The organism is Hydrogenophaga sp. GW456-12-10-14-TSB4, from assembly GCF_059424305.1.
Window position 1 is genome coordinate 1 of the sequence record NZ_JBWKZH010000040.1, and the last position, 54,851, is coordinate 54,851.

Genomic DNA, 54,851 nt, shown 5'->3' on the forward strand with positions numbered 1-54,851 from the left:
CCGCCCCAACTGGCCGCGCGCCCTGCAACAGGCCCGCCGGCACGACGGCGAACTGCTGCAACTCCCCCTCATGAACCGCCGGCCCCAACCCCTGCCGCTGCTCATCCTGGTCGACATCTCCGGCTCCATGGAACGCTACGCGCGCCTGCTGCTCGCCTTCCTGCACCAGGCCACCCGCGGCACCCCGCGCGCCGCCTTCGCCTTCGGCACCGAACTCACCGACCTGCGCGCCGCCTTCCGCCACCGCGACACCGACCAGATGCTGGAGATGGCCAACGCCGCCATCGACGACTTCGCCGGCGGCACCCGCCTGGGCACCTCCCTCGCCACCCTGCGCACCCAATACCCCCGCTGCCTCGTGGGCCGGCGCACCGTGGTGCTGCTCATCACCGATGGCCTGGACACCGGCGCGCCCGAGCTGCTCGACCAGGAACTCACCTGGCTGGGCCGCCACAGCCGCCGACTGCTCTGGCTCAACCCCCTGCTGCGCTACGACGGCTACGCCCCCCTGGCCACCGGCGCCAGCGTGCTGCACCGCCACGCCCACGGCATGCTGGCCGTGCACAACCTCAGCCGCCTCGAAGACCTCGCGCGGTCCATGGCCGCGCTGATGCAGCGCGGCTGATGTCATCTGTTTCATTCATCATCCCGACCAGACAGGAGAAACCAACGTGGACATGCAAGGAAGCCGGCCGCTCGCCGTGACCCAGCAACAGGCCTGGGAGGCCCTCAACGACCCCGAGATGCTCAAGGCCTGCATCCCGGGCTGCGAAAAATTCGAGCTCACCGAACCCAACATCTACGCCGTCACCACCGCCATCAAGATCGGCCCGGTGGCCGCGCGCTTCAGCGGGCGCGTGACGCTCTCGGACATCGTCCCACCCACCTCCTACAAGATCGGCTTCGACGCCCAGGGCGGCGTGGCCGGTTTCGGCAAGGGCGAGGCCGCCGTGCAGCTCGCGCCCGCCGCCACCGGCTGCGAACTCAGCTACACCGTGCACTCCACCGTGGGTGGCAAAATCGCACAGCTCGGCCAGCGCCTGATCGACGGCGCGGCCAAGTCGCTGGCGGAAGACTTCTTCCGCCGCTTCGATGAGGCCTTGCAGGCCCGCTACCCGAGCGCCGCTGCCGCCCCCGCATCGACGGGCACCGCGCTCCAACCCATGCCCAAGGCCGGCGGCGGCATGCCGACCTGGGCCTGGGCCGCCATCGCCGTCGTCGTGGCGGCGGTGATCTACCTGGCCACGAAGGGATAACTTTGGAAAATCTGGATGTCACCGTCCTGCGCTCGCTGCAGGCCTGGCGCGCCGAAGGCCGGCGCGCCCTGCTGGCCACCGTCGTGCGCACCTGGGGTTCGTCGCCGCGCCCGGTGGGCTCGGTCATGGCGCTGTGCGAAACCGGCGCCGTGGTCGGCTCGGTCTCGGGCGGCTGCATCGAGGACGACCTGATCTACCGCTACAGCCGTGCCCATGGCGCGGTGCAGGGCAGCACGGCACCGCCCGGCATCACGCACGAGATCCCCACCGGGCCGCCCGAGCGCGTGAAGTACGGCGTGAGCGCCGACGAGGCCCACCGCTTCGGCCTGCCCTGCGGCGGCACGCTGGAGCTGGTGCTCGAATTCAACCCCGACGCCGGTTCCCTGGCTGAGCTGGTGGGCACGCTCACCGCCGGCCACCTGGTCGAGCGCCGCACCGAGCTGGCCACCGGCCGCGTGGAACTGCGCGCGGCCGCCACGCCGGCCGCCCTGGCCGACGACGGCCAGTGGCTGAGCAACACCTTCGGCCCCGAGTACCGCATGCTGCTGATCGGCGCCGGCCAGCTCACCGAGTACCTCGCCACCATGGCGCTGTTCAACGGTTTCGCGGTCACCGTGTGCGACCCGCGCGAGGAATACCGCAGCGCCTGGGCCGTGCCCGGTGTGACCATCGTCACCGAGATGCCCGACGACGTGGTGCGCGAGTTCCGCGTGGACCGGCGCAGCTGCGTGATCGCCCTCACGCACGACCCCAAGCTGGACGACCTGGCGCTGCTCGAAGCGCTGGAAACCGATGCCTTCTACGTTGGCGCGATCGGCTCGCGCCGCAACAACGAGGCGCGCCACGCTCGCATGATCGAGCACTTCGACCAGACCGAAGAAAGCCTGGCACGGCTGCGCGGCCCGATCGGCATCTACATCGGCAGCAAGACGCCGGCCGAAATCGCGGTGAGCGTGATGGCCGAAGTGCTGGCGGTGAAGAACGGTGTGCCGCTGCCGCGCGACATGGAAGTCGCGAACGCCAAGAACACGCTCTCGGCCGCCGAAGCCTCCGCCCCCACCTGCTTCGTCTCACCGTGAAGACCGGCTTCGTCATCCTCGCCGCTGGCGCGGGCCGGCGCATGGGCGGCGTGGCCAAGTGCCTGCTGGAGCTGGAAGGCCGCACCCTGCTGGAGCGCCTGCTCACCCAGCTGCAGCCGCTGCGCGGCCCGGCGCGGCACGACCTGGTGCTGGTGCTCGGCCACCACGCCAAAGACGTGCAGGCCCACGTGGCCCGGCTGCCCGACGAGCTGGCACCGCTGTGCGTGATCAACCCCCGGCCGGAGGAAGACACGGCCTCGTCGCTGCGCACCGGGCTGCGGGCGCTGGCGCACGACGTGAAGCAGGTCGTGGTGCTGCTGGCCGACCAGCCCCTGATCGACCGCACCGACGTGCAGACCGCGCTGGACGCCTTCACCGCGCGCGGCCCGGGCATCCGCGTGCAGGTGCCCATGGTGCACGGCCAGCCGGGCCACCCGGTGATCTTCGACGCGCGCGTGCGCAGCGCCCTGATCGAGCCCCTGCAGCCCAGCCTGCGCCAGTGGCGCGCGGCCCACCCCGAGGCGGTGCGCCTGTGGGCGGTGGACAACCCGCACTACACGAGCGACCTGGACACGCCGGCCGACCTGGAAGCCCTGGTGCGCGAGAACCGCTGGAGCTGGCGCTGGCCGGGTTAACCCCGTCCCGGGCAGGGATGCACGGGCGGCCAAACGCTGCTTTAATGGCGAAGACCTGTCCGCAGCCCGGCCCCGGCCCAGCCAACCCCCTGCCGATCGTGACCCCACAGCCTCAGCCGTCGATCCCTCAGCAGCAGCGCCTGGCCCTGATCGAGCAGGCGCGCAAGGCGGTGCTCGAATCGCGCGCACCGCTCAGCCCGCCCCTGCTGGCGCCCTGGGTCGAACGCTCCTGGCGGCGCTGCCTGGACATCGGGCTCGAACCCCGCCAGCACATCACCTTCGACGCCGTCACCAGCGGTGCGGCCCAGCGCGCCATCGAGGCCAACCAGCCGCTGCTGCGCGCCGCCGCCCCGGTGATCCAGTCGCTCTCGCGCGCCATGGCGCACACCCGCTACTTCGCCATCCTCACCGACGCGCGCGGCCTGGTGATCGACGTCAACGGCCCGGTGGACCGGCACGATCCGCAGGCCGCCAGCATCGCGCGCATCGGCGTGGACCTGTCCGAGCGCGCCGTGGGCACCACCGCCATCGGCACCACCCTGGCCGACCTGCAGCCCGTGTGGCTGCACCGGGGCGAACACTTCTTCGACGACACCAGCGTCTACAGCTGCGCCGGCGCGCCGATCTGGGGGCCCGACGGCCAATGCGTGGGCATGCTCGACCTCACCGGCGTGAACGTGATCGAACAGCCCGCGCTCAAGCACCTGGTCACGCAATCGGCGCGCAGCATCGAAAACGCCCTCACCCTGAGCCGGCCGCACCGCCTGCTGCTGTGCCTGAGCTGGCCCGGCCGCATGCCGGGCGACGCCAGTGACGGCCTGGTGGGCGTGGACGCGGACGGCCAGATCACCGCGCTCAACCGCCCGGCCGCCGACATGCTGGGCATCGCCGCCGGCATGGCCCCCGGGCACTGCAGCGAACTCTTCGCCGTGCCGGTGGAAACCCTGTTCGACGCCGCCCGCCACCAGCGCGGTCCGCTGGAAGTGCCGCTGTGGTCGGGCCTGCGCCTGAGCGTGCTCGCCCAGCTCAGCCAAGGCGGCGAACGCGGCCCGCTGCACGGCGCCAACCACGGCCTGCCGCTCAAGGACGTGGAAACCGCCATGATCCGCAAGGCCGTGGACGATGCGCGTGGCAACGTGAAGGAAGCGGCCCGAGCGCTGGGCATCAGCCGCGCCACCGTGTACCGCAAGCTCGGCCGCAAGGGCTGAGGCCCCTACTCCACCGCGATCGACTCCGTGTAGATGAAGCTGCTGCAGGCGGCCACGAAAGCCCGTGGCGTCTGCCGCGCGCCGAAGCCATACACCCGCACCCCCTCGCGCCGCATGCCGAACGCCAATGGTGTGAGATCGCTGTCCGACGACACGAGACACACCGCGTCGAATTGCCCCGTGTTCACCAGCGACATCGCTTCCACGCTGAGCATGATGTCGGCCGCGTTCTTGCCCTTGGCATATGGGAAAAGCTGCACCGCCTCGATCGCGTTGTAGAGCAGCACGTTCCTGAAGCGGCTCATGTGGGGCCGCGTCCAGTCGGCATACGCGCGCTTGACGATGAGCGCGCCGTAGCAGGCGGCGCGCAGCAGGATGGAACGGATCAGCGTGTGAGAGACCTTTTCCGCGTCGATCAACACGGCGAGCTTCTGTTGCTTGTGCTGCAGCTTGGGCATGGGCACCTGCCTTCCCTGTTCGTTGGGGAACAGCCGCCGCCACCCAACACAGAGTGGCGGCGGCCCGAACGGGCTGAGAACCGGGCATCGCAGTGGAAACCGGCAGGACCTTTCGGGCCTCCCATTCGGGCCGCCAAAACATGGGACCAGAATGCTGACAAATATTCGCAGCGGACGGCGCCGCGCGAGCCTACAAGTGGAAATCGCCCGCCGCTTCCGGCTGGTAAAGCACTTTCCCGATCCGGATATGGCAGGTGCGGTCCGGAATCCGCCAGTCGAAGGTATCGCCCTCCTTGTAGCCCAGGATGGCCGTGCCGATGCTGGAACACACCGACAGCTTTCCGTCACTGCCGTCCGCGTCCTGCGGATAGACCAGGGCCACTTCCACTTCCTCATCGTCCAACTGCAGCAAGGCCCTGGAGTTCATCGTGACAACATCCCGCGCCACCCGCCGCGGATCGACCACGATGGCCCGCTCGATCTCGTGCTCCAGTTCAAAAACAGCCGGTGGCGGCTCGCACTCGACCAGACTCCTGAGCCGGGCTTTGTCGATCTCGGTGATGTAGATATCGGCGCGGTGACCTGCAGGGTTTTCGCGCAAGCGCCGGAGATAGCTCTCCGAAGTCATGGAAAAGGACTTCAGGGAAGGCGTCTGGCTTTCGAGCAGGAAGCCGCAGTTCTGGAAGGCCTTCAACGAACGCTCGTTGTCGGCGTGAATCTTGGCAATGAGCTTCTCCGCCCGCATGTCGAAGAAGGCCAGCTTCATGGCTTCGCTGATCGCGCTGGCGCCGAGCTTGCGGCCCCAGTTGTCGCGGTTGCCGATGACCAGGACCATCTCACAGTCCCGTCCGGTCTTGACAAGGCGGACGAACCCCACCGGAACGTCATGCCGGTCGTAGGCCATGAAGAACCTGCCGCCCTGGTTGAACAGATGGGTCAGGATCGGCAACTGGACCCGGCCAATGACCTGCTCGATGAACCGGGAGACATGTCGCGAATCACTCAGGTGGCGGGTGACGCACTCGTCCTCCAACCAGTCCATCAGAGTCAGCGCGTTGGCCCGAGTGATCTCAGGGCACAGGGAAATGAAAGGCTTGTTCATCTTCACCACATTTGGTTGCAAGGATGAAAGCCCTTCATGGCCTCAGCCATGACGGTTCTTTCAAGGGATCGCCCAATTGTAGTAGGGCGGTTGCTTGTTGCTAAAGTCCCCTCGAAAACCTGAACCAGTTGGAAGTGGAGAATTCCCCCGTGTCAAACTGTTCCCCAACCTCTACTTCTGACCGGCTCAGGAAATCGAGGGGACTTCAACGGCCTCTACGACTTCCAGAGGTTGTGGCAATAACTGCACCACAAATCACTCACTGCCCAACGGCATCCTCCAGCACAAGATCTGCACCCCTCTCGGCCACCATCATCACCGCCGCCTGAATGTTCCCCGAGACCATCTTTGGCATCACAGATGCGTCAACGACACGCAACCCTTGCAGTCCGCGCACTTTCAGACGCGGGTCTACGACAGCCAGATCGTCGTCGCCCATTCGGCACGTACCGATCGGGTGATAAATCGTTTGCCCGTTTGCGCGGGCAAAAGCCAGCCAATCGGCATCCGACTTCACGTTCTCCCCCGGGCTCATCTCCTCGACCACATATTTCTTCATTGCAGGACGAGTGACGATCCTTCGGGCAATCTCCATGCTGCGAACCATGCACTCCTGGTCCACCGTGCTGGAGAGAAAGTTCGGACGAATCGACGGGCCAGCCGACACATCCCGGGACTTGATGTGGATGGACCCTATCGACTGCGGACGCAGTTGGGTCACGCCAATCGTCATCCCCGGTTGCCTGTCCAGCACGCGCTCCGCCGCGTTTTTGTAGCTCGCATGCACGAAGAAGAATTGCGCATCGGGTGTCGCCATCTCAGGCCGCGTCCTGACGAAGGCATTGACCAGCCCGGTCCCCAAGGTCAGGATGCCGGTGCGCTTGGCGAAGTACTGCGACACCGCGAGTCCCAGGCGCCAGTTGCGCGACATTTCGTTCAGCGTCACCGTGCCCTTCACACGCCAGTTCATCCGCGTGGCGAAGTGGTCGATGTAGTTCTCGCCAACACCTTCCAGCGCATGTTCAACTGGGATGCCCAGGCGCTTGAGAAGTTCAGGCTGGCCGATGCCCGACAGCTCCAGGATTTGAGGCGACTGGATCGCGCCCGCAGCCAGGATCACCTCAATGCCGGCCTTGACGGTGACGTCCTGACCGCCCTTGCGGTAGGTCACTCCGGTGCAGCGCTTGCCTGCCAGATCGACCCTCAGGACCTGCGCGTCCGTCACCACCTTGAGGTTCTTGCGCTGCAGTGCAGGTTCCAAGTATCCCTTGTAGGCGCTCCAACGGCGGCCTCCACTTTGGGTGACCTCGTAGTAGCCCACACCGTCCTGGCGCTCCGCGTTGTAGTCATCGTTGAACGGCAGTCCGTCTTCGTTTGCGGCCTGGATGAAGGCGTCCGAAATGGGAAAGCGCTCGCGAACCTTCTCCAGCCGCATCGGCCCCGCATGCCCACGGGTGGGGCCGCCTTCTTTGCAGCGCTCCAGCTTGCGAAAATAAGGCTCCACGTCCTCGAAGCTCCATCCTCTTGCGCCAGTATCACGCCATGCGTCGTAGTCGCCAGGCTGACCTCTCACGTAGATCATGCCGTTGATCAAGGTCGACCCGCCCAGTCCCTTGCCGCGGGGCACCGAGATCACGCGACCGTTGGTGTTGTCTTCCGCCTCGGTCTGAAAGCGCCAGTTGTACTGTCTGTTGGTCAGCAGTTTGCTGAACCCCGCCGGGATGTTGATCCACATGCTCTTGGGTTCACCGCCGGCTTCCAGCATGAGAACCCGGTGCCGTCCCGAGGCCGTCAGGCGGTTGGCAAGAACGCAGCCGGCCGTGCCACCGCCGACGATGATGTAATCGTAAGAATCCATTTTTACTCTGCTGTGCGTGAAGACGCCAGGACCTTTCCCGGGTTCATGATTCCGTTCGGATCCAGTGCGCGCTTGACGCGCATGGCCAGATCCCGTTCGGCTTGGGAGCGACAACGCACGAGTTCGTTGACGCGGTACTGCCCGATGCCATGCTCGGCCGAGATGCTGCCGCCATGCCTCATCACGATGTCGTGAACCAACACATTCAAGGCATGTCCGTCGGTGGACGGGGGCACCACGATGTTGTAGTGAATGTTGCCATCACCGGCATGGCCGAAAGCGTTGATGCGTGTGTCCGGGAACGCTGCCTTTACCGCCGCATCGGCGTCCTTCAGAAATGCCGGGATGGCCGAAATTGGCACCGACACATCGTGTTTGACCGAGCGGCCTTCGCGCGCTTCGGCCTCTGTGATCGATTCGCGCAGGGCCCAGAGTTCGCCCTCCTGCCGCTCCGATTCGGCAATGACGCCATCCGTGGCTTCTTCTCTTTCAAGCACGTCGGCGAACAGCGCTTCGACAACGTCTCTCAAGCCCGGCAGGCAGGAGCTGGCCTCGATCAGCACAAACCAGGCAGATGGCGCCAGCGGTGTCTTGAGCCCCTGGTGACGCGCCACCAGCTCCAGCGCCTCGCCCGACATCAACTCGAACGCGTTCAAGGTTTCCCCGATGCGCTGGCGCGCAGCCCGCAGCACCATCAGAGCGCTCTCGGGGGTCGGTACAGCCAGCAAAGCGGTCACGCGGTGGCGCGACTGCGGCGCCAGTTGCAGCACGGCGGCCGTCACAATGCCCAGCGTGCCCTCCGCGCCGATGAACCACTGCTTCCAGTCGTAGCCGGCGTTGTCCTTGCGTAAGCGCCGCAGGCCGCTAACGATCACACCCTCGGCCGTGACCACCTCCAGGCCCAACACCCGGCTGCGTGACATGCCGTAGCGCAACACGTTGGTGCCACCGGCGTTGGTCGACAGGATCCCGCCGATGCGGGCCGACCCCTCAGCGGCCAGGCTGATGGGCAGCATCAGGCCCGCTTCCATCGCAGCCTCTTGCGCCGTTTGCAGGATGCAACCGGCCTCGACTTCCATGGTCTCTCCCACGGCATCGACGTCGCGGATGGCGCTCATGCGAGACAATGAGAGCACCACCTGTTGGCCGCTGTTGTCCGGTGTTGCCCCGCCCGAGAGTCCGGTATTGCCGCCGTACGGCACCAGTGCCGCACCCTCGCTGGCACAGAGGCGAACAACGGCGGACACTTCCTCGGTTGACCGCGGCAGCACGGCGCACCGCCCGTTGCCGTGAAACAGATGGCGCCAGTCTTCGTTGTAGACGGCAAGACCGTCTGCATCGGTGATCACCCCACGCTCGCCGACGATGGCGCGAAGCGATTCCAGGAACGAAGCTTGGTTCATGCAATCACCTCTTCCAGCACCTCTTGGGGGTGATGGTCTGCGGCGGGCACGCCCATGAAAGCGGCCATCAACTCGATCTGACACGCCAGCATCGGTGCACCTAAATGGATTCGGCATCCCTTTTGTTGAGCTGCGCGCAGCAAGGGGGTTTCGGCGGGTTGCATGATGATCTCGGCAACGATTTGTTCGGGTGACAAGCGCTCGGCGTTCAAGGGCAAGGCATCCCCGTCCCTCAAACCCAGCGAGGTGCCGTTCACCACAAGATGGTGGCCCGAAGGATCGTCCGATCCCACGGCCATGTGCACCGACGGAAATTCGCTCGTCAAACGAACGATGAGTTCAGCCGCCTTGGCCGATGTCCGGTTGGCGATGGTGAGCCGCGCGACACCCGCTTGCGCCAATGCAAAGGCAATGGCACAGGCCGCACCACCAGCACCCGCCAGATAGACGCTCAGGCCCGTCGGCTCAATGCCCGCGCGCCGAAGGCCCGCGACAAAGCCATCGCCATCCAGCATGCCGCCGATGAACCGCCCCTCGGGCGTGCGCCGCACCACATTGACGGCGCCGATGCGCGCGGCGGCTGGCGTGAGTTCGTCGCACAAGGCCAGCATGGCCGTCTTGTGCGGTACCGTCACCACAAAGCCACCCAGGTTGTTCATCTGGCGCAGGCCTTGTGCCATGGCAGCGAGACCTTGAGCGTGAACATGAACGGGCACCATGGCGCCATCGAACTGCTGCGCGCTCAGCAGACGGTTGATACCTTGTGGTGTCTTCACGTGATGGATCGGGTCGGCCAGGATGCCAAAGATCCTCGTATGTCCAGTGATGTCGGTCATGGCTTCACGCTTGTGTGTAGGTCGTCTTGACTGCCGTGTAGAACTCGCGGGCATAGGTGCCCTGCTCGCGGGACCCATAGCTGGATCCTTTGCGCCCTCCAAACGGCGCGTGGTAGTCCACCCCTGCCGTTGGCACGTTCACCATGACCATGCCTGCGGTTGAGCGGCGCTTGAAGTCGGTCGCGTGCCTGAGCGACGTCGTGCAGATGCCGGAAGACAGGCCGAACGCCGTGTCGTTCGCCACGGCCAGCGCCTCGTCGTAGTTCTTGACGCGGATCACGCTGGCCACGGGTCCGAACACTTCGTCCCTGTTGACGCGCATGCGGTTGTGGGTTTCCGTGATGAGCGCTGGTGACAGATAAAAACCCGGGCGCTCGCGCTTGAGCAGTTCGCCGCCTGCAACGAGGCGACCGCCCTCCTCCTGTGCGCTGGCGATGTAGGACATGTCCTGATCGAGCTGGTCCTGCGATGCCACGGGACCGATATCGGTCCCGTCCTTGAGGGCGTGGTCCGTTTTGAGCGCGGCCATGCGCGCGACCATCGCCGTGACGAAGCGGTCGTGAATGCCCTCCTGAACAATCAGGCGACTGGAGCCGGTGCAACGCTGACCGGTGGAAAAGAAGGAGCCATTGATCGCAACGGATACGGCTTGTTCAAGGTCGGCATCGTCCAGGATCACGAGGGGGTTCTTCCCACCCATCTCCAGCTGAACCTTGGCGCCACGCTCCATGCACTTCATGCCGATCTGGCGACCCGTGCCGGTCGATCCCGTGAAGGTCATGGCACGGACTTTGGGCGACATCACCATCGCGTTGCCCACCTTGGAGCCGGCGCCCATGACCAGGTTGAAGACGCCTGCGGGCAAGGCGCCTGCGCGCACGATGATTTCAGACAACGCCCAGGCGCTGCCCGGCACCAGGTCCGCAGGCTTGAAGACAACCGTATTGCCGTATGCCAGCGCGGGCGCAATCTTCCAAGCTGGAATGGCGATCGGAAAATTCCAGGGCGTGATGATGCCGATGACGCCCTCGGCCTCGCGCACGACGTCGACGTCCACCCCGGCACGGATTGAGGGCAACTTCTCGCCACCCAGGCGCAGTGCTTCGCCGGCAAAGAACTTGAACACACGCCCTGCCCTCGTGACTTCACCGATGCCCTCAGGTAAGGTCTTCCCCTCCTCGCGCGACAACAAGCGGCCGAGCTCTTCGCGGCGCCCCAGAATTTCAGTGCCGATGCGGTCCATGGCATCGGACCGCTCCTCGGCGGTGCGAAGCGCCCACGCCGTGCGTGCGTCGAAGGCTGCGTCGATGGCTTGGAGCGCTTGTTGTTCACTTGCCCGCGTGTACTCGCCGACGACATCGTCGGTATCGGACGGGTTGAGGTTGCGATTGACCTCGTCGCCGGCCATCCATTCGCCAGCGATAAAGTTCTTCTTCAATTCAGTGTTCATCGATGTATTCACAATGCGTGGAGCGTCAGGTCATCAACCAGCCGCCAGCGACGTCAATCACTTGCCCGGTCAGGAAATCGGCCTTGCTGGAGGTCAGGAACAGGCAAGCGTCGGCCACCTCCGTCGGTTTGCCCAAGCGACGCAGCGGCGTGGTCTCGATCACCGCGTCGTTGGCCGCGCGCGGTGCCCCGGCCACCAGCGGCGTGTCGATCCGCCCCGGCGCCAGCGCATTGACCGTGATGCCATGCGGACCGAGTTCCCCGGCCAGATGGCGGGTCATGCCAATGAGCGCGGCCTTCGTCGTGCTGTAGTGCGCTGCCACGATGTCCAGGTAGGCTTTTCCCGCAACCGATGACATTGACACGATGCGGCCGAACTGGCGATCGACCATGCCAGGCGTGAGTCGCCGCACGAAATGGAACGCGCTATGGAGGTTCACGTCCACGACGCGTCGCCATTCGTCGGGCGCCATTTGCCAGATCGGCACCGGCTTGCCGGCGTGCTTTGGAGAAATGCCAGCGTTGTTCACCAGCGTGTCGATGGCACCCAGCGCCGCTTCGATGGCGGTGCACGCATCGGCACATTCTTTGTAGCGACCCACATCGGCCCGTGCGAAGTGCACGCGATGGCCTGCCGTGGTCAATTGCGCTGCAAGGGCTTCGCCGGCCAGCGCGTCCGAGTCCACCAGGCCGACCATGGCGCCATCGGCGGCATAGCGTTCCACAACAGCCCGGCCGATACCGCCGGCCGCGCCGGTCACCAGGACGACGCGGTTTCTGTGCTGCGTCATTCGAGTTTGATCCCCGCGTCTTTCACCAGCGCCGGCCAACGCAGACGCTCCAGCTCGATGAGTTTCTTCAGGCCATTGCCATCCGTCAGCTCCGGCGTTGCCGCCATGGACTTCAGCGAAGCGAGGAACGCCTCGTTCGACTTCAAGGCCATCACGGCGGTTTCGAGTTTTTCCACCACCGCCTTGTCCATCTTCGCCGGGCCCATCAATGCAAACCACGCGCTGACGTCGAAGTCCTTCATGCCTTGCTCCTGCAGGGTCGGCACATCCGGCAATGCAGGCGCGCGCTTGGTGCTGCTGACGGCAATCGCTCTGAGCTTGCCGGACTGCACAAAGGGCAGCATGGAGGTGAGGTTGTCGAAGCTCAAATCGACTTCGCCGCCGAGCAGTGCCGTGATGGCGGGCGCAGCGCCCTGATAAGGCACATGTGTCAGATTGGCGCCGATCTTGGCCTTGAAGAGTTCACCGGTCAAATGAGGCCCATTGCCCGTGCCGGTCGAGCCAAAGAAGCCACCGCCCTCCTTCGCTTTCAAGTACTTGATCAGCTCGGGCAGATTCTTGGCGGGAATATTGTTGTTGATCGCCAGCACATTGGGCACAGCGACCAACAAGCTCAAGTGCGTGAAGTCCTTGAGGGAGTCGTACGGCATGTTCTTGTAGGAGACATAGTTGAGCGCCAGATTGCCCGCCGTCCCCAGGCCCAGCGTGTACCCATCTGGCGCTGCCCTGGCCACGGCCGCAGCACCCACGTTGCCGCCCGCGCCTTGTCTGTTTTCCACAATCACAGGCTGCTTGAGGCTGATCGACAGTTCCTTGGCGAGCGCGCGCGCCAGCAAGTCGGTTGTCCCACCAGGCGGATACCCCACGACGATCCGGATCGGTTTGTCCGGGTACGTGTCTGGGGCAGCGTGCGCTGCGCCGAGTGCTGCGGAAGAGAGCACGAGCGCGGAAAGCGCCTTGCTCAGTACTTTGGGGATCAACATGATGGGTCTTGCCTCTCGTTTATTTGCCGGCAAAGTCTTGCCGGCCATACCTGCACAAATTTCTCGCCGACTCATTGCTGCTTGAAGACCGTCCAGAGCTTCGCCACGCCATGGTCGCCACCGTCTTCGCCCAACTCGACCACCATGCGCTCGATGGTTGCCTGGAAGTGGAACGGTGGTCGGTATGCCTCGCTGAGCGGAACGCCAGCCAAGCCGCACGTCAAGCCGGCCGTGGTGCTGTAGGTCCACCAGGTTTTTGGCAGCTCCAGTGCGGCGACCTCGTTTCCATTCACGACCAATGCCACCCGTCCCGCGTTCGTGCCGGTGCGGTCGAAGCGGATCACGACCGTGGCATCGCCTTGCGGGATCGGCGCCTGCATCTGGTACGAGACCGACTCGGTGTACACGTACTCGTACACCAGCTGACCGCCCTTGGCATACAACGCAAAACCCGCGAAGCGACTGCCCCACGAGAAAACCACACCTTCGGTGCTGCTTTGAAGGCCCTTGAGCTGGGTGGTGATGCTGTAGCTGCGGTCGCTGATTTCCGGCACCATAAAGCGGTCAATGCGCGCCATGTTGGGCTGGAACTCATAGCGGGTTCGCGTGGTCGTGGCAAGGAAGTCGCGCGCACGCTCCGCCTCACGATCGTCCAGCGGCAGCACGCCATAGGTGTCTGCTTCCCTCCACCAGAGATCCTGCATTTCCTTCAGCTTGTCCGGCTCGGATGCCGAGAGGTCCTTGATCTCGGTGAAATCGTCGTCCAGCTTGTACAGCTCCCAACGGTCGTCCACGCCGTAGTCGTCGCCCTTCTTGTGCCGAACGACGGCTTTCCAGCCTTTGTGCCAGACGGCGCGGTCCCCCAGCAATTCGAAGTACTGCGTCGTCCGGTTCGTGGGCGCGGTGGCGTTGTCAAAGCTGTACCGCATGCTTTGTCCATGGATGGACAACTGCTCCACCCCCTTGTAGACGGAGGGTGCTTCCACACCCAGGCAGTCCAGCACGGTGGGGACCACGTCCACGACGTGGTGGAACTGGGTCCGGATCTCGCCGCGGGCCTTGATGCCGACGGGCCAATGCATGATGAAAGGCGCCCGCACGCCGCCACCATGGGTGTCTTTCTTGTACCACTTGAGCGGCGTGTTGGACACCTGCGCCCAACCCATGGGGTAGTGGCTAAACGAGTGCTCGCTGCCGATGAGGTCGAGCTTTGGCAGTGCGTCCGCCACGGTTTCCTGCTCATGCGTCATGTGCTTGCGCATGTTGATGGCGCCAGTCGGACCGCCTTCGGAACTAGCGCCGTTGTCGGACACCAGAACGATCAGCGTGTTGTCGAGCTGCCCGATCGACTCCAGATAGTCGACCAGCCTGCCGATCTCGGCATCGGTGTGCTCGAGGAACGCCGCGTAGGTTTCTTGCAGGCGACAGCCGAGCTTGCGCATGTCCTCGGGCATGTTCTCCCACGCGTCGACACCGGGGTTGCGGCCCGCCATCTGAGCCGTCTCAGGCACCACACCAAGTTCTTTCTGGCGCGCAAAGCGGGCGTCTCGCACGGCGTCCCAGCCTTTGTCGTACTGGCCACGGTACTTCTGGATGTAGTCGTCGGGGACCTGGTGCGGCCAGTGGCAAGCGCCAAACGCGAGGTACGTGAAGAAGGGCTTCGCGTTCGAGGAGGTCACGTGATCGCGGATGTGCGAGATCGTGTTATTCACCAGATCCGTCGACAGGTGATAGCCCTCTTCCGGCTCCTTGTGGATGGGGTGGTTGTCTTCGTACAGCTCAGGATTCCACTGGTCGATGAGGGCGCCGTGAAAGCCGTACCACCTCGAGAAGCCGCGCCCCAAAGGCCAATCACCGTGGGGGCCGGAGGCACCATAGTCGGCTAGGTTGGTCAGGTGCCACTTGCCCGTGGCGTAGCAGCCGTAGGCGTGATCACCGAGGATCTCGGGCAAGGTGGCGGCCTGCCGGGTAATGCGCCCCTGGTAAGCAGGAAAGCCGTTCGCCCATTCCGAAATGATGCCGACGCCCACAGAGTGCGCATTGCGCCCCGTCATCAAACAGGCGCGCGTGGGCGAACACATCGCGGTCACATGGAAGTTGTTGTAGCGCACGCCACCACCGGCCAGCGCGTCCATCCGAGGGGTTTTGATCTCGGAGCCGTAGCAACCCAGGTCGGAGAAGCCGACGTCGTCCAGCACGATGAAGACGACGTTGGGCGCTCCAGAAGGGGCGGCCGGCTTTTGAGGCCACTCGGGCTTGGAATCCTTGTAGGTCTTGCCGATCGTTCCTTTGAACGACTCATTCAAACTGTTGCGCATGGGCGGTCTCGATATCTCAAGGTTCTCGAAAGAAGGGGTGAAACCGGACTGTATTCCGCTGTACCCAGCATTACCCGGTACAGTTGGCGGCAACAGTTTTCGAGAGCTCACCCATTTCATGTCGCGCAAATCACTGACCGAACAGACCGCCGATCAGATCCGGCTCCAGATCGCGGGAGGTCACTTGTTGGCGGGGACGAAACTCCCCTCGCTGCGGGGCTACGCCCAGTTGCGGGGCGTTGCCAAGAACACGGTCGTGGAGGCCTACGAGCAACTGGTTGCAGAGGGTTTGATCGAGCCGCGCCAAGGTTCGGGTTACTACGTAACCGGAACCCCGAGTGCGCCCATTTCTGCGGAGGGCTGGGCACCTGCACTGGACCACGCGCTGGCCGGCGTCGGCATCGATCGGTCAGCGTTTCTCGCCGGCGGCGGACGACCTTCCGTCGGAGAAGGACTCCCGCCGTCCGACTGGTTGGCCAGTTGCCGGCTGGACCGCTACATGCAAAAGATCGGCCGCGCCGGTCTGGGCAGCGTTTTCCGCTATGGAGATCCCTACGGTTACCTGCCGCTGCGGCAAAACGTGGCGCGCAAGTTGCAGGCCTACGGCATCAACGTTCAAGCGCATCAGATCATCTTGACGCAAGGCGCCTACCAAGCGGTGGACATCGTTATCCGGCACTTCGTGCGTCCGGGTGATGACGTGTTGGTGGATTCCCCTGGCTTCTACCCCACGTTCAACAAGCTCAAGCTTCAAGGCGCACGGATCGTCGGTATCCCCAGAACTCCGATGGGCCCCGATCTCGACTATCTGCGCAAGGTGCTGAAAACCCGGTCACCCAAGCTGTTTCTGACGCAATCGACTTGCCAGAACCCCACGGGGAGCGACATCGCGCCGCACATCGCCCAGGAACTCGTGCGCATGGCATCCGCCGCGGGCGTCATCGTGGTTGATGACGACGCCCTGGCAGACTTCAAACCCGCCCAGTGCCTGCGCTTGTCCGCCCTTGATCAACTGGTCGGCACGATCTATGTGGGCAGTTTTTCAAAGTCACTGTCCAGTGTGGTGCGGGTCGGATTTCTGGCCTGCGCTCCAGAGCTCGCGCGCAACCTGGTCGACGTCAAAACGATACTGTCGCTCAACAGCTCCCCATATGCCGAGCGAACGGTCGACGCGGTGATCACCGAGGGGCGGTTTCAACGCCACGTGATCGACCTTCAAAACAGGACGAAGCTCGCGGCGAGGCATGCGGCCGACACACTGAAGGAACATGAGGCGACCATCTTCTGCGCGCCCGAGCACACGTTGTACTTGTGGGCGCAACTCCCAGGCATTCGGGACTCCACCGCATTTGCCAAGCGCATGCTTGCCTCGGGTATCACGCTCGCGCCTGGATCCATCTTCTTGCCAGAAAGCAGCACCTCGTCGCCTTGGTTTCGCTTCAACGTCGGCTTCATGAGCAACAAGCTCAACATCGCGCCTCTCTGGCGTGAGCTTCGGGGCTAGACACGAAGGCTGTCGCCATCAATGGGCCGATGCCCGATATGGCTTGCAGTGCCCACGTGTGTTGGATGTGCTTGACCATCGAGGCCATCGGCGTACTCTTGTCCTGGGCCTTGCGTTCGCCTGGGCGCAGTGCCACTTGCCAGTTCGCATCAATTGCGTATTCCAGACGTTCGTGATCGGCCAGTCCAGTACAACTTGACCAGCAGTCTGGTTCGAGCTGAACAGGCTGACCGATCGATTTGATCGAGCCCTGTCCTCCACTGCCGGCTTGTTTTCCAGTATGTTGGCCGCAGCGTGCGCGGAGGCTAGACTTCCGGTATCGGGCGGCGATAGGCGAAGTCTAGTCCGAGCGCACGCCAATGCTCAGGACGCAGGATTTTCTGCTCAGCGGCTCTTCTCGCGCTGCCCGGAGGAGGGAGAGCTCTGGCGGTCGCGGTCTGGGTCGGAGCCATTCAATCTTTGTTTTCCCTTGTTGAATCTATGTTAGAAAATTTGAATCTTTGTTAGCAACAAACAGCGGCCGTAAAAGAGGCTTGAAACGGTCCGCACACAACCGCTCAATGCGACTTCTCAGCGCTACGTGAGATTCAACCCACCATCAGAAAGCAGAATTTCGCCCGTCAAATAGTGGGATTCAACGAGCATGGACACCGCTTGTGCAATGTCTTCAGGGCTCGCCGCCCGCCGCATCGGCGCGCGCTCGCGCCACAACTGCTGAGCCTGCGTCCAGTCAGCGGTCAAGGGCGTATCCACGAGCCCAGGAGCGACGGCATTCACACGAATGTCGGGCGCCAGTGAGACGGCCAGCAAGCGCGTGACATGGTTCAGCGCCGCTTTCGTCGCGGCATAAGGGATCGAAGCCCCTTTCGGACGCACACCAGCATGCGAACTCACATTGATCACGCAAGCCGGCACGCCAGCGGCCGCAGCAGACGCCCGCAGGGCGGCCTCCGCTTCTGCAACGATGCGAAACGGTGCGATGACATTGACCTCATGCAACTCGCGCCATACATCCGGCGTGGCAGCCGCCAGGTCGGCATGCGGCACGACGCGGCTGATGCCTGCGTTGTTCACCACGACGTCCAGGCGATCCCATTGCGCGACCGCTTCCTGCACCAGCCGGATCCGGTCTGCATCGTCAGCCAGGTTTGCTTGCACATAAGCCGCCAGACCCAGCTCACGCGCCATGGCGATGCCGGCATCCACAGAGCTGCGTGAATGCAAAACGACCGCATAGCCGTCCCTGGACAGCCGGCGCGCGATCGCGGCTCCAATACCTGAAGTAGACCCTGTCACAAGAGCAACACGCGGTGGCTGGCGCATAGAGATGTCAAGCGGAATGGAAAGACAGGTACTGTACCGGCCGCGCTTCCCCGTTGCGCTCAGCGGCCGGGCACCCACACCATGGCGATGCTCAGCCAGACCCCGACGCTGAAATAAGGCGTGAGCCAGAGCGCATCCGCTTTCCAGGCCGTCCAGTGGCCATTGCACACACGGCGCTGCCAGGCATCGCGCGCGCCCTGCTCCACGCACAGGTAGGTCTGCCCGTTCGCGCGCCCGAAGCGGTAACGGCGCCAGTACATCGGCGCGTCCACGCTCAACACGTACGCAACGAAAGCCAGGCAACAGAGCATGCCGAAGATCGCCAGCGAGTTGACCCAGCCCGTGCTATAGAAGGCCGTGATGCCCAGCAGGATCGCCATCCAGGAAAACCCCGCCGCCCAGAGCAGGGACTCGACGGCCTGGGTGATGTGGTTGAGCGTGAGCACGCTGTGCCAGCAGAAGCCCTGTGCCACCACCATGAAGACCGGCACCGCCCACGCGGCGCTCTGCACCCATGGCAAGCCGGCCTGCACACCCAGCTGGTGGACCAGCAGCCCGAGTTGCAGCGCGAAGCAGATCTCGGCCACGGTGGCGGCGGCACGACCCAGGAAGATGTTGGACAGGCGCGTGTCCACCACCACGAGCCGTTCGAGGTCCACCCGGGGGAACACCGAGCGGTAGGCGCACACCAGCACGTAGACGCCGGACAGCGTGAGCTGCAGCCCACCGGGGAAACCGGTCACCGGCGCCCAGTGCCACACGGCCAGCCACAGACAGACGTTCAGCGCCGCCAGCGCGCACATCGCGCGCCACCACCGGAGCACCTGGGCATCCGCCCCGGCAATGCCCGGCACCCGGCTGCTGAGGATCAACGACATGCGGTGGTCACCTCCATCTTTCACAGGCCCCCATCGTAGGCGACGGAACGCGCCGGATGTGTAGGACGGGCGCTCAGCCATCTCCTTCGCCGACACGAGGCGTTCTCCTACCCGCTCCAGCGCAGCCGCCCTGCATGCTGGGGCATGGACATTCCCTCTCCCAAATTCCATGCGTGGAAAAAGGCCGAGACCGAGCTGGCCGACATCGAGCGAGCGTTCCGGGCCCTGGCCGCCGACCTCGCCCCATCCGACCGCGAAAGGGTCACCCGGCAACTCGCCGACCTGAAATCGGCGCGGTTGCGGGTTCGATTGTTGTTCGAGGAAGTGATGAAGGAAAACGCCTTCGTGCTGGAACAACTCGCGGCCATGGAGGCGCCGCCACCACCACCGCCACCGGGCGGCGATCCGCGTCGGCCTGACGCGGAAGACTGGCTGTCCTAGCCTTCGCCGTGGCTCAGGGCGAGGCCTGCGCCTCCAGCTCCGCCATCTCCTTCATCGTGAACACCCGCGAGCGCGTGTGGAAGGCCTTGCCCTCCGGGCCTTCGAGCGAGAAAGTGCCGCCGTGGCCTTCGATCACGTCGATGATGAGCTGCGTGTGCCGCCAGTATTCGTACTGCGCCTTGCCGATGTAGAACGGGCAGCCGCCGATGTCGCCCAGGTACACGTCGCCCGCGCCGGTGGTGATCTCGCCCAGCAGGTAGCAGTTGGCCGCGCTGTTGTCGCAACAGCCGCCGCTCTGGTGGAACATGAGCCCGGGGCCGTGCTGGCGCTTGAGGTGCTCGATGAGCTCGACGGCGGCCGGCGTGGCAATCACTCTTTCAACCATGGTGTCTCCTCAACAAGAAAAATGGGGAAGCGGTTGCCCGCCTCCCCCAGTCATGGCATCTTGCGCCGGGTCGCTCAGAAGAAGCCCAGCTTGTTTTCGGAATAGCTCACCAGCAGGTTTTTCGTCTGCTGGTAGTGGTCGAGCATCATCTTGTGCGTCTCACGCCCGATGCCCGATTCCTTGTAGCCGCCGAAGGCCGCGTGCGCGGGGTAGGCGTGGTAGCAGTTGGTCCACACGCGGCCGGCCTTGATGGCGCGGCCCATGCGGTAGGCCACATTGCCGTTGCGGCTCCACACGCCGGCGCCCAGGCCGTAGAGCGTGTCGTTGGCGATCGCCAGGGCTTCGGCCTCGTCCTTGAAGGTGGTCACGGCCAGCACGGGGCCGAAGATTTCTTCCTGGAAGATGCGCATCTTGTTGTGGCCCTTGAACAGCGTGGGCTGCACGTAGTAGCCGCCCGCCAGGTCGCCGCCCAGGTTCGCCTGCCCGCCGCCGGCCAGCACCTCGGCGCCCTCCTGCTTGCCCAGGTCGAGGTACGAGAGGATCTTGGTCAGCTGCTCCTTGCTGGCCTGCGCGCCCATCATGCTGTCGGTGTCCAGCGGGTTGGCGTGCTTGATCGCGGCCACGCGCTTGAGCACGCGCTCCATGAACTTGTCGTAGATGCTTTCCTGGATCAGCGCGCGGCTGGGGCAGGTGCAGACCTCGCCCTGGTTGAAGGCGAACAGCACCAGGCCTTCGATCGCCTTGTCCAGGAAGGCGTCGTCCTTGTCCATCACGTCGGCGAAGAAGATGTTGGGCGACTTGCCGCCAAGCTCCAGCGTGGCAGGAATCAGGTTGTTCGCTGCGGCCTGCGCGATCACGCGCCCGGTGGTGGTGGAGCCGGTGAAGGCGATCTTGGCGATGCGCTTGCTGGTGGCCAGCGGCATGCCGGCTTCGCGGCCGTAGCCGTTGACGATGTTGAGCACACCGGGCGGCAGCAGGTCGGCGATGAGTTCGGCCAGGATCAGGATGGAGATGGGCGTGGACTCGGCCGGCTTGAGCACCACGGCGTTGCCGGCGCCCAGCGCGGGCGCGAGCTTCCAGGCCGCCATCAGGATGGGGAAGTTCCAGGGAATGATCTGGCCGATCACCCCCAGCGGCTCCTGGATGTGGTACGCCACCGTGTTCTCGTCGATGTTGCTCAGCGCGCCTTCCTGCGCGCGCAGGCAACCCGCGAAGTAGCGGAAGTGGTCCACCGTGAGCGGGATGTCGGCGTTGAGCGTCTCGCGGATCGCCTTGCCGTTGTCCACCGTTTCGGCGTAGGCCAGCAGCTCCAGGTTCTGTTCGATGCGGTCGGCGATCTTCAGCAGCACGTTGGCGCGCTCGGCGGCCGCGGTCTTGCCCCAGGCATCGGCGGCGGCGTGCGCGGCGTCCAGCGCGAGCTCGATGTCTTCGGCGGTCGAGCGCGCGGCGCGCGTGTACACCTGGCCCGAGACGGGTGTGATCACATCGAAGTACTGGCCCTTGACCGGCGCGATCCAGCGACCGCCGATGAAGTTGTCGTACTGGGCCTTGTAGGTGATCTTGGCACCGGCGGCGCCGGGAGCTGCGTAAAGCATGTTGTCTTCCTCAGGGTGAATGTTGATGGCAAGGCCTGTTGTGTCTTCAGGCCCTGCACTCACTTCAAGTTCCATGCCATGGGGTTTGGCAGGGGAAAACGCTGCACGACTGCACACCTGCGCGCCCGCACTGTCCCGGAACCGCGCACCCGCGCGGCGGCTGTCTCAAAGCGGCACAACGGCCGCACGCCAACAAAAAAGCCACTGGTTGCGCGCGCAACCAGTGGCTTTCATGAAGCAGGAAGCGATCAGGGCGCGGTGAGTGTCAGCCCATGCTTCTGGAAGATGGCCAGCAGCTCGCCGCTGTCGCGCATCGATTTCATGGCCCCTTCCAGCGCCAGGCCGAGGTCCTTGTTTTCGGCCTTGATGGCCATGCCCACGGGCCAGCCGTTCCCGGGCACACCACCGAGCGCGAGCGTGCTCAGGCGGATGTGGGTCGGCTTCGGATCGGTGTGCGAGAGCACCGACTCGGCCTGCGCGCGCGTCACGTAAGCGGCAGCGGCCTTGCCCTCCACCACCGCCTGCACCGCCTGTTCGCCGCTGTGATGAATGCCCACCTGCGCGCGCAGCAGCCCGCCGCCGTGGCCCATGAGCGCGCTGGCCGCACCGGCGCCCTGCTCCGCCGCCAGCGGCAGGCCCTTGAGGTCTTCGGGGCTGTTCACATCGGCGATGCGGCGCGTGTCGTGCGCCAGCACCAGCTGCTGGCGCATGTAGGGCGCGAGGATCATCACCTGCCGGTTCTTCTGCATCAGGTAGCGGTCCACCGGCACCTGCAGCATCACGTCGGCCGGGCCGTAGCCCAGGTAGTGGCCGCGCCAGACCATGTTGCGCAGATCGTCGTTCATGTTCTCGCCCGCGTCGAACGGCAGCAGCGCGAGCCTCAGCTGGAGCTGGCGCGCCAGCGCGGCGGCGATCGACACGTCCAGTCCGTGGAGGTCGTTGGCCGGGCCGTCGGAGAACGGCGCGTTGTCCTTGTAGACCGCGACCTTGAGCGCACCGTTGGCGCGGATGCGTTCGAGGTCGCTCAGGTCGGCCTGCGCGTGCGCGAGCGGCACGACAGCGGCCAGCAGCGCAGCCAGCACCTGGCGGCGATCGGGATGGCGGAGGGTGTTCATGCGCGTCTCCCGCTTCAGGGCTCGCGGCGGGTTTCGAGGTAGGTCTTGATCGACCAGATCGCCTCCTGCGAGAGCGTGCCCTCGAACGGCGGCATGTACACGCGCCCGTCGCGCACGCGGCCCCGGCGCACCGTGGCCATGTAGTAGTCGTCCATTTCCTTGAAGCAGGCGGCCTTCTTCCCCGCGTCGGCGTAGCCCGAGCACTCGCCGTCGAACTTGCGCAGGTCGGGCGAGATGCCGCCGGAGATCGCTTCCAGGCCGTGGCAGCGCGCGCAGTTCTGGTTGTAGGCCGAGGTACCGATGCGCAGCGCCTCCTTGTTCGCGGGGCCGCTGCTGTAGGGGTTGGCATCGAGCCACTTGGTGCCGAGCTGCGGCAGGGTGCTGGTGTCCACCGCCTGCGGTGTCACATCGCCATGCGCCATCACGGCGGCCACCCCGCAGGTGACGGCCAGCGCGAGCAGGCCACGCAGTGGAAGAGAAAAACGCGAAATCTTCATGGGTTGTCTCCGGTTCAGAAAGGGTCTTTTCCGGCTGGGACAGCAAGTTGCAGGCCATGGCCCGCGGCGCGGGTCAGGCCCATGCAAGGTGTGCCAATTTGAATCACCGGTGCGCCTGCGATCGCACCGGATGTCACAGTCCGCCGCGCCGCAGGCGCCTTGTGTGTCAACTTTGCGCGCCATGGCCTGGCACAGGCGGTGGCCGGCTCTTTGCTAACACCAGAGCGGAACACCCGGGACAAGCTGTTGCATCTCGGGATTAACCAGTGTTGCTCACAGGGACAGTTATGAAGAGAATTGCATGAACCCGCGCGACCAAGACGACAGCCCGTCTGACGACCCGGAGCATCCGCCACGATGGATGCCCGACTGCTGGGGGGGATTTCCCCCGGATCCAGGAGACAACATGAGTGCTGCCCTCTTCACGCCTCCCGGCGGAAGACACGATGCGCCCGCGCCCCCCGGCCCGGACGGCAACGCACCACCCGATCCCATCGGCCAGGCCCACCGCCGCTCGCAGGCCTATGGCATCGACTCCACGGACGCGCCCGATTTCTCCAGCCCCGGCGTGGGCCTGCTCAACGACGCACGGGAAGAGAACCGCTTTCTGTTTCAGCACGCCGCGCCGGTCATGGAGACGCTGTACGACCAGATCGTGAACACCCACAGCATGGTGCTGCTCACCTCCGCCAAGGGCCTGGTGCTGCACTCGCTGGGTGACACCGATTTCCTGGAAAAGGCCTCGCAGGTCGCGCTCACGCCCGGCATGGACTGGTCGGAGAAGAACAAGGGCACGAACGCGATCGGCACCGCGCTCAGCGAGGAAGAAGCGCTCACCGTGCACGGCAGCCAGCACTACATGGACGCCAACAAGTTCCTCACCTGCTCCTGCTCGCCGATCTTCGACCCCTACGGACAGGTCATCGGCGCGCTGGATGTGACGGGCGACCACCGCAGCTACCACCAGCACACGCTGGCGCTGGTGCGCATGTCGGCGCAGATGATCGAGAACCACATGTTCGCGGACATCTTCCCCAAGGCCATCCGCATCCATTTCCACACCCGCTCCGAGTTCCTGGGCACCCTGGTCGAAGGCATCGCGGTGTTCTCGCCCGAGGGACGCTTCCTCTCGGCCAACCGCAGCGCGCAGTTCCAGATCGGGCTGCCGTTCAGCGCGCTGAAGGCGCACACCTTCTCATCGCTCTTCGGTCTGCCGATCTCGGCCCTGTTCGAGCTGTTCAGCGGCTCCATGCCCACACCCAAGCAGCTGTGCATGCACAACGGCGTGTCGGTGTGGTGCCGCGTGAAGATCAAGGCCGCCAACCCCTGGTCGGGCGGCAAACCGACCGGCACCGCGCCCGAGGCCGGTGGCACGCCAGCGGCGGCCACAGCCGAAGCGGTCAAGCCTGCCGGCCGCAAGATGCAGTTTTCCTCGCTGCAGTACCTCGACACGGGCGACCCGCAGGTGTCGGCGGTCATCCACAAGCTGCGCCGGGTCTCGGGGCGGGACATCCCGGTGATGATCCTCGGCGAAACCGGCACCGGCAAGGACCTGCTGGCCCAGGCGATCCACGGCGACTCCACGCGCTCGGCGCACCCCTTCGTGTCGGTGAACTGCGCCTCGATCCCCGACACGCTGATCGAGTCCGAGCTGTTCGGCTACGAAGAAGGCGCCTTCACCGGCGCGCGCAAGAAGGGCTCCATCGGCAAGATCCTCCAGGCGCACGGCGGCACGCTGTTCCTCGACGAGATCGGTGACATGCCCAAGCACCTGCAGGCCCGCCTGCTGCGCGTGCTGCAGGACCGCAAGGTCAGCCCGCTGGGCGCGGGCAAGGAGGTGGAGGTGGACGTGACGGTGATCAGCGCCACGCACAAGAACCTCAAGGACATGATCGCGCGCGGCGATTTCCGCGAAGACCTCTACTACCGCCTCAACGGTTTGGTGGTGCGCCTGCCGGCGCTGCGCGAGCGCACGGACTTCGAGCTGGTGGTGCACAAGATCCTCAAGGCGCTGTGCGAGCAGGACCAGCAGATCGGCATCGCACCCAACGTCATGGCGCTGTTCAAGCGCTACCAGTGGCCGGGCAACTTCCGCCAGCTGCACAACCTGCTGCGCACCGCCGTCGTGATGGTGGGCAGCGACGGGGTGATCGACGTGGCGCACCTGCCCGACGACTTCCTCGACGAGCTGGAACACGCCCAGGCCGGTGATGCGACCGAAGCCGCCCTGCCCGAAGCCTTCGGCACGGGCACCGCCGGCAGCGCGCCGCTGCTGCCGCCCTCGCCGCTGACCGAGGTGACGCCGGGCGACGGCCAGCGCCTGCAGGACGTCACGCTCAGCGCCATGGCGCAGATGCTGCGCCTGCACAAGGGCAATGTGTCGGCGGCGGCCAAGGCGCTGGGCGTGTCGCGCAACACGATCTACCGCAAGAAGGACCAGCTACCGCCCGACCTGCTGGGCTAGGGCCTTACCAGAGCAGCTTCACCCCCACGCTGCCGCTCACACCGCTGCCGGTGCGCGCGTCGCCGCCCAGGTCCCACAGCTTGCCGAGCTCGCCGTACACGCTGGTGCGGGCGCTCACCCGCCAGCTGGCGCCGGCCGTGAGTTCGCCGCTGGTGCCACCGCTGCGGCTGATGATGTCGGTGCCGCCGCCCGTGCCGACAAAGCGCGTGATGTCGGTGCCGCTGCTGCGCTTGTAGACGTTCAGGCCCCCATAGAGTTGCAAGGGGCCGGGCCCGACGTCCCACTGGCCCTTGACGCGCGCCCCCAAGCGGGCGATCCAGCCCACGTCGATGTCCTGCTCGATGCTCGCATTGCTGATGGTGTTGTCGTCCAGGCTCACGCGTTGGTAGGCGATCTGGAGCTGCGGCTCCAGCACCCAGCGCGGCGCCAGCGCCAGCGCCCGCCCCACTTCGACCGAGGCCACCAGGCTGTCGCCCTTGCCCGTGCTGGCCAGCCCCGTGGACGCGTGCGCGGTGTAACGGTGGTCGCCCACCTGCAGCACGCTGTCGACGTACAGCCCGTCCGCGGGCAGCCAGGTGGCATAGCCGCCCAGGTACTGGCTGCTCAGGTCGTTGCGGCCTGCGGCGTAGTTCGCCTCGCCGCTGACAAAGCCATTGACCGCCATCTCGCTCTGGAGCTTGCCCAGGTAGACGCCGGTGCGCCACCGGGCATCTCCCCACAGGTCCGTGCCAGTCTGGAAGCCGCGGATGCGCCCGTGGCTGGTGGGGCTGACGGTGCCCTGCTGTGCGATGTCGCGGTCCGTGTTGAAGAGCCGGCCCCAGGCCTGGCGTTCGCCGCCGCTGGCGGTGCCTCTGGCAGCACGCGGCTCGCCCAGGCGTTGCTGCCGGTCGCCCAGCATGGCGATGTCCAGGGAACGGAACTGCTCGGGCACCACGGCATACAGCGAGGCCTCGCTGCGGTAGCCGGTGGAGCGCAGGTACCAGTTCTCGCCCGCACCGCTGGCATCGCCCGCGTGCAGGCGGTAGGCGTAGGCGCCGCCACCCGTCTGGCCACCGACCAGGCTGAACGCGTCCCGGGTGGTCTGGGCCGTGGTGGTCGCGCCGCCGGTGGCGCTGATCACCGCGATGCCGTCGCCCGTGGTGGGCGAACCCAGGCCTCCGAGGTTGGTGATCTGCAGCAGCGTGGTGCCCGTGGCGCTGGCCAGGGGACCGGCGAACACCAGGGGCGCGCCGCTCGGGCCAACGCCCAGGATCATGGTGCCGCCATTGCCCACATAGGCGCCGGTCAGGGTGAGCCTGGCGCCCGACAGCGACACGGTGCCGGCGCTGCTCAGGGTGGTCAACGTCTGGTCGAAGCGGTCCAGGTCCAGCGTGCCAGCCGCGGCGACCGTGTGGGCCGAGTTGGCGCTGAACACGTTGGCCGCGCCCGCGCGAAGCGTGCCGCCGGCCACGGTGGTGGCACCGGCATAGGTGCTCGCGCCGCGCAGCGTGGTCGTGCCGCCGCCCAGGTGGTTCAGGGTGATGCTGCCGGTGATGGGGGCGGTGAAGTCGTAGGCGCTGGCGTTGTGGTTGAAGTTCAGCACCGCCGTTCCGGCGCCGCCGTTGACGGCCGCGGCGAGCACCGTGCCCGGGGCGATGGCCGCGTCGCCCGCGGCCGCGCCGATGTTCAGCGTGGCGACGCCACCCACGTTCGTGGCCAGGTTGAGCGCGGCAGCGCCGCCGTTGGCCGAGAGCAGCCCGCCGTCGGACACGCGCAAGCTGGCCGTGCCCGATGCACCCAGTGTGATGGCGGCCAGCGTGGTGCCGAGCTGGGAGCCCGCGCCGGTCACGACCCCGGTGAAGCCCCCGGGCATCGAGCCCAGCTGGATCCCCGCTGCGGCTTCCAGCCGGCCGCCGTTGGACACTTCGAGTGTGCCGCGCTGATGAAGGTACGAGACCGCCGAGGTCAGGGCCGAGCCCGAGCCGCTGACGAGCACGTGGGCCACACCGCCGTTGGACACCGTGGCCGAGGTGCCACCCAGGCGCACCCCGGACGGCCCGGTGGAGTTGAGCACGCCACCGTCGAGCACGCGGATGTGGGCCTCTCCAGCGAGGCTTTGAAGCAAAGTCACCCGGGCCCTGGCGCCTGCGCCTTGCACGGTGAGCGTGCCCATGGTGCCTGCCGTGCTGCCGACCAGCAGATTGCCGGCCGTGCCGTAAGTCGCACCGGGCTGCAAGACCAGCGACCCGCCGGCCACTGACTCGATGCTCACCGGCCAGCCATTGGAGTTGATCGTCACGCCCCCGCGCACCGGCGGCAGTGCCGTGGTGACGGCAAAGCTCGAGGTCACGGTGATCGTGGAAGCCGGATCCCCGCTGGCGTTCGCCGCGTTGATCGCTGCCACCAATTCGGCTTCGTTAGCCGCTGTGAAAATGGCGGCCTGCGAGAGGCCGCAAACGGCCCATGCGGCCAAGGCCACGGCTGTGTAACGTGGATTCACCCGTTGACTCCCTGTCAAGAAAAAAGTCCGCTCTCGAAAACGCAGCAGTCTAACGACGCTGACTTTTATCTTGACGACCGATGTTGGAAAAACCTTAATCGCCGTCGGTCTGCTGCATCCACAGCGGCTCCAGCTCGCGCCAGGCGCGCTGCACGTTGAAGTCCTGGCGCTGCGCGTGGCCAGCCCAGCCGCGCCATTCGGGCATCGCCACGGCGGCGCTCTCTCCGGCGTGGCGGCCCTCGTCCATGGCGCGCCACACCTGCTCGCGCAAGGCCTGCAGGTAGCCGCGCGTGCCAATGAGGGCGGCGGGCGCGGCCTCGCCCTGCGCGCTGGACACCATCGCGCCGATCACATGGCGCGGCCGCAGCGCCTGCAAGCGGTCCAGCGCGTCGAGCCAGGCGTCCACCCGACCCTGCGCGAGTTCGGGCAGGCGCTCGCCGTACACCAGGCCGCCCGCCCACAACACGCCCTGCTGCGCATGCCAGAGCACCAGGTCGCTTTCGGTGTGGCCCTGCTCCACGCGCATCACGCGCAGGCGCTGCTCGCCCACCGCCACCACCTCGCCCTCGGCCAGGGTGCGCGTGGGCCACACGATGGCGGTGCCGGCCATGGCCTGCGCGCCCACGCGTTCGATGAGACTTTGCAGGCAGGCCGGGCAGCGCTGTTCCATCGCCCGGCGCGTGCCTTCGGTGGCGAGCACCGTGGTCTGGCCGGTTTCGATGCGGTCGGCCCAGGCGCCATTGGCCAGCACGTTCTCGGCGTGTGCGTGGGTGTTGACGATCCAGCGCACCGGCACCCCGAAGCGGCAGGCCAGCGAGGCGCGCACGCGCTCGCCATGCCGATGGCTTGGGCCGGGGTCCACCACCAGGGCCTCGCCGCCGTCGATCAGCACCGAGGTGGGCACCACATGGCCCGCGTTGTCGGGCGACAGCTCCTGCGGCGCCGGTGGCGACCAGGCCCACACACCGGGCGCCACCGGCTGCCAGGGCACGTCGTCCCTGCAGTCGCGGTCCTGTGCGCTCACCGAGCAACACACCGCAAACAGCAAGGCGCCAAGGACTCTCATGACAACGAGCGCCTGACGCACGCGCGCAGGCACGCCAGCATCGCCGGCTCTGCGCCCAGGTGACCGGCCGGCGGTGTGTGCAGCACCTGCCGGCCTTGCGCAGCCCAGCGAGCGCTGTTGGCCGGCGGACAGATCGCGTCGAACCGCCCATGCACCCAGTCCACCGGCGTGTGCTCGCGCGCCAGCAAGGCCACCGCGCGGTCCAGCCCGCCCGGGCGCACGAAACCCCGGTGCGCCAGGTAGTGCGCCTGCACCCGGTACCGGCCCCAGGCGGCCCGGTCGCTGCGCTGCACGGTGGGTTGCCGCAGGCGCGCCATCGCACGCCGCTGCTGGCGCCGCAAGCCACCCCATTCGCGGCGGATCGGATTCGACCACGGCGAGCCGGTGTGTGCCGCGTGGCGCAGGCTGCGCCGCAGGCCGCGCAGTGCGTCGTCGGTTTCGCGCAGACCCCAGCCGCGCAACACGCGCAGCGATGCAACACCGGGTGTGCCGTTTTGAATCAGTTGTTGCAGCCGCCGCAGCGCCATGGGCACCCCATCGCCCTGCCGGACCGGCCACCCCGCGGCCGGTGCGCTCAGGGTTTGCCCTCGCTTTACCGACGGCAACAGCAGGCCGCCGATCTCGCGGCGCGTGAGGGCGAAGGCGCCGCGCAGCACCAGGCGCTGCACGCGCGCCGGGTGCCGCTGCGCATACGCCAGCGCCACCACCGTGCCCCACGAACCCGCCAGCACCGACCAGCGTTCGATGCCCAGCTGCTCGCGCAGCCGCTCCAGATCGGCCACCAGCGCAAGGGTGTGGTTGCCCTGCGTGCGGCCACGCGGCCGCGAGACACCGGCACCGCGCTGATCGGGCGCGATCACGCGCTGGCGGCGCAGGTCGAAGGGCCGCAGCATGCCGGGCTGGCACGCACCGCCCGGCCCGCCGTGCAACAGCAGCCAGGGCTCGCCCCGCGGCTCGCCGACATCGCGCCAGGCGATGCGGTGCAGGCCGCCGACGGCGAGCCGCCGGGGCGCGGGCCAGAAGGTGTCAATCAACGGCTTGGGCATGGCATCGATATTGCTGTTCAGGGTCGCGGCCGGTGTGGCGATGGTGCCATCTGGCTTGCAGACATGTTTCATGCCAACCCACTGGAGACACACCATGCAATGGACCGCCCCCGCCTTCACCGACCTGCGTTTCGGCTTTGAGATCACGATGTACATCGCCAACCGCTGAGCCTGCGGCCGGCCGGCGCACGTGCCAACAGCGCGTGCGCCTTTTTTGTCCCCTCATCCTCCTCCATCAACCATGCGCATCCGGGTTCTTGGCTCTTCGGCCGGCGGCGGTTTCCCGCAGTGGAACTGCAACTGCCCCAACTGCGATGGCCTGCGCCGCGGCAAGGTCCTGGCTCAGGCGCGAACGCAATCGTCGATCGCGGTCAGCGCCAATGAGGTGGACTGGCTGCTGGTCAACGCCTCGCCCGACATCCTCACCCAGATCCGCGACACGCCGGCACTGCAGCCCGCGCGCCGGGCGCGCGACAGCGGCATCGCCGCCGTGCTGCTGATGGACGCGCAGATCGACCACGTCACCGGCCTGCTGATGCTGCGCGAGCGCGCCGGCGCGCTGCCGCTGCTGGCCACGCCCGAGGTGCTCACCGAACTGGGCCAGGGCTTTCCCATCACCGGCATCCTCTCGCATTACTGCGGCGTGACACCGCACGCCATCCCCATCGACGGCCCCACCTTCACCGCACCGGGGCTGGAGGGCATCGAGCTGCAAGCCGTGCCGCTCGCGTCCAAGCCGCCGCCGTACTCACCGTTCCGCGGCAACCCGCGCCCGGGCGACAACATCGGCCTGGTGCTGCGCAACCCGAAGAGTGGCGCGCGCGCGTTCTACGCGCCCGGCCTGGGCGAAGTCACGCCCGAGCTTCTGTCGCTCATGGCCACGTGCGCCGTGGTGCTGGTGGACGGCACCTTCTGGACCGGCGACGAGATGCAGCGGCTGGGCCTTTCGTCCAAGGCCGCGGCCGACATGGGCCACCTGCCGCAGAGCGGACCCGGCGGCATGCTCGAACAGCTCGATCGCCTGCCGGCGGCCACGCGCAAGCTGCTGATCCACATCAACAACACCAACCCCATCCTGATCGAGGACTCCCCCGAAAGCGCGGAACTCAGCCGCCGTGGCATCGAGGTGGCGCGCGACGGCATGGAGATCCGCTTCTGACCGCAGGCGCCCCATGGACATCGCCACCACACCCCGCCCCGCCATCGGCCTGCCGGCCTGGACACGCACCGAGTTCGAGGCCCAGCTGCGCGAGAAGGGCCGCTCGTACCACATCCACCACCCGTTCAATGTGCGCATGAACAGCGGCGGCTGCACGCCCGACGAGCTGCGCTGCTGGGTGGCCAACCGCTTCTACTACCAGATCTGCATCCCGCGCAAGGACGCGGCCATCCTCGCCAACATGCCCGACCGCGCGCACCGCCGGCTGTGGATCGAGCGCATCCTCGACCACGACGGCCACGGCGATCACGAAGGCGCCGCCGCCGGCGGCATCGAGGCCTGGACGCGGCTGGGCGAGGCCGTGGGCCTCACGCGCGAAGACCTGTGGTCGCTGCAGGGCGTGGTGCCCGCTGTGCGCTTTGCCTGCGATGCCTACGTGAACTTCGCGGCCCGGGCGCCCTGGCAGGAAGCGGTGTGCTCTTCGCTCACCGAGATGTTCGCGCCCCAGATCCACAAGGACCGCCTGGCCAGCTGGCCCACGCACTACCCCTGGATCGAGGCCGAGGGACTGGCCTACTTCCGCAACCGCATCCCGCTGGCCGGGCGCGACGTGGAACACGGCCTGCGCGTGACGCTGGACCACTTCGACACCCGCGAGGCCCAGCATCGCGCGCTGGACATCCTGCAGTTCAAGCTGGACATCCTGTGGAACATGCTCGATGCCATCGAGAAGGCCTGCCAATGAACACGTTGTCGAACCATCCCAGGCTCTCGCGGCGTTTCCGCCTGCAGTACGAGCCCGCGCAGGAGCGCTGGGTGCTGCTCTACCCCGAGGGCATGGTGCAGCTCAACGAGAGCGCGGCCGAGATCCTGAAGCGCTGCGATGGTGAACGCACGGTGGCCGCCATCGTGGAGGAGCTGGAGACCACGTTTTTCATCCAGGGCATTGGCCGCCAGGTGAAGGATCTGATCGAAGAAGGAGGCCGCCGTGGCTGGATCGATTGAACCGCCCGGCCCGCCCCTGTGGCTGCTGGCCGAGCTCACCTACCGCTGCCCGCTGCACTGCGTGTTCTGCTACAACCCCACGCAGCACGCGCGCATCCCGCAGGAGCTGAGCACCGCGCAGTGGGTGGACGTGATGCGCCAGGCGCGAGCGCTGGGCGCGGCGCAGCTCGGTTTCTCGGGCGGTGAGCCGCTGCTGCGCGACGACCTGGAAGAGCTGGTGCAGGAGGCGCACGCGCTCGGCTACTACACCAACCTCATCACCTCGGGCGTGGGCCTGACCGACGCGCGCGCCACGCGCCTGAAGGCCGCCGGCCTCGACCACGTGCAGCTCTCGTTCCAGGACAGCACGCGCGAGCTCAACGACTTCCTGAGCCACACGCGCACCTTCGAGCTCAAGCAGAAGGTCGCGCGCATCATCAAGTCGCACGACTGGCCGATGGTGATGAACTGCGTGCTGCACCGGCACAACCTGCCGCACGTGGGCCAGATCATCGAGATGGCGCTGGACCTGGGCGCGGAATACCTCGAACTCGCCAACACGCAGTACTACGGCTGGGCCTGGGTCAACCGCGACCACCTCATGCCCACGCACGAGCAACTGGTGGAGGCCGAAGCGGTGGTGAACCGCTACCGCGCGCAGATCGGCTCGCGCTGCCGGCTGCTGTTCGTGGTGCCCGACTACTTCGAGCAGCGCCCCAAGGCCTGCATGAACGGCTGGGGCTCGGTGTTCCTCTCGGTCGCACCCGACGGTCTGGCCATGCCCTGCCACAACGCGCGCAACCTGCCCGGTCTGGCCCTGCCCAACGTGGCGCACACGCCGCTGGCCGACATCTGGCGAACCAGCCAGGCTTTCAACGCCTACCGGGGCGACGGCTGGATGAAGCCGCCCTGCCGCGACTGCGACGAACGCCACAAGGACTTCGGCGGCTGCCGCTGCCAGGCCTTCCAGATCACGGGCGACGCGGCGCAGGCCGACCCGGTGTGCAGCAAGTCCCCCCAGCACGACAAGGTGGTGCAGCTCGTGAAGCAGGCGCCCACGCAGCGCCACATTCCCATCGTGTTCCGCAGCGACACCGAGTCGCGCGGCCTGCACCCCGAGGTGCCGGCATGAACACCGCCACGCCCCACCCGCACATGCTGGGCGCGGCCGTGGTCCGCCACCTGCCCGGCCTGCGCCACAGCCCCTTCGCGCTGGAGCGCGCCGAGCACGGCCTCTTCCTGCTGTGGCTGGCCTTCATGGGCCTGCTGGGTTTCGGCGCGCTGCTGCTGTGGCAGGCCGGCGCATGGCACCGGTTGGTGCACGCCGACCCCACGGGCCTCACCGTGGTCATCGTGCTGCTGTTCACCGGCGGCTCGCTGTGGGCCGGCCGCCGCGCCTGGGTGCTGGGCGAGCAGCGTCTGCGGCTGGACACCGCGCGCGAAGACCCGCTGGACACCTGGAGCGCCGAATACCGCGCCGGCTGTGCCCGACCCGGCGCCGACCCCTCGGTCTGGCTGCAGGTGCTGGGCGAGCGCGCGCACGGCCCGCACGAGATGGCCTGGTGGCTCAACGGCATCCAGCTCAAGCTCGGTCTGCTCGGCAAGGTGATCGGGTTTTCCATCCTCGCGCTGCAGCTCGGCGAGGTGCAGAGCTTCGACGCCAGCCAGTCCACCCAGCTGCTCAGGAACCTCACCGGCGGCCTGGGCATCGCGCTGCTGACCACCGTGACCGGCCTCACCGGCAACATCCTGCTGGGCCTGCAGCTCATGCGGCTGGACCGGTTTTCCGATGCGCTCATCGCCGACACGCTGGCCGCCAGCCCACGCCCGGAGGCGCACGATGGCGATCGGCCGATCGGTCCGTGACACCGAGACCGACCCGTTCTACGACATGTTGTTCAACATGCTGATCGCGTTCGTCTTCTGTTTCGTCATCGCGCTGCTGGCCTTCAACCCCAAGGCCCGCAAGAGCGGCGACATCCCCGCCAAGGCCGAGTTCATCGTCACCGTGTCCTGGCCCGACAACAACCCCAACGACGTGGACGCCTGGGTCAACGAACCGGGCGGCAAGACGCTGTGGTTCCGCCAGCGCGACGCCGGCATGCTGCATCTGGACCGCGACGACCGGGGCGCGAAGAACAACAGCGTGATCGTCAACGGCCGCGAGATCCGCAGCCCGGTGCGGCAGGAGATCGTCACACTGCGCGGCCTGGTGCCGGGCGAGTACGTGGTGAACGCGCACTACTACGACTCGCGCGACCAGCAGCCGGTGGACGTGTCGGTGGCGGTGGTGAAGGTGAACCCGCAGGCGGAGATCGTCTACACCGGCACGCAGCAGATCCCGCGCAAGGGCGACGAGCGCACGCTGGTGCGCTTCACGCTCGACGAGACCGGCACCGTGACCGACCTCAACACCCGGCCGCTCGCGATCGTGCAGCGCACCGGCCTTTGAACCACCACCTCCGATGATCCCCACCGTCTCGTCCCAACTGCTGTGGCTGGTGCTGGTGTACGCGCTGCTGGCCTTCCTGTTGCTGTGCCTGCTGCTGGCCACGCGCTGGCACTGGGGGGTGAAGCTGGGCGCGGTGCTGCTGGTCAGCGGCTTCTACGCGCTGAGCCACGCCACGCTGCAGGGCATCGCGGGCTGGCCGAGCGACGACGCCCTGCCTCCGCGCTTCGTGCTGCTTTCGGCGGTGTTCGACGAACCCAGCCCGGGCCGGGGCCACGCCGGCGCGATCTACATCTGGGTCAACCCCATGAAGGACAACCAGCCGCTGGCGATGCCGCGCGTGCACCGCCTGCCCTACGAGAAGGACCTGCACCGCATCCTGGGCGACGGCCTGCGCAAGGCGCGCGACGGCAACACGCAGATGGGCAGCACCGAGCCGGTGCCGGGCTCGGGCGGTTTCGCCTGGCTGCGCCCGGCCGGCAACGACCGGCTGCAGATCAAGCTGAGCGACCTGCCGCGCGCGCAGCTGCCGGAAAAATGAAGCCCCTCCTGCCCGCGCTGCCGCTGGCCGCCCTGGTGCTGGCCGGTTGCCGGCCCGCGCCCGCCGACACCTGGTTTCCGCTGGTCGAAGGCGAGCGCATGGTCTACGCCGTGACGGTGGAGAGCGACGAAGCGCCGCCGCCCGAGGCATGGACGCTGACGGTCACCGCGCCGCAGACCGTGGCCGGTCAGCGCACGCAGGTGCGCCACCATTCGGCCGGCGTGAGCTACCACCTGCTCAGCGACGAACAAGGCATTCGCCGCGTGGCCACGCGCACCGACATCGACCGCGAACCCACACCCGACCCGGAGCCGCTGTGGGTGCTCAAGGCGCCCTATGAAGTGGGCACCGAATGGAGCACGCCGACCGTGCCCTACCTGATCCTGCGGCGCAACGAGCACCCGCGCGAGCTGCGCTACAGCCACCGCGCGCTGATGGCCTGGCGCATCGAGGCGGTGGACGACGAGGTGACGACGCCCACCGGCACACACAAGCCCTGCCTGCGCGTCGTCGGCCGCGCCAAGCTCAACCTCTTCACCGACCCGGTGAACGGCTTCACCGACGTGCCGCTCACCAGCCGCGAGTGGTACTGCCGGGGCCTGGGCCTGGTGAAATTCGAGCGCGAGGAACCGGTGCCACCCGGGTTTCTGGTGGGTGGGCGATTGACGGCGGTGTGGGCGCGCTAGGGCGACAGGTCAGCGCTTGCCTCCGCCGTTGCCACCCCCGTGGCCACCGCCATTCCCGCCACCTTTGCCGCCGCCGTGACCGCCCCCATGGCCGTTGCCCTTGCCTGGGCCGCTGCCGTTCGCACCGCGCGCGTGGCCCACGGACGGGCCCGGTGCATCGATCGACACCGCCGCAGCCAGCTTGGTGTGTTTCGCGTCTTCGGCGTGTCGCGCACGGTTGGCCGAGCTCACCACCTCGCCCAGGCGCAGGCCGAGGTCGTTGGCAATCGCGCCCCAGCCCATGCCGCTGTCGCGCATGGCCTGCACCTCGTGGGTGGCTCTGGCCAGCTGTCGTCGGGTGGGGTGGTGGATGCCGTCCTGCGCCAGGTCGGCCTTGGCGATCTCGGTCGCGAAATTGCGAGAGGTCGAGGGCGAGGTCGGGGACGGTGCCTCAGGCAATGGCTGCGCGAGCGCGGCGCCCACCGCCAGCAGCGCGAGCATGAGGGAGGACCGGAGCAGAACGCGAGGGATCTTGGTCATGGCAGGTCTCCACATCGGGAACAGACCTTCATGCTAGCCGCACCGACGGCACGTGGTGCGCGAGTTGGTTACCAGTTGTTGGGCCGTGGTCCGCCTGCGCGGCGCGGGTGAAGAACGCTTCGGCCCGGGCCGGGTTGCGCGGCTCACCCAGGCCCTCTTCGGCCAGCACGCCCAGCATGAACAAGGCCTCGGCATTGCCCGTCTCTTCGGCCAGCGCCGCCCAGAGCTCGCGCGCCTGGGCGTAGCGGGCCAGCCGGAACTCGGCATGGGCCCGGTACCGCGCGTCGCCCACGCGAGACAACACGGCGAGGGCCGCACCCAGCAGGGTGCGGGGGTGGCACAAATCGGTCTGCGCGCTCATGGCAGGGGCTGGTGGGTGGGCCGGCTCAGGGCTTGACCGTGAGCACCCAGGTCGAGAGCGTCTTGAGGTCGGCCGCGCTCAGGCTCGGGTGGCCCGGCATGGGCACGCGGCCCCACTTGCCTTTGGAGCCGTTCTGGATCGACTGCGCGAGCGAGGCCGCGGCGTCTTTTTCGCTCGCGTATTTTTCGGCGATGGCGCTGAAGGCCGGGCCGACCACCTTGTCGGCGTTGGCGTGGCAGCTGTAGCAGCCGCTGGCCTTGGCGAGTTCCACGGCGGCCACGTCGGCGGCGGTGGCGTGCTGGGCCAGGCCGGCCAGCACGGTGGGAAGGATCAGGAGGTAACGCATGGCAGGCACCGGAGAAAAAGGAACTGGGAAAAAAGGGGTGGCATGGCCAGGGCCACGCCACCCCCAACACCACATCACTTCATGAGTTTGAACGTCCAGACGGAGCCGCCCTGTTCGAGGAAGTTGACCTTCTTGGCCACTTCACCGCCCCACAGCGGCACGGCACCTCCCCAGCCCGAGACCACGCTGACGTACTGCTCGCCGCCCTCGGTCCAGGTGATGGGCGGCGCGACCACGCCGGAACCGGTCTGGAACTGCCACACCACCTTGCCGGTCTTGGCGTCGGCGGCCTTCAGGTAGCCCTCGGGCGTGCCCCAGAACACGAGGTCACCGGCGGTCAGCACACCGCCCCACAGCGGCGCGCTGTTCTTGACTTCCCAGGCCACCTTGCCGGTCTTGGGATCGATCGCGCGCAGCGAACCGATGTGGTCGTCGAACAGCGGCTTGATGGTGAAGCCCGCGCCCAGGAAGGCCGCGCCCTTCTTGTAGGTGATGGGCTCGTTCCAGATCTCCATGCCCCATTCGTTGGTGGGCACGTAGAACAGGCCGGTCTTGGGGCTGTAGGCCATGGGCATCTGGTTCTTGCCGCCCAGGAAGCCCGGTGCGGAAAACACCGCCTTGCCCTTGGCACCGTCCCCGCCGGCGGCGGTCGGGTCGCCCGGGCGGTTGGTGTCGTCGAAGTTGGGGCGGCCGGTCTTGAGGTCGATGCCGGTGGCCCAGGTCACTTTCTTCACGAACGGGAAGGCGTTGACCAGCTTGCCGGTGGCGGCGTCGTTCACGTAGAAGAAGCCGTTGCGGTCGGCCTTGGCGCCCATGCGCTTGCCGTCCATGTCGAAGGTGACGAATTCGTTGACGCCGTCGTAGTCCCAGCCGTCGTTGGGCGTGCTCTGGTAGTGCCAGACGATCTTGCCGGTCTTCACGTCGATCGCCACGGTGGAGGCCGAGTACAGGTTGTCGCCCTTGCGCACGTGGCTGTTCCAGGGGCCGGGGTTGCCGGTGCCGAAGTAGGCCAGGCCGGTCTTGGCGTCGTAGGTGCCGCCCAGCCAGGTGGCCGCGCCACCGGTCTTCCAGGTCTCGCCCGGCCAGGTGGCGTTGGTGGTGCCGGTGATGCCGTTTTCCTTGCCGTCCTTGTAGCCCATGTGGCCTTCGACGACCGGGCGCGTCCACACCATCTTGCCGGTGCGCGGGTCGCGCGCTTCCACGCGGCCGACCACGCCGAACTCACCGCCCGAGACGCCGGTCATCAGCAGGCCTTCGGCGATCAGGGGCGCGGCGGTGTAGCTGTAGCCGGCGGCGTAGTCGTCGATCTTCTCGCGCCACACCACCTTGCCGGTGTTCTGGTCGAGCGCGACCAGCTGCGCATCGAGCGTGCCGAAGATCACCAGGTTGTCGTACAGCGCGGCGCCGCGGTTGATCACGTCGCAGCAGGGCATGATGCCTTCGGGCAGGCGGTGCTCGTACTTCCAGAGCTTTTCGCCGGTCTTGGTGTTGACCGCGTAGATGCGCGAGTAGGACGCGGTGACGAACATCTTGCCGTTGTGCACCAGCGGCTGCGACTGCTGGCCGCGCTGCTTCTCGCCGCCGAACGACATGGACCACACCGGCACCAGCTTGTTGATGTTGCGCTCGGTGATGCCGCTCAGCGTGGAATGGCGCTGCCCCTGGGTGCCCAGGCCCCAGCTCAACACGTTGTCGGGGGTCTTGGCGTCGTCGGCGATCATCGCGTCGGTCACGCCCTGGGCGCTCACGTGGGCGGTGGCGGCCAGAATCATCAGGCTCAGTAGGGTGCGTTTCACAGTGTGTCTCCTGCTCGTTCGTGGATGTGTGATGCCTGCGACCGAGCACCATGCCCGGCCGCCCGTGAACACCCCGGCCCTGGGGCCTTCGGGGTTGCACAACCTGCAAATGGCAACATCCATGCCAGCGTTTTTGAGCGGTTTTCCGGCCTGAAATGCGCCATGTCCGGCCCGCGCAGCGGGTCGCGGCTGTGACACTGTTCAGAAACGAATCACCGCTGCAACAGCGCCCGCTGCTCGTACTGCGGGTACCACTGCGCGAGGCTGCGGTGCAGCTCGGCGGGCTGTGCGGCCCAGCCGGCGAAGCGCGCGGGCACCGGGGTGCGCAGCAGCTCGCTCAGGTCCAGGCCCTGCTCGGCGCTGTCCTGCATGAGCGCGGTGAGCCAGCGCAGCCAGTCGCGCGTCTGCTGCACGCCGGCGGGACCGCTGTGCACCGGACCGTGGCTCGGCACGACCTGCCGGACCTCGCCCGCGGCCAGCCATTGCGCCAGCGTGTCCAGGCTGGCGAGCCAGGCGGCGGGATCGGCGTGAGGCGTGGTGGGCACGCGCTCGGCGAACACCAGGCCGCCAGCGAACAGCACCCCGGTGCGGCGGTCGATCAGCACCAGGTCGTCGCGGGTGTGGCCGCTCAGGCGACGCAGCTCCAGCGTGTGTGCGCCCAGGCTCAGCGTGCGCGGCTCGATCGCCTCGCGCGCCGGCGTGGGCTCGGTGCCCTTCATCCAGTCGCCGCACAGGCGGTAGAGGTTGTCGGCGTAGGCCGCGCCCTCGGCTTTCATGCCGGCGATGCTGCCGGCCAGGGCCTGCGTGGGGCGGTCGGCCCAGGCCTGGTTGCCGAAGAAGTAGTCGGGGTGCAGGTTGAGGTTGAAGACGTGGCGCACCGGCTCGCGCGTGAGACCTTCGATGGCGCGGCGCTGCTGCTCGCCGTAGCCGCGCGAAGGGCCGGTGTTGACCACCACCACGCCCTCGCCCGTGGCGATGAAGGCGGTGTTGATGATGTTGCAGCCGTTGGCGCGCGAGAAGTCGGCCACCGCGCCTTCGATCACCCAGGTGTGCTCGGCAATCTGGCGCGGCCGCAGGTCGTGGTCGAGTTGCGCGTGCGCCGGGGCAGCCCACAGCGCCAGCATCCACGGCACCACGCGCCAGGCCATCATGCGACCACCTCGGCGTCGATGCGGTTGCCGTTGTTGTCGCGCCCGGTCAGCCGGAAACCGCCGGCGTGCTGCGGCGGCAGCTCGAAGGTGAGCAGCGGGTTCTCCGACACCGGCTCGTGCAGGGCCAGGCGCCACCAGACCTGGCCGGCGCTGTCCACCAGCTGCAGCTGCTCGATGTAGAACGCGGGGATGCCCGCGACCAGGCCGGTGTCCATCGGGTGCATCACGCGCACGCGCAGGCGGCGGCTGCCTTCGATCACGTTGGGAAAGAAGCGCGCCTGCACCTGGTTGAGCGTGCGGCTCCACGAGCCGTCGGCGCGCGTGGCGCCGGGCACCGTGCAGCCGCCACCGGCGGCCTGTACCCAGGTGCCGCCCACGTGCCAGCGGCCGTCCGCCGTCTGCACCATCGCGCGCACAGGCGAGGCCTGCTCCATGCGGATGCGGAACGCCAGCATGGGCAGCGCGCGCAAGGGCTCGAAGGCCAGCACCTCGCGCACCGGGTTGCGGTCCACCACCACCAGGATGCGCGCCACACCGCCGCCCGTGCCGGCCAGGCCGCGCGCGTCCACCAGCAGCGGCACGTTCATCGCGTCGTCGGCGAAGGCCGGGCCGCGCACCGTCACCGCCTCGGAAAACACCATGGGCGCATCGCGCAGGTACTGCCGGCGCAGCGTGGGCCACTGCATCGAGCCCAGTGGGTCGCCCCCGGTGGGGTCGTCCGCGGCCCACAGCGGCGGCGCGCCCAGCAGGCCGCCCCACAACAACGTTCGACGCCGCAGCATGCTCAGCCCCCGCCTTTCTGCCGGATGAAACCGCGCTGCGGGTCGTAGCCCCAGAGCGCGAGCACGAAGAACACGGCGGTGCACGCCAGCAACACGGCCCAGGCCACCGCGTTGAACTTCCCCATCATCGCAAAGCGCATGGCCTCCACCGCGTGAGAGAAGGGGTTGAACTCCGCGATCTTCAGCAGCCAGTAGGCACCCGACTCCTCCAGCTTCCACAGCGGGTACAGCGCGGGGCTGATGAAGAACATCGGGAAGATCACGAAGTTCATGGTGCCGGCGAAGTTCTCCAGTTGCTTCACGTACACCGAGAGCACGAGCCCCAGCGAGGCCAGCATCGCGGCGGCGCAGGCCATGGCCAGCAGCAGGCCCGGCAGGTGCGCCCAGGCCGGCTCGACACCGAAGGCCAGCGCGATCAGCAGGAACACCGCCATCTGCAGCACCGAGAGCACGGTGCTGCCCAGCAGCTTGAAGGCCAGCAGCCAGCCGCGCGCCAGCGGCGCGGTGAGCAGCAGGCGCATCACCCCCATCTCGCGGTCGTACACCATGGAGAGCGAGCTCTGCATGCCGTTGAACAGCGCCACCATGCCCAGCAGGCCCGGCACCATGTAGACCTGGTATTCGATGTAGGTCTCGTAGGGCGGGATGATGGCCACGCCGAACACGTTGTGGAAACCGGCCGAGAACACCACGAACCACAGCAGCGGCCGCACCAGCGCCGAGCCCAGGCGCGTGGGCTGGCGCAGGAAGCGGCCCAGCTCGCGGCCGACCACGGCGCGCAGCGCGCGCGCCAGGTGCAGCGGCAGCGAGGGCGCGCCCAGGGGACTCAGGGGCGTTGCCGGCATGTGCTCTCCGCTTCGTCCACGCCCAGCGTGTCCAGCACGTCCTTGGGGTGCAGCACGCCGTCCAGCGGCGCCACGCCCACCACGCCGTCGATGTGGCTCAGGAACACCGGCTGGCGCAACTGCCCGTCCCAGGCACGGAAGGACAGGCGCGGGCCCTTGAAGCCGTCGATGAAAACGCTGCCGCCGCGCAGCTTCTTCAACTGCTGGGCCACCGAAGCCTTGGGATCGTCCACCAGCACCGTCGCCACCGCTCGGCCCGCCACCCAGGCCGACCAGTCGTGCGACTGCATGGGGCGCTGCGCAAGCTTCTGAAACCGGCGCGAGAGTTGCGGCCCGCCGTTGCGCTCCCACTGGGCGTGCCAGGCGGCGGCCACCAGGCCATTGGCACCGACCACCGGGCGCGGCCACTGCGTGGCGTAGGGCAGCGTGCGCGCGAACTCGCCGTCGGCGTCCATCACGGCGACCACCTCGTGCTCGCGCTCGCCGGTGAGCAGCCGGGTGTTGGCCAGATCGCGCTCGCGCGGGTCGCCGCTGAGCTTGAAGGGTTTGCTCTGCACGATCTTCAGGCCGTAGCGCTTGGCCGCGCGGGTGAAGGACTCGCCCACGAGCCGGTCGCCCGGTGCCGGCCCCTGCAGCAGCAAGACCTTGCGCCAGTTGCGCGCGGCCAGGTACTGCGCCAGCGCGTCGCTGGCCATGTGGCGGCTGGGCAGGGTGTGCAGCAGGTGCGCGGCGCAGCCCTGCGCGCGCAGGCTGTCATCGTCCAGGCCGGTGTTGAACACCATGGCACCGCCGAGCGCGGCCGGCGCGCTCTGCACCAGCTGGCTCAATTCGGGCAGCGGCAGGTCGGCCACGAGGTGCTGCACCTTCGCCGCCTTGAGATCGGCCAGGGCCTTGGGCAGCGCCGCCGCATCGGGCAGCACCACCTCGCGCAGCACGAGCTCGATGCCGGCGGCGTCCAGCTCGAACGCTGCGTCTTCCAGCGCGAGCCGCACGCCCTGCACCGCCCGGCCCTGCGGGTGGCCGGGGTAGGCGCGCTCCAAGCGGCGCGGCGCGTAGCGCGCGTCATCGGCCAGCGAGACCACGGCCACCGTCAGCTTGACCGCGGCGGCCTGCACCGACGGCGCACCGAGCAAGGCGGCCAGCGCGAGCAGCGGGGCTTTCCACATCAGGGCGCCACGATCACGCTGTGCGGCACGCGGCCCACGGCCACCGTCTTCACCGCCTTGGCGCCGGCCGTGTCCACCAGGGTCATGTCGTCCGACAGGCCGTTGGTCACGTACAGCGTCTTGCCGTCGGGGTGCACCGTCAGGCCCCAGGCGCGCTTGCCCACCAGCACCTGGCGGCCCACGGTGCGCGTGGCCACGTCCACCTCTGCCACGTGGTTGGCGCGGCCCAGCCCGACCCACAGGGTCTTGCCGTCCGGGCTCAGTGCCATGCCCACGGGGGTGATGTCGGCCTCGCGCAGGCCCTTCACCGCGAACTTCACCGTGTCCTTGACGCTGTGGTCTTTCGTGTCGACCACGCTCACGGTGGCGTCGAGTTCGTTGCTGACCCACAGCTCGGCGCCGCCGGCGGCGAGCACGAAGCGGCGCGGGCGCTTGCCCACCTTGATGTTCTTGATCACCTTCTTCTGGCCCAGGTCGATGACATGCACGACGTTGGCCACCTCGGAGGTGACGTAGGCGAACTTGCCGTCGGGCGTGACCAGCACGCCCTCGGGCTCGCCGCCGGTCTTCACCTCGAACACGGGCTTCTTGCTCGCCAGGTCGTAGGCGGCCATCACGTTCTCGTCCTCGATCGACACGTACACCGTCTTGCCGTCGGGGCTGAGGTCGAAGATCTCGGGACTGTCCCCCAATGGAACAGTGCCGGTCATCTTGCCGCTGGCGGTGTCCACCACGCCGAGCTGGTTGCTGTCACCGCAGCACACATAGAGCTGGCTGCGGTTGGCGTTGAACATCATGTGGCGCGGGCGCTTGCACACGTCGATGGCCGCGAGACGTTCGCCCTGGGCGTCAAACACATAGAGCTTGTTGTCCTTCTCGCTGGACACATACACCTTGCCCTGGGCCATGGCCAGGGATGCACAGCCCAGCAGGGCCGCCAGCGTGAACAGACGAAACGGGCGGGTCATGTCGATGTCTCCTGATCAGGTGTTTTGGGTGGCACAGCGGTCGCCGGGGCGGCGCCGCGCCACGTGTTCCGCAAATTCGATGCCAGCGCCAACGCGGAATGGAAATTGCGATGACATGCCCCAAACACCCCGCTGGCGGCCCGATCGCTACGGACAAACCCTGAGACCACACGGCTTCACAGGCCCACACCGCATGACCCGACTGCCCCACGGCCCTCCCGACTGTTCCAGCAAGGAACACTGCCCTGTGACACGCCGCCGCGCGTTGGCCTGGGGCCTGGCACTGGCGGCGTCAGCGGGCCCGGCGCTGGCCAGCACGGCGGCCTGGCCCACCCGCCCCCTGCAGCTCATCGTGCCCTGGCCCGCTGGCGGCGCGACCGACCTCACGCTGCGCATCCTGTGCGAGGAAGCCGAGCCCCTGCTGGGCCAGCCCATCGTGGTGATCAACCGGCCCGGCGCGGCCGGCACGCAGGTGGCGCCGCTGCTCAAGGTGGCCGAGCCCGACGGCCACACCATCGGCCAGGTGCCCATCACCGTGTACCGGCACGCGCTCATGAACCACGTGCCCTGGGACCCGGTGGCCGACCTCAGCCCCATCGTGCAGGTCTCGGGCACCACCTTCGGCGTGCTGGTGCCCGGCGCCAGCCCCTGGAAGCAGTTGCCCGAGATGCTCGACTGGGCGCGCGAGCACCCGGGTGAACTCATCCTCGGCTCCACCGGCATCGGCACCACCGCCCACCTGGCGATGGAAGAGATCCTGTTGCAGCGCGGCATCCGTTATGTGCACGTGCCCTACCGCGGCACGGCCGACCAGATGCTCGCGATCGCCGGCGGCCAGCTGATGGCGGGGGTGAACTCCACCGGCTTCGCGCCCTGGGTGGACCAGGGCAAGGTCCGCCTGCTCGCTGTCTTCAGCGCGCAGCGCAGCCCGCGCTGGCCCGACGCGCCCACGCTGCGCGAACTCGGTTACCCCCGCTCGGTCTATACCTCGCCCTGGGGCCTGGCCGCGCCGCGCGGCACACCGGAGGCCGTGGTCCAGAAACTGCACGACGTGTTCGCCCGCGCCATGCAGAGCGAGCGCCACCTGCGCGAACTCGCGCGCTACGACCAGACGCTGGACTACCTCAACACCCGCGACTACCGGCAGGCCGTGCGCGACGCGGTGGAACGCGAGAAGCGCCTGCTGCAGCGCATGAACCTGCTGGCCAAACCGACGGGGGTGAGCGGATGAACACGCCTTTGCTCCAGGCCGAAGGCCTGCACAAGGCCTACGCCGGCAAACCCGCGCTCAAGGGCGTGGGCGTGAGCCTGCAGGCCGGCGAGATGCTCGCGCTGCTCGGCCCCAACGGCGCGGGCAAGTCCACCTTGCTGCAATTGCTCACCGGCCTGTTCACCCCCGACCAGGGCCGCATCGAGGTGCTGGGCCACGACATGCGCCGCCACCCCAGCCGCGCGCTGGCCGGGCTGGGCGTGGTGTTCCAGCAAAGCGCGCTCGATCTGGACCTGTCGGTGATGGCCAACCTGCTGTTCCACACCGATCTGCACGGCCTGCCGCGCGCGCTGGCGCGCGAACGCATCGCCACACACCTCGACAGCATGGGCCTGGGCGAACAGGCCCGCGCCGTGGTGCGCAGCCTCTCGGGCGGCACGCGGCGCAAGGTCGAACTGGTGCGCGCGCTGCTGCACGAACCGCGCGTGCTGCTGATGGACGAGGCCACCGTGGGCCTGGACCCGGCCTCGCGCCAGCAGTTGCTGGACACCGTGCGCGGCCTGTGCCGCGCGCGCGGCATGGGCGTGCTGTGGGCCACGCACCTGATCGAGGAAGTGCATGGCGCCGATCGGCTGATGCTGCTGCACCAGGGCACGGTGCGCTTCGAGGGATCGATACCGGCCTTCATGGCCAAGGCGCAGGGCACGGACTTCCAGGCCGAGGTGCTGCGCCAGCTCGGGTCGCCATAATCGGGGCATGCCCGACAAGGACCCCGACGCCCGGTTCAAGACCGCCCTGCAGGTGGTGGGCATCGTCGGCCTGACGGGCATGCTCGCAATGATCTTCCACAAGGGTTTTGCCGACATTTCGTTGCTGTGGCAACAGCATGCCGGGGGCGACTTCTGGGTGGAGCTGGCGCGCTATTTTTTCCGCAACCTGGCGGGGTGAGCCGCATTGCGTTCTGGCCAGAACCGTCAACGCAACTGGATCTCCACCACCGTGCGCCCGGGCGCACTCTGCAGCGAGAGCACCGCGCCGATCGCGCGGGCGCGTTCCCGCATCGCCAGCAGGCCCTTGCGCCACGCCACGGTGGCGTCGAATCCGCGGCCGTTGTCCACGATGCGCAAGCGCACGCCCTGCCCGGCCGCGACGGCTTCGATGCTCAGCTCCGTCGCCTGCGCATGCTGCAGCACGTTGGACAAGGCCTCGAAGACCATGAACTGCAGCTGGCGCATCGCGCCGGCGTCCAGCCGTTGCAGCGGCTCGATCAGTTCCACCGCCCAGCGCAGCGCGATGTCGCTGGCCTGCAGGCGAGGCTCCAGGCGGTAGCGCAGGTTGGCCAGCAGCGCCGTCACGTCGCCCGGCGGCAGGTTCATGGCGTCGATCGACAGCTTGAGCTGGTCCAGCGAATCGCGCAGCGTCTGCAGCAGCTCCTGCTGGCTGGACCGGCCCGACTCGAGCTGCCGGATCGCCGAGCTGATGTGGGCTCCCACGCCGTCGTGCATGTCGCGCAGGATGCGGGTCCGCTCGGCGGTGCGCTCCTGCTCGCGGGCCAGTTGCTCCACCCGCTGGTAGGTCGTGGCAAGCTCCCGCTCCTTCTCGCTCACCCGCGCGGCCAGGTTGTTCAGCAGGTCGCGCGCCTGGGCCGAGACCCGGCGGAACCGCTCGATGACGATGTAGACCAGCCCCAGGCCGAACACCACCGACGAGTACCGCATCAGGGTGCTGTCGGCGTAGGTCGGGTTGATGCGGAACACGTAGAGATCGCGAGCACCCACCGCCACGTTGAGCAGCACCGCCAGCGCCACCACCCGATGCGGCACGCTGGCGCCGCGCAGCGCCAGACCCAGGAAGACCGCACCGAACACCAGAAAGGTCAGGCCCAGCGCCGCGTACCAGGTCGTGAGCGCCAGCGGGTGGCCGAAGCCCAGCGCCCAGATCGCCATGGGCCCGCTGACCAGCATCAGGGCCATCAGCCAGTTGGCCATCAGGCGGCCGGCCGGCCGGTTCTCCCAGCGCGCCACGTTCATGCAGAACAGCCCCATGCTCCAGCTCCAGACCGCGAGCGCCACCACCGGCACAACGCCCCACCAGGGCCAGGGCAGCACCGGGTTCTCGATGAGCGCGTCGCCGACCCGGACCGCCCAGAACAGTTCGGCCAGACCGGCGTACAGGTACAGCGGGTCGCGCTGCTGGCGGGCCGTGTTGGACAGATCGGGCTGTGTCACCCAGAGCGAGAGTGAGATCAGCCCGACGATGAGGCTGAAGCCAACCACGATCATGGAGCCCGTCACCCGCCAGCGATAGGACTCGGCGTACTTCGCCGCGACCGACTCTCGCGGCCCGATCCACACGGTGGAGAGCCCGCCACGGCGCCCCACATCGGCGCGGACCCGAACCTTCAGGGTGTTGTTCCGCTCCAGCAGGCCCGCGGGCAGCGGCACCAGCCGAGGCACCTGCGCGTAGTCCGCCCCGTTCCCCTGCTGCATGTCGCCCTCGTGCTGCACCAGCATGTCGTTGAGCCAGACCTCATAGGCGTTGCCCAGCCGGGGCAGGTAGATGCCCCAGGGGCCCAGCGGCTCCTCGGGCAATGTGAAGCTGAGATCGAAGGTCGCCCGGCCGGCACGCCCGGGGTTGTGGCGGTCCCAGTGGTAAGGCAGGGTGAGCTGGCGCTGCTCGGTCTGGCCGTCCACCACCACGGTGGCCTGGGCTTCGCGCAGCTCCAATGCCGGCCGATGCGGCGCTTCTTCATCGTCGGCGTGCAGCGATCCCGTCAGGCCCAGAGCCAGACACAGGCACACCAGCCAGCGCCACCCGATGCGCTCAGTCATGCCGCGGCAACATGCCCATGCGGGTGGCTTCAAACACCGCCTCCATCTTGGAGTGCACCGCCAGCTTGCTGTAAAGGCTCTTGATGTGCGCCTGCACGGTGTGCACGCTCACGCCCTGCAGGTTCGCGATCTCCTGGTACGAGAAGCCCCGGGCGATCAGGCCGAGCACCTCCTGCTCGCGGCGCGACAAGGGCGGGCGTTCGACCGGGCGCGGCGCGGCGGCGGGGGGTGGCACGGCGGCCTGGCGTGCGGCGTACTTGGCCAGCACGCGGCGGGCGATCATGGGCGAGATCGGTGAGCCTCCGGCTTTCATCTCCAGGATGGTCTGGGCGATGTCTTCCGGTGCCGCGTCCTTGTGGATGTAGCCCAGCGCACCGGCCTCGATGCTGGCCAGCACGTTGTCCTCGTCGCCGAACATGGAGATGACCAGGGTCTCGCAGTCGGGGTGGGTCAGGCGGGCCTGCCGAATGACCTCCAGACCGGAACCGTCGGGCAGGCCCAGATCGGTCAACAGCACGTCCACGCCCTCGCCCGGGCGGGCCAGGCAGTCCTTGGCGTGCGCCACCGTGCCAACGCAGCCGGCCAGCGCCAGGGCCGGCGAGCGGGCCACGCAGGACTCGAAAAAACTGCGCATCTCGGGGTCGTCTTCGACGATCAGCACACGCCACATCGGGATCGGTCTCCAGCATCCCGCGGGTTGGACTGATGGGTTGTGCGCGGGGTGCATCGAGCATACCCAGAAAGCGGGAGCCGAACGTGCAAAGCGGCACACAGCGGGGGGAAGGATCGCCTCGAACCCCATGTTCATGGGATGCAATTTGTCGTCGCCAGACCTCCAATGCCGATGCCTGGGGCCAGGGGTCCCCGGCCACGTCCCACGAACACATGGAGATTGCATGCGAAACAACTACAGAGGGTATGCCCTGGCGGGCGCATTGATGCTGGCACTGGCCGGCTGCGGCGGAAGCAGCGTCGGCTCGGGTGCCGGCGGCGGAGGCACCGTCACGCCCCCGACGGGCCTCACCGCCCGCGGCGTGGCCGCCATGGGAGCGGCCTTCACAGGCGCCGTCATCACCGTGGTCGACAGCCGCGGTGTCACGGTGGGGCAGAGCCAGCCCGTCGGCACCGACGGCACCTACAGCATCACGCTGGACGCGGCGGCCGTGGCGCCGTTCGTGCTGGTGGCCAACCGCACCGACGCCAACGGTGCGGTCCAGACGCTGGTCAGCGTGATCCCGTCGGCCAGCGCGACCACCGCCAACATTACACCGATCACCACGCTCATCGCCTCGCGCCTCTCGCCCTCCGGTGACCCGAGCAAGCTGGCCGGCGAACTGGCCGCGGGCAATGCGGTGATCTCGGCGCAGGCCGTGGCCGACACCGTGACCGAGGTGCAGGCCATCCTGGCCCCGCTGCTCACGGCCACCAGCACGACCGCCTTCAATCCACTGACGGGCACGTTCAGCACCGATGGCACCGGCTACGACCGCCTGCTGGATTCGGTCAACATCACCTTCCTGCCAGCCAGCTCGACCACCACCAACATCGAGATCTCGGTCCGGCAGGAAGTGGCCGACGGCCAGCAACCCACCAGCCTGAGCTTCAGCAGCGCCACGGCGAACGTCACGCCCTTGCCCGTGATCGATCCGGCCACGCTCATCGCCGACGGCACCTCCGCGAAGATCACGCAGTTCCTCCAGGCGTTGACCGCCTGCTATGCCCTGCCGGCCAACCAGCGCGCGTCGGCGCCCAACACGGTGCTGGCGCCCGCCTGCCTCGACGTGTTCCACAACGGTGACCCCACGCTCTTCAAGAGCAACGGCGGCACGGTGAGCAGCACCGGCGCCTTCGCCAGCCTCTTCAACCCCAACGCGGTCGGCGTGGTGTTCAGCCAGGGCACCTACGAGTTCACCCGCGACAACGCCGACAAGGACATCGTCGTCGGCTACAAGACCACCGGCCCCGACGGCAGCGAGTCCTACGACAGCTTCGTGTTGCGCACCACCACTGGGGACGGCAAGCTGCGGCTGATCGGCAACCAGTACCGCTTCCCCGGCCGTGTCGCGGCCTACCAGCAGCGGCGCAACTTCATCAGCCTGGGCCAGGAAGCCTACGACTACTTCAGCACCGGCTACGTGCTGGACGTGGCCAACCGCCAGCGCCCGGGCAACCTGGGCCCGGTGTTCAACCGCGTCGTGGTGACCACGCCGACCGGCGCGGTCCTCACCCTGCAACCGAGCGGCAACTCCAGCTTCCTGGGCCTGGTCAAGCCCGGCCCGGTGGTCTCCGGCACCAGCTTCGTGCGCCTGCGCAGCGAGTACGTGGACGGCAGCACCTCGCGCCCCCATCCGCGCAACGTGGACCCCACGCTGTTCTTCGTGGCCGATCCGGACCGCACCGAAGCCAGCCTGGCCGCGGCCAAGTCGCAGGGCAGCTGGCGGTTCGAGTACTACCTCAACTTCGACGACCCGGCCACGCCGCATGACGACACCCTGGTGCCCGAGGTGCAGCACTACAAGAACCGCGCCCGCGCCCTCACCATTGCCGAGCTCCGCACCCAGGGCCTCGCGCAGCTCACGCCGGGCCTGATCGCCGAGATCCAGTCGGGCACCGAGCCGGCCGGCGTGCAGGACGCGGGACAGATCGTGTTCGTCGCTGGCGACCCCGGCGACATCTCCACCGAAGGCGGCGGCAACGGCTGGAGCGTGGGCACGGGCCAGTTGCCTCCCACGCAGATCACGATGTTCGGCCGCTCACCGCGCACGGGCAGCAACGCCAACTTCACCGACTCGGTCGAGGTGCGGTCGTCGGCACGCCAGGCCGTCGTGGCCTGCTCGCAGCAGAGCGTGACGGACGACCACTGCCTCAACGGCGGCCCGACCTTCGCCGAGGGGTCGCGCCTGAGCGGCCTGCACCTCTCCGCCCGCGACGTCGCCGGGCGCGAGTACGCCAACTTCTACGCGCTGTACCAGCTCAACATCGTGCCCTGAAGCACCCGGGCTTTTCTTTCTCTCCAGCCCCGCTTCGGCGGGGCTTTTTTTTGCGCGGTCAGCGCCTCAGCAACGCATCGGCCGTCACCGTCACCAGCTGGCGCATCCGGTCCGCAGACATGGCGGTCGGCCGCTGCCCGCCGAACCGTGAAGCGCCGTAGAGGTGGGTGGCCTTGCGGACCCAGGTGCGCACCGAGTCAGGCGCCTTCGGGAGGCTGTTCCAGTGCTCCCGCACCGACTGACCTTGGCCCCGGGGATGGCCGTGGACGTGCAACGCCCAGCCCAGCGACGCAGCGCTCACCCGCATCGAGGCCATCGGGTGCCGGCGGCTCAGCAGCCACGCCAGCGACAGGGCCAGGCGCATCCCGAGGCGGTAACGCCAGCGCCAGGCGAGAACCAGCAGCAGCGCGGCGAGCAACAGCCACAGCAGATCCATCCAGTCCAGGTCGCTCAACAGGCGGGACACCTTCTGCTCCAGCCGGTCCAGGGCCTGCGCCGTGCCCTCCATGGCGCCCAGCGCCTGGCCCAGCATGTCGCGCTGCCATCCCGGCATGGCCTTGTCGCTCAGGGCGCGACGCATCGCCTGCAAGTCCTGCCCCCAACCGCTGGCCCAGCCGCCGCCCGCTGGCCCCCCTGTCCCTTCGACTGCACCGCCCGCACCTCCACCACCCGGCAGCCGGCCGCTGCCAGGCTGGCTTGTCGTGGGCGTGTTGAACTGGCCCGGGTGGTCGGTCCCTGGCGGCAGGAAGCCGAACCCCTCGATGTCCGGTTGAGGCACGACCGCATGGATCACCAGCGCCACGAGCAGGCACGACACCATGAAACCGCCGTTGAGCAGCACCTTGGTCCAAGGCGGGATCCGGGCCTCTGCGGCGTGGTCCCACGTCAGCGCCAGACCCGCCAGCAGCCAGCAAGGGCCCAGGTAGACCCAGAGCGTCCAGTTCGCGGCCCCATGGGACGCGGACAGAAACGTCACCACGAAGATCGTGGTCAGCGTGAGGTGGAAGTCGCGGCGCGTGTGCATGACCGCCGCCCGCGCGCCAATCACCAGCATGAGCGCCAAAGCCACCCACCGCTCCATGCCGAACATGAGATAGCCCGGAAAGATGGCCAGCGTGGCACCCACGATGCCTTGTACCTTCCAGTGGCGCCGGGCCCCTGCCGGGTTGCCGCCGCCGCGCAGCCAGGCCCCTCCGAAACCGAGCAGGGTCCACACCACCCAGAAGAACCCCTCTGCGGAAAAATGGCCATAGCGGCGATCCAGATACGAGAACGACAGGCCCGCGCACAGGAAGCTCGCGCCTGTCAGCGCCACCACCGTGCGGCTGAGCGGCCCCGTCATGGCGCATCCCCATGGACCCGCCAGCCCGCGGCTTCCAGCACGCCGCGCAGCGCGAGCGCCTGGGTCTGATCCTGCAAGCCGGCCTGCCGCCGCTGAGCGACGAACACCACGACCTGCACGCCGTGCAGGCGCGTGCGATCCAGCATGGCCAGCAACGGTCCGGCCGCCGTCGCCGCGCTCACCACCAGCGCCACCTGTTCGCCCGGCCGGGCGTCGGCCGCCACCCGCGCCAACAGGCGGGGCAAGGCCGTGCTGCCTGCCCTGACGCAAGCCAGGGCCTGCAGCAGCGAGGCGGTCTGCGGCACCGGCTCCGGCTGGTCCGGGACGTAGGTGAAGGTCTGCACGCCTTGCTGCACACTGCCCAGCACCAGGCCCGCCGCGCGCCGGATGGCCTGCTCGCCCGCGCTCCCGGCATCGCCCAGTTCCGCCTGCGCCGGCCGATCCACCACCACGCGCAATCGCTGCACGCCCGGTTGCTGGAAGTGCTGGATGATGAGTTCCCCGGCGCGGGCAGACGCGCCCCAGCTGACCCGCCCGACCGGCTCGCCCTGCGTGTACGGCCGAAGGACGCCGGGCTCCAGCGACTGGCCCAGCCGCCGCGTGCTCAGCTCGCCTCGGTGGTCTTCGGTCACGTCCCAGGCCAGCGGCCAATGGGTCTCCAGCGGCCGCGGCAGCACCAGGACCCGCAGGTCGGGGCGGGCCAGCGTATGGGTGGCCTGCATCAGCCCAAGCGGAAAGCCACAGGTCAGGCGCGCGGCCGTGAGCACGTACTCGCCCCGGCAATCGAGGGTCATGCGGTGCGAGAGGTCGGCGGTCTGCCCCTGGCGGATCACGCCGATGGTCTCGCGCAGCACGGTGGTGCGGCCGGAACACGTCCATTCAGTCTGCACGTCCACCATGAAGGCGGGCCAGCGGGAGGCTTTCTCGACCAGGATGCCCAGGGCCAGCGGCGCGCCTTCGGTGACCTCGATCTGCCGCCCGGCTTCGAGCGTCATGCGCAAGCTGCGCAGCGACAGCCAGGGAAGAACATAGCCCAGCGCGCACAGCGTGGCCATGAACAGGAACATGCGGTAGAGCATGCCGTCGTGCCGGTTGAGCGCCGCCACCAGCAGCACGGCGCTCAAACCGATCAGGACGCGCGACTTCGACAGCCAGCGTTCCATCGCACGCTCACTTCGGCGTGCGCTGGCCGGCCAGGATCTCCGCGATGACCGAAGCGGCCGAGCGGTCCGAGATGCCCTGCGACTTCAGGATCACCCGATGCGCCAGCACCGGCTCGGCGATCTCGCGCACCACGGCCGGGTCCACGTAGTCGAGACCCCGGATGCAGCTCAGCGCCCGCGCCATGCGCGCCAGGCCCAGCGTGCCGCGCGGGCTGGCGCCGAACTGGATGGCGGCGTGCTGCCGCGTGGCGACCACGATGGCCGTCATGAAGGCCGCCACCTCGTCCGTGATGGTCACCTTGCGCGAGGCTTCGACCAGCGTCGCGAAGCTCGCCGGGTCGCAGACCGCGCGCAGGCTGTTGATCGGGTGCGCGAACTGCTGCGCACCGATCAGGCTGGTTTCGGTGGCGGCGTCCGGATAGCCCAGCGACAGGCGGATCAGGAAACGGTCCAGCTGGGCTTCCGGCAAGGGGTAGGTGCCCGCCATGTCGATGGGGTTCTGCGTCGCGAGCACCGTGAACGGCGCGGGCAGCGCGAAGGTGCGGCCGTCGAGCGAGATCTGCCCTTCTTCCATGCACTCCAGCAAGGCCGACTGGGCGCGGGGGTTGGCGCGGTTGATTTCGTCCGCCAGCACGATGTGGGAGAACGCGGGCCCCGGGCGCACCACGAAGCTGCCGTCCTTGGGGTTGTAGACCGGCCCGCCGACGATGTCCGACGGCATCAGGTCGGCGGTGAACTGGATGCGCTTGAACGTGAGACCGAGGGACACGGCCAGCGCGCGCGCCAGCATGGTCTTGCCCAGGCCGGGCACGTCTTCGATCAGCAGATGCCCGCCGGCCACCACGGTTGCCAGCGCAAGCTCCACCTGCCGGTGCTTGCCTCGAAGAACGGTTTCGATGTTGCGAACGATGTCGCGGGCGACGTGGTTTCCCGGTGATGGCATTTCTTGCGGCTCCCTGATCCTCGACACACCGCCCCTCGAAGGAACGGCTCCCGCCCAGGACTGTAGCCGCAACCACCGAGCGGCCCCGTGCGCTTCATCACGAAACGACAACGCCCCGCAAGCGGGGCGTTTTTCCAGAGCGCGAACAGCCGATCAGCTGAACAGCTCCTTCGGCACGTTGCCGCCGTTGGCGGCGATGTGGGCCAGCACGTTCTTGTGCAGCCACATGTTCATCTTGGCCGAATCGCCCATCAGCTCATCGGGGCAATACAGCTCCTTGGCGAGCGCCTTGCGTGCGTCGAGGCTGCTGTCGAGGTCCAGCAGCTTGAGCAGGTCGACGATGGAGGTTTTCCAGTTCAGCTTCTGCGAGTTGGCGGCCGCCTTCTTCTCCATCAGGGCCATCACGTCGACCATGGTGATCGAAGCGACGGCGGGGGCGGCGGCCGGGGC

55 protein-coding genes are annotated in these 54,851 nt (G+C 67.6%); 22 read left to right on the plus strand and 33 right to left on the minus strand.

Annotated elements, in window-relative coordinates:
* The 5 genes from AC07ZS_RS18755 to AC07ZS_RS18775 all read left to right on the plus strand — a co-directional run.
* Nucleotides 1-625 (plus strand): vWA domain-containing protein (locus AC07ZS_RS18755; protein ID WP_494800039.1); only part of this gene is annotated, 625 nt, incomplete at its 5' end.
* A 46-nt stretch (nucleotides 626-671) separates the two neighbouring features.
* Nucleotides 672-1,256 (plus strand): SRPBCC family protein, encoded by a 585-nt coding sequence (locus tag AC07ZS_RS18760; protein ID WP_494800040.1) that lies wholly within the window; start codon nucleotides 672-674, stop codon nucleotides 1,254-1,256.
* A gap of 2 nt (nucleotides 1,257-1,258) precedes the next feature.
* Complete coding sequence (locus AC07ZS_RS18765) at nucleotides 1,259-2,335, plus strand: XdhC family protein (protein WP_494800041.1); 1,077 nt, start codon at nucleotides 1,259-1,261, stop codon at nucleotides 2,333-2,335.
* Nucleotides 2,332-2,970 carry a nucleotidyltransferase family protein gene (locus AC07ZS_RS18770; RefSeq protein WP_494800042.1) on the plus strand — a complete coding sequence of 213 codons (639 nt, stop codon included), beginning with the start codon at nucleotides 2,332-2,334 and terminating at the stop codon, nucleotides 2,968-2,970. Before AC07ZS_RS18765 ends, AC07ZS_RS18770 begins: the two co-directional genes overlap by 4 nt.
* Before the next feature lie 89 nt (nucleotides 2,971-3,059).
* Complete coding sequence (locus tag AC07ZS_RS18775; RefSeq protein ID WP_494800087.1) at nucleotides 3,060-4,178, plus strand: helix-turn-helix domain-containing protein; 1,119 nt, start codon at nucleotides 3,060-3,062, stop codon at nucleotides 4,176-4,178.
* A gap of 5 nt (nucleotides 4,179-4,183) precedes the next feature.
* Here AC07ZS_RS18775 and AC07ZS_RS18780 read toward each other — a convergent pair whose 3' ends face one another.
* The 9 genes from AC07ZS_RS18780 to AC07ZS_RS18820 form a co-directional block, all read right to left on the minus strand.
* Nucleotides 4,184-4,636 (minus strand): NYN domain-containing protein, encoded by a 453-nt coding sequence (locus AC07ZS_RS18780; RefSeq protein ID WP_494800088.1) that lies wholly within the window; start codon nucleotides 4,634-4,636, stop codon nucleotides 4,184-4,186.
* Nucleotides 4,637-4,826: 190 nt separating this feature from the next.
* Entirely contained in the window at nucleotides 4,827-5,738 is a 912-nt protein-coding gene (locus tag AC07ZS_RS18785) for a bifunctional GNAT family N-acetyltransferase/nucleoside diphosphate kinase regulator (protein WP_494800043.1), read from the minus strand.
* A 259-nt stretch (nucleotides 5,739-5,997) separates the two neighbouring features.
* Nucleotides 5,998-7,596, minus strand: coding sequence for a GMC family oxidoreductase (locus AC07ZS_RS18790; protein WP_494800044.1), 1,599 nt, complete (start codon nucleotides 7,594-7,596; stop codon nucleotides 5,998-6,000).
* A 2-nt stretch (nucleotides 7,597-7,598) separates the two neighbouring features.
* Complete coding sequence (locus AC07ZS_RS18795) at nucleotides 7,599-8,999, minus strand: FAD-binding oxidoreductase (RefSeq protein WP_494800045.1); 1,401 nt, start codon at nucleotides 8,997-8,999, stop codon at nucleotides 7,599-7,601.
* A complete protein-coding gene (locus AC07ZS_RS18800) occupies nucleotides 8,996-9,835 on the minus strand; it encodes a shikimate dehydrogenase family protein (protein ID WP_494800046.1) in 840 nt (279 codons plus the stop codon). Before AC07ZS_RS18800 ends, AC07ZS_RS18795 begins: the two co-directional genes overlap by 4 nt.
* Nucleotides 9,836-9,839: 4 nt before the next feature.
* Nucleotides 9,840-11,273: an aldehyde dehydrogenase family protein gene (locus AC07ZS_RS18805; protein ID WP_494800089.1), complete on the minus strand. Its 1,434-nt coding sequence runs from the start codon at nucleotides 11,271-11,273 to the stop codon at nucleotides 9,840-9,842.
* A gap of 37 nt (nucleotides 11,274-11,310) precedes the next feature.
* Nucleotides 11,311-12,075, minus strand: a complete 765-nt coding sequence (locus AC07ZS_RS18810; protein WP_494800047.1) for an SDR family oxidoreductase — start codon at nucleotides 12,073-12,075, stop codon at nucleotides 11,311-11,313.
* Complete coding sequence (locus AC07ZS_RS18815) at nucleotides 12,072-13,058, minus strand: Bug family tripartite tricarboxylate transporter substrate binding protein (protein ID WP_494800048.1); 987 nt, start codon at nucleotides 13,056-13,058, stop codon at nucleotides 12,072-12,074. Before AC07ZS_RS18815 ends, AC07ZS_RS18810 begins: the two co-directional genes overlap by 4 nt.
* A gap of 71 nt (nucleotides 13,059-13,129) precedes the next feature.
* A complete protein-coding gene (locus tag AC07ZS_RS18820) occupies nucleotides 13,130-15,376 on the minus strand; it encodes an arylsulfatase (protein WP_494800049.1) in 2,247 nt (748 codons plus the stop codon).
* Here AC07ZS_RS18820 and AC07ZS_RS18825 point away from each other — a divergent pair.
* Complete coding sequence (locus AC07ZS_RS18825) at nucleotides 15,348-16,880, plus strand: aminotransferase-like domain-containing protein (RefSeq protein WP_494800050.1); 1,533 nt, start codon at nucleotides 15,348-15,350, stop codon at nucleotides 16,878-16,880. The two genes, AC07ZS_RS18820 and AC07ZS_RS18825, sit on opposite strands and share 29 nt — an antisense overlap.
* Nucleotides 16,881-17,456: 576 nt before the next feature.
* On the opposite strand, the gene AC07ZS_RS18830 is transcribed toward AC07ZS_RS18825, so the two are convergent.
* Together AC07ZS_RS18830 and AC07ZS_RS18835 are read right to left on the minus strand one after the other, a co-directional pair.
* Entirely contained in the window at nucleotides 17,457-18,203 is a 747-nt protein-coding gene (locus tag AC07ZS_RS18830; protein WP_494800051.1) for an SDR family NAD(P)-dependent oxidoreductase, read from the minus strand.
* Between the two features lie 59 nt (nucleotides 18,204-18,262).
* Entirely contained in the window at nucleotides 18,263-19,081 is an 819-nt protein-coding gene (locus AC07ZS_RS18835) for a hypothetical protein (protein WP_494800052.1), read from the minus strand.
* A gap of 144 nt (nucleotides 19,082-19,225) precedes the next feature.
* Between AC07ZS_RS18835 and AC07ZS_RS18840 the strand changes: the two genes are divergently transcribed.
* Nucleotides 19,226-19,522 (plus strand): hypothetical protein, encoded by a 297-nt coding sequence (locus tag AC07ZS_RS18840; RefSeq protein ID WP_494800053.1) that lies wholly within the window; start codon nucleotides 19,226-19,228, stop codon nucleotides 19,520-19,522.
* A gap of 13 nt (nucleotides 19,523-19,535) precedes the next feature.
* On the opposite strand, the gene AC07ZS_RS18845 is transcribed toward AC07ZS_RS18840, so the two are convergent.
* The 4 genes from AC07ZS_RS18845 to pedF all read right to left on the minus strand — a co-directional run bounded on the left by AC07ZS_RS18845 (nucleotide 19,536) and on the right by pedF (nucleotide 23,114).
* Entirely contained in the window at nucleotides 19,536-19,907 is a 372-nt protein-coding gene (locus tag AC07ZS_RS18845; protein ID WP_494800054.1) for a DUF779 domain-containing protein, read from the minus strand.
* A 74-nt stretch (nucleotides 19,908-19,981) separates the two neighbouring features.
* Entirely contained in the window at nucleotides 19,982-21,502 is a 1,521-nt protein-coding gene (gene exaC, locus AC07ZS_RS18850; RefSeq protein WP_494800055.1) for an acetaldehyde dehydrogenase ExaC, read from the minus strand.
* Nucleotides 21,503-21,750: 248 nt separating this feature from the next.
* Nucleotides 21,751-22,617 carry a substrate-binding periplasmic protein gene (locus AC07ZS_RS18855; RefSeq protein WP_494800056.1) on the minus strand — a complete coding sequence of 289 codons (867 nt, stop codon included), beginning with the start codon at nucleotides 22,615-22,617 and terminating at the stop codon, nucleotides 21,751-21,753.
* A 14-nt stretch (nucleotides 22,618-22,631) separates the two neighbouring features.
* Nucleotides 22,632-23,114 carry a cytochrome c-550 PedF gene (gene pedF / locus AC07ZS_RS18860; RefSeq protein ID WP_494800057.1) on the minus strand — a complete coding sequence of 161 codons (483 nt, stop codon included), beginning with the start codon at nucleotides 23,112-23,114 and terminating at the stop codon, nucleotides 22,632-22,634.
* 406 nt (nucleotides 23,115-23,520) lie between these two features.
* On the opposite strand from pedF, the gene AC07ZS_RS18865 reads away from it, so the two are divergent.
* The gene (locus AC07ZS_RS18865; protein ID WP_494800058.1) at nucleotides 23,521-25,578 is read left to right on the plus strand and encodes a sigma-54-dependent Fis family transcriptional regulator; all 2,058 of its coding nucleotides are present in this window, start codon (nucleotides 23,521-23,523) and stop codon (nucleotides 25,576-25,578) included.
* A 4-nt stretch (nucleotides 25,579-25,582) separates the two neighbouring features.
* On the opposite strand, the gene AC07ZS_RS18870 is transcribed toward AC07ZS_RS18865, so the two are convergent.
* Nucleotides 25,583-27,829 (minus strand): autotransporter outer membrane beta-barrel domain-containing protein, encoded by a 2,247-nt coding sequence (locus tag AC07ZS_RS18870; RefSeq protein ID WP_494800059.1) that lies wholly within the window; start codon nucleotides 27,827-27,829, stop codon nucleotides 25,583-25,585.
* Here AC07ZS_RS18870 and AC07ZS_RS18875 point away from each other — a divergent pair.
* The gene (locus AC07ZS_RS18875) at nucleotides 27,822-28,046 is read left to right on the plus strand and encodes a hypothetical protein (protein WP_494800060.1); all 225 of its coding nucleotides are present in this window, start codon (nucleotides 27,822-27,824) and stop codon (nucleotides 28,044-28,046) included. The two genes, AC07ZS_RS18870 and AC07ZS_RS18875, sit on opposite strands and share 8 nt — an antisense overlap.
* 105 nt (nucleotides 28,047-28,151) lie before the next feature.
* Here AC07ZS_RS18875 and AC07ZS_RS18880 read toward each other — a convergent pair whose 3' ends face one another.
* Both AC07ZS_RS18880 and AC07ZS_RS18885 read right to left on the minus strand, forming a co-directional pair.
* Nucleotides 28,152-29,123 (minus strand): MBL fold metallo-hydrolase, encoded by a 972-nt coding sequence (locus AC07ZS_RS18880; RefSeq protein WP_494800061.1) that lies wholly within the window; start codon nucleotides 29,121-29,123, stop codon nucleotides 28,152-28,154.
* Complete coding sequence (locus tag AC07ZS_RS18885; RefSeq protein WP_494800062.1) at nucleotides 29,120-30,241, minus strand: alpha/beta fold hydrolase; 1,122 nt, start codon at nucleotides 30,239-30,241, stop codon at nucleotides 29,120-29,122. The genes AC07ZS_RS18880 and AC07ZS_RS18885 overlap by 4 nt, the downstream gene beginning before the upstream one ends.
* 22 nt (nucleotides 30,242-30,263) lie before the next feature.
* On the opposite strand from AC07ZS_RS18885, the gene pqqA reads away from it, so the two are divergent.
* The 9 genes from pqqA to AC07ZS_RS18930 all read left to right on the plus strand — a co-directional run bounded on the left by pqqA (nucleotide 30,264) and on the right by AC07ZS_RS18930 (nucleotide 35,988).
* On the plus strand, nucleotides 30,264-30,338 hold the full coding sequence (gene pqqA, locus AC07ZS_RS18890) for a pyrroloquinoline quinone precursor peptide PqqA (protein ID WP_084301274.1): 75 nt from the start codon (nucleotides 30,264-30,266) through the stop codon (nucleotides 30,336-30,338).
* A 72-nt stretch (nucleotides 30,339-30,410) separates the two neighbouring features.
* Nucleotides 30,411-31,328 carry a pyrroloquinoline quinone biosynthesis protein PqqB gene (gene pqqB / locus AC07ZS_RS18895; RefSeq protein ID WP_494800063.1) on the plus strand — a complete coding sequence of 306 codons (918 nt, stop codon included), beginning with the start codon at nucleotides 30,411-30,413 and terminating at the stop codon, nucleotides 31,326-31,328.
* Between the two features lie 13 nt (nucleotides 31,329-31,341).
* Nucleotides 31,342-32,073 (plus strand): pyrroloquinoline-quinone synthase PqqC, encoded by a 732-nt coding sequence (pqqC, locus tag AC07ZS_RS18900; protein WP_494800064.1) that lies wholly within the window; start codon nucleotides 31,342-31,344, stop codon nucleotides 32,071-32,073.
* A complete protein-coding gene (pqqD, locus tag AC07ZS_RS18905) occupies nucleotides 32,070-32,333 on the plus strand; it encodes a pyrroloquinoline quinone biosynthesis peptide chaperone PqqD (RefSeq protein WP_494800065.1) in 264 nt (87 codons plus the stop codon). The genes pqqC and pqqD overlap by 4 nt, the downstream gene beginning before the upstream one ends.
* Nucleotides 32,317-33,444 carry a pyrroloquinoline quinone biosynthesis protein PqqE gene (gene pqqE, locus AC07ZS_RS18910; RefSeq protein ID WP_494800066.1) on the plus strand — a complete coding sequence of 376 codons (1,128 nt, stop codon included), beginning with the start codon at nucleotides 32,317-32,319 and terminating at the stop codon, nucleotides 33,442-33,444. The genes pqqD and pqqE overlap by 17 nt, the downstream gene beginning before the upstream one ends.
* Nucleotides 33,441-34,178: a hypothetical protein gene (locus AC07ZS_RS18915; protein ID WP_494800067.1), complete on the plus strand. Its 738-nt coding sequence runs from the start codon at nucleotides 33,441-33,443 to the stop codon at nucleotides 34,176-34,178. Before pqqE ends, AC07ZS_RS18915 begins: the two co-directional genes overlap by 4 nt.
* Nucleotides 34,153-34,764 (plus strand): hypothetical protein, encoded by a 612-nt coding sequence (locus AC07ZS_RS18920; protein WP_494800068.1) that lies wholly within the window; start codon nucleotides 34,153-34,155, stop codon nucleotides 34,762-34,764. The genes AC07ZS_RS18915 and AC07ZS_RS18920 overlap by 26 nt, the downstream gene beginning before the upstream one ends.
* Before the next feature lie 13 nt (nucleotides 34,765-34,777).
* Entirely contained in the window at nucleotides 34,778-35,302 is a 525-nt protein-coding gene (locus tag AC07ZS_RS18925; protein WP_494800069.1) for a hypothetical protein, read from the plus strand.
* Nucleotides 35,299-35,988: a hypothetical protein gene (locus tag AC07ZS_RS18930; protein WP_494800070.1), complete on the plus strand. Its 690-nt coding sequence runs from the start codon at nucleotides 35,299-35,301 to the stop codon at nucleotides 35,986-35,988. The genes AC07ZS_RS18925 and AC07ZS_RS18930 overlap by 4 nt, the downstream gene beginning before the upstream one ends.
* A 9-nt stretch (nucleotides 35,989-35,997) precedes the next feature.
* On the opposite strand, the gene AC07ZS_RS18935 is transcribed toward AC07ZS_RS18930, so the two are convergent.
* The 9 genes from AC07ZS_RS18935 to AC07ZS_RS18975 form a co-directional block, all read right to left on the minus strand.
* A complete protein-coding gene (locus tag AC07ZS_RS18935) occupies nucleotides 35,998-36,507 on the minus strand; it encodes a hypothetical protein (RefSeq protein ID WP_494800071.1) in 510 nt (169 codons plus the stop codon).
* 28 nt (nucleotides 36,508-36,535) lie between these two features.
* Complete coding sequence (locus AC07ZS_RS18940) at nucleotides 36,536-36,868, minus strand: hypothetical protein (RefSeq protein WP_494800072.1); 333 nt, start codon at nucleotides 36,866-36,868, stop codon at nucleotides 36,536-36,538.
* 25 nt (nucleotides 36,869-36,893) lie between these two features.
* A complete protein-coding gene (locus AC07ZS_RS18945; RefSeq protein WP_492432515.1) occupies nucleotides 36,894-37,214 on the minus strand; it encodes a c-type cytochrome in 321 nt (106 codons plus the stop codon).
* Nucleotides 37,215-37,288: 74 nt separating this feature from the next.
* Nucleotides 37,289-38,986: a PQQ-dependent methanol/ethanol family dehydrogenase gene (locus tag AC07ZS_RS18950; RefSeq protein WP_382163669.1), complete on the minus strand. Its 1,698-nt coding sequence runs from the start codon at nucleotides 38,984-38,986 to the stop codon at nucleotides 37,289-37,291.
* Nucleotides 38,987-39,222: 236 nt separating this feature from the next.
* Nucleotides 39,223-40,158 (minus strand): quinoprotein relay system zinc metallohydrolase 1, encoded by a 936-nt coding sequence (locus AC07ZS_RS18955; protein ID WP_494800090.1) that lies wholly within the window; start codon nucleotides 40,156-40,158, stop codon nucleotides 39,223-39,225.
* Nucleotides 40,158-40,943 (minus strand): quinoprotein dehydrogenase-associated SoxYZ-like carrier, encoded by a 786-nt coding sequence (locus tag AC07ZS_RS18960; RefSeq protein WP_494800073.1) that lies wholly within the window; start codon nucleotides 40,941-40,943, stop codon nucleotides 40,158-40,160. The genes AC07ZS_RS18955 and AC07ZS_RS18960 overlap by 1 nt, the downstream gene beginning before the upstream one ends.
* Nucleotides 40,944-40,945: 2 nt before the next feature.
* The gene (locus tag AC07ZS_RS18965) at nucleotides 40,946-41,788 is read right to left on the minus strand and encodes an ABC transporter permease (RefSeq protein ID WP_494800074.1); all 843 of its coding nucleotides are present in this window, start codon (nucleotides 41,786-41,788) and stop codon (nucleotides 40,946-40,948) included.
* Nucleotides 41,770-42,954 (minus strand): ABC transporter substrate-binding protein, encoded by a 1,185-nt coding sequence (locus tag AC07ZS_RS18970; RefSeq protein WP_494800075.1) that lies wholly within the window; start codon nucleotides 42,952-42,954, stop codon nucleotides 41,770-41,772. The genes AC07ZS_RS18965 and AC07ZS_RS18970 overlap by 19 nt, the downstream gene beginning before the upstream one ends.
* Nucleotides 42,954-43,922 carry a PQQ-dependent catabolism-associated beta-propeller protein gene (locus AC07ZS_RS18975; RefSeq protein WP_494800076.1) on the minus strand — a complete coding sequence of 323 codons (969 nt, stop codon included), beginning with the start codon at nucleotides 43,920-43,922 and terminating at the stop codon, nucleotides 42,954-42,956. Before AC07ZS_RS18975 ends, AC07ZS_RS18970 begins: the two co-directional genes overlap by 1 nt.
* Before the next feature lie 193 nt (nucleotides 43,923-44,115).
* Between AC07ZS_RS18975 and AC07ZS_RS18980 the strand changes: the two genes are divergently transcribed.
* Genes AC07ZS_RS18980 through AC07ZS_RS18990 form a run of 3 tightly spaced genes read left to right on the plus strand, consistent with a single transcriptional unit; the run spans nucleotide 44,116 to nucleotide 46,080 of the window.
* Nucleotides 44,116-45,153, plus strand: coding sequence for a tripartite tricarboxylate transporter substrate binding protein (locus AC07ZS_RS18980; protein WP_494800077.1), 1,038 nt, complete (start codon nucleotides 44,116-44,118; stop codon nucleotides 45,151-45,153).
* Nucleotides 45,150-45,881, plus strand: a complete 732-nt coding sequence (locus tag AC07ZS_RS18985; protein ID WP_494800078.1) for an ATP-binding cassette domain-containing protein — start codon at nucleotides 45,150-45,152, stop codon at nucleotides 45,879-45,881. The genes AC07ZS_RS18980 and AC07ZS_RS18985 overlap by 4 nt, the downstream gene beginning before the upstream one ends.
* Before the next feature lie 7 nt (nucleotides 45,882-45,888).
* Nucleotides 45,889-46,080, plus strand: a complete 192-nt coding sequence (locus tag AC07ZS_RS18990; RefSeq protein ID WP_494800079.1) for a hypothetical protein — start codon at nucleotides 45,889-45,891, stop codon at nucleotides 46,078-46,080.
* A gap of 26 nt (nucleotides 46,081-46,106) precedes the next feature.
* Here AC07ZS_RS18990 and AC07ZS_RS18995 read toward each other — a convergent pair whose 3' ends face one another.
* A complete protein-coding gene (locus AC07ZS_RS18995) occupies nucleotides 46,107-47,963 on the minus strand; it encodes a sensor histidine kinase (RefSeq protein ID WP_494800080.1) in 1,857 nt (618 codons plus the stop codon).
* Nucleotides 47,956-48,633 carry a response regulator gene (locus AC07ZS_RS19000; RefSeq protein WP_494800081.1) on the minus strand — a complete coding sequence of 226 codons (678 nt, stop codon included), beginning with the start codon at nucleotides 48,631-48,633 and terminating at the stop codon, nucleotides 47,956-47,958. The genes AC07ZS_RS18995 and AC07ZS_RS19000 overlap by 8 nt, the downstream gene beginning before the upstream one ends.
* Nucleotides 48,634-48,859: 226 nt before the next feature.
* Here AC07ZS_RS19000 and AC07ZS_RS19005 point away from each other — a divergent pair, with 226 nt between their 5' ends.
* Nucleotides 48,860-50,953 (plus strand): Ig-like domain-containing protein, encoded by a 2,094-nt coding sequence (locus AC07ZS_RS19005; RefSeq protein WP_494800082.1) that lies wholly within the window; start codon nucleotides 48,860-48,862, stop codon nucleotides 50,951-50,953.
* Nucleotides 50,954-51,011: 58 nt separating this feature from the next.
* Here the strand turns inward: AC07ZS_RS19005 and AC07ZS_RS19010 are convergent, their stop codons facing one another.
* The 4 genes from AC07ZS_RS19010 to AC07ZS_RS19025 all read right to left on the minus strand — a co-directional run.
* Nucleotides 51,012-52,295: a TgpA N-terminal domain-containing protein gene (locus tag AC07ZS_RS19010; protein WP_494800083.1), complete on the minus strand. Its 1,284-nt coding sequence runs from the start codon at nucleotides 52,293-52,295 to the stop codon at nucleotides 51,012-51,014.
* Nucleotides 52,292-53,458, minus strand: a complete 1,167-nt coding sequence (locus tag AC07ZS_RS19015; protein ID WP_494800084.1) for a DUF58 domain-containing protein — start codon at nucleotides 53,456-53,458, stop codon at nucleotides 52,292-52,294. The genes AC07ZS_RS19010 and AC07ZS_RS19015 overlap by 4 nt, the downstream gene beginning before the upstream one ends.
* Nucleotides 53,459-53,465: 7 nt before the next feature.
* Nucleotides 53,466-54,401, minus strand: a complete 936-nt coding sequence (locus tag AC07ZS_RS19020; protein WP_494800085.1) for an AAA family ATPase — start codon at nucleotides 54,399-54,401, stop codon at nucleotides 53,466-53,468.
* A 153-nt stretch (nucleotides 54,402-54,554) separates the two neighbouring features.
* Nucleotides 54,555-54,851, minus strand: a 297-nt coding sequence (locus AC07ZS_RS19025) for a DUF3597 family protein (RefSeq protein WP_494800086.1), incomplete at its 5' end; no start/stop codon positions are given.

Excerpts from the sequence above, each read along its gene's own strand:
- AC07ZS_RS18780 (WP_494800088.1), bottom strand. The coding sequence starts at position 4,636 with ATGCCCAAGCTGCAGCACAAGCAACAGAAGCTCGCCGTGTTGATCGAC.
- AC07ZS_RS18785 (WP_494800043.1), bottom strand. The coding sequence starts at position 5,738 with ATGAACAAGCCTTTCATTTCCCTGTGCCCTGAGATCACTCGGGCCAAC.
- AC07ZS_RS18790 (WP_494800044.1), bottom strand. The coding sequence starts at position 7,596 with ATGGATTCTTACGATTACATCATCGTCGGCGGTGGCACGGCCGGCTGC.
- AC07ZS_RS18795 (WP_494800045.1), bottom strand. The coding sequence starts at position 8,999 with ATGAACCAAGCTTCGTTCCTGGAATCGCTTCGCGCCATCGTCGGCGAG.
- AC07ZS_RS18800 (WP_494800046.1), bottom strand. The coding sequence starts at position 9,835 with ATGACCGACATCACTGGACATACGAGGATCTTTGGCATCCTGGCCGAC.
- AC07ZS_RS18810 (WP_494800047.1), bottom strand. The coding sequence starts at position 12,075 with ATGACGCAGCACAGAAACCGCGTCGTCCTGGTGACCGGCGCGGCCGGC.
- AC07ZS_RS18815 (WP_494800048.1), bottom strand. The coding sequence starts at position 13,058 with ATGTTGATCCCCAAAGTACTGAGCAAGGCGCTTTCCGCGCTCGTGCTC.
- AC07ZS_RS18820 (WP_494800049.1), bottom strand. The coding sequence starts at position 15,376 with ATGCGCAACAGTTTGAATGAGTCGTTCAAAGGAACGATCGGCAAGACC.
- AC07ZS_RS18830 (WP_494800051.1), bottom strand. The coding sequence starts at position 18,203 with ATGCGCCAGCCACCGCGTGTTGCTCTTGTGACAGGGTCTACTTCAGGT.
- AC07ZS_RS18835 (WP_494800052.1), bottom strand. The coding sequence starts at position 19,081 with ATGTCGTTGATCCTCAGCAGCCGGGTGCCGGGCATTGCCGGGGCGGAT.
- AC07ZS_RS18840 (WP_494800053.1), top strand. The coding sequence starts at position 19,226 with ATGGACATTCCCTCTCCCAAATTCCATGCGTGGAAAAAGGCCGAGACC.
- AC07ZS_RS18845 (WP_494800054.1), bottom strand. The coding sequence starts at position 19,907 with ATGGTTGAAAGAGTGATTGCCACGCCGGCCGCCGTCGAGCTCATCGAG.
- exaC (WP_494800055.1), bottom strand. The coding sequence starts at position 21,502 with ATGCTTTACGCAGCTCCCGGCGCCGCCGGTGCCAAGATCACCTACAAG.
- AC07ZS_RS18855 (WP_494800056.1), bottom strand. The coding sequence starts at position 22,617 with ATGAACACCCTCCGCCATCCCGATCGCCGCCAGGTGCTGGCTGCGCTG.
- pedF (WP_494800057.1), bottom strand. The coding sequence starts at position 23,114 with ATGAAGATTTCGCGTTTTTCTCTTCCACTGCGTGGCCTGCTCGCGCTG.
- AC07ZS_RS18865 (WP_494800058.1), top strand. The coding sequence starts at position 23,521 with ATGAGTGCTGCCCTCTTCACGCCTCCCGGCGGAAGACACGATGCGCCC.
- AC07ZS_RS18875 (WP_494800060.1), top strand. The coding sequence starts at position 27,822 with ATGCTCACCGGCCAGCCATTGGAGTTGATCGTCACGCCCCCGCGCACC.
- AC07ZS_RS18880 (WP_494800061.1), bottom strand. The coding sequence starts at position 29,123 with ATGAGAGTCCTTGGCGCCTTGCTGTTTGCGGTGTGTTGCTCGGTGAGC.
- AC07ZS_RS18885 (WP_494800062.1), bottom strand. The coding sequence starts at position 30,241 with ATGAAACATGTCTGCAAGCCAGATGGCACCATCGCCACACCGGCCGCG.
- pqqB (WP_494800063.1), top strand. The coding sequence starts at position 30,411 with ATGCGCATCCGGGTTCTTGGCTCTTCGGCCGGCGGCGGTTTCCCGCAG.
- pqqC (WP_494800064.1), top strand. The coding sequence starts at position 31,342 with ATGGACATCGCCACCACACCCCGCCCCGCCATCGGCCTGCCGGCCTGG.
- pqqD (WP_494800065.1), top strand. The coding sequence starts at position 32,070 with ATGAACACGTTGTCGAACCATCCCAGGCTCTCGCGGCGTTTCCGCCTG.
- AC07ZS_RS18915 (WP_494800067.1), top strand. The coding sequence starts at position 33,441 with ATGAACACCGCCACGCCCCACCCGCACATGCTGGGCGCGGCCGTGGTC.
- AC07ZS_RS18920 (WP_494800068.1), top strand. The coding sequence starts at position 34,153 with ATGGCGATCGGCCGATCGGTCCGTGACACCGAGACCGACCCGTTCTAC.
- AC07ZS_RS18925 (WP_494800069.1), top strand. The coding sequence starts at position 34,778 with ATGATCCCCACCGTCTCGTCCCAACTGCTGTGGCTGGTGCTGGTGTAC.
- AC07ZS_RS18930 (WP_494800070.1), top strand. The coding sequence starts at position 35,299 with ATGAAGCCCCTCCTGCCCGCGCTGCCGCTGGCCGCCCTGGTGCTGGCC.
- AC07ZS_RS18935 (WP_494800071.1), bottom strand. The coding sequence starts at position 36,507 with ATGACCAAGATCCCTCGCGTTCTGCTCCGGTCCTCCCTCATGCTCGCG.
- AC07ZS_RS18940 (WP_494800072.1), bottom strand. The coding sequence starts at position 36,868 with ATGAGCGCGCAGACCGATTTGTGCCACCCCCGCACCCTGCTGGGTGCG.
- AC07ZS_RS18945 (WP_492432515.1), bottom strand. The coding sequence starts at position 37,214 with ATGCGTTACCTCCTGATCCTTCCCACCGTGCTGGCCGGCCTGGCCCAG.
- AC07ZS_RS18950 (WP_382163669.1), bottom strand. The coding sequence starts at position 38,986 with ATGATTCTGGCCGCCACCGCCCACGTGAGCGCCCAGGGCGTGACCGAC.
- AC07ZS_RS18955 (WP_494800090.1), bottom strand. The coding sequence starts at position 40,158 with ATGGCCTGGCGCGTGGTGCCGTGGATGCTGGCGCTGTGGGCTGCCCCG.
- AC07ZS_RS18960 (WP_494800073.1), bottom strand. The coding sequence starts at position 40,943 with ATGCTGCGGCGTCGAACGTTGTTGTGGGGCGGCCTGCTGGGCGCGCCG.
- AC07ZS_RS18965 (WP_494800074.1), bottom strand. The coding sequence starts at position 41,788 with ATGCCGGCAACGCCCCTGAGTCCCCTGGGCGCGCCCTCGCTGCCGCTG.
- AC07ZS_RS18970 (WP_494800075.1), bottom strand. The coding sequence starts at position 42,954 with ATGTGGAAAGCCCCGCTGCTCGCGCTGGCCGCCTTGCTCGGTGCGCCG.
- AC07ZS_RS18975 (WP_494800076.1), bottom strand. The coding sequence starts at position 43,922 with ATGACCCGCCCGTTTCGTCTGTTCACGCTGGCGGCCCTGCTGGGCTGT.
- AC07ZS_RS18980 (WP_494800077.1), top strand. The coding sequence starts at position 44,116 with ATGACCCGACTGCCCCACGGCCCTCCCGACTGTTCCAGCAAGGAACAC.
- AC07ZS_RS18985 (WP_494800078.1), top strand. The coding sequence starts at position 45,150 with ATGAACACGCCTTTGCTCCAGGCCGAAGGCCTGCACAAGGCCTACGCC.
- AC07ZS_RS18990 (WP_494800079.1), top strand. The coding sequence starts at position 45,889 with ATGCCCGACAAGGACCCCGACGCCCGGTTCAAGACCGCCCTGCAGGTG.
- AC07ZS_RS18995 (WP_494800080.1), bottom strand. The coding sequence starts at position 47,963 with ATGACTGAGCGCATCGGGTGGCGCTGGCTGGTGTGCCTGTGTCTGGCT.
- AC07ZS_RS19000 (WP_494800081.1), bottom strand. The coding sequence starts at position 48,633 with ATGTGGCGTGTGCTGATCGTCGAAGACGACCCCGAGATGCGCAGTTTT.
- AC07ZS_RS19005 (WP_494800082.1), top strand. The coding sequence starts at position 48,860 with ATGCGAAACAACTACAGAGGGTATGCCCTGGCGGGCGCATTGATGCTG.
- AC07ZS_RS19010 (WP_494800083.1), bottom strand. The coding sequence starts at position 52,295 with ATGACGGGGCCGCTCAGCCGCACGGTGGTGGCGCTGACAGGCGCGAGC.
- AC07ZS_RS19015 (WP_494800084.1), bottom strand. The coding sequence starts at position 53,458 with ATGGAACGCTGGCTGTCGAAGTCGCGCGTCCTGATCGGTTTGAGCGCC.
- AC07ZS_RS19020 (WP_494800085.1), bottom strand. The coding sequence starts at position 54,401 with ATGCCATCACCGGGAAACCACGTCGCCCGCGACATCGTTCGCAACATC.